The 57,671-nt window shown below is 41.3% G+C and carries 50 protein-coding genes (1 of these 50 cut by a window edge); 23 read left to right on the top strand and 27 right to left on the bottom strand.

Annotated elements, in window-relative coordinates; translation table 11 throughout:
* Positions 1–309 precede the first annotated feature (309 nt).
* From HG263_RS07735 to HG263_RS07720, 4 genes are read left to right on the top strand one after another with little or no spacing between them, the layout of a single operon-like run.
* Positions 310–549, top strand: a complete 240-nt coding sequence (locus HG263_RS07735) for a hypothetical protein (protein ID WP_171625497.1) — start codon at positions 310–312, stop codon at positions 547–549.
* A 53-nt stretch (positions 550–602) separates the two neighbouring features.
* Positions 603–1,814, top strand: a complete 1,212-nt coding sequence (locus tag HG263_RS07730) for an exonuclease SbcCD subunit D C-terminal domain-containing protein (RefSeq protein ID WP_171625496.1) — start codon at positions 603–605, stop codon at positions 1,812–1,814.
* Complete coding sequence (locus HG263_RS07725; RefSeq protein WP_171625495.1) at positions 1,811–5,473, top strand: AAA family ATPase; 3,663 nt, start codon at positions 1,811–1,813, stop codon at positions 5,471–5,473. Before HG263_RS07730 ends, HG263_RS07725 begins: the two co-directional genes overlap by 4 nt.
* Entirely contained in the window at positions 5,473–6,141 is a 669-nt protein-coding gene (locus HG263_RS07720; protein ID WP_171625494.1) for a class I SAM-dependent methyltransferase, read from the top strand. The genes HG263_RS07725 and HG263_RS07720 overlap by 1 nt, the downstream gene beginning before the upstream one ends.
* Here the strand turns inward: HG263_RS07720 and HG263_RS07715 are convergent.
* The 3 genes from HG263_RS07715 to HG263_RS07705 are packed head-to-tail and all read right to left on the bottom strand — an operon-like array spanning position 6,113 to position 7,517.
* A complete protein-coding gene (locus tag HG263_RS07715; RefSeq protein WP_171625493.1) occupies positions 6,113–6,496 on the bottom strand; it encodes a response regulator in 384 nt (127 codons plus the stop codon). The genes HG263_RS07720 and HG263_RS07715 overlap by 29 nt on opposite strands.
* Before the next feature lie 44 nt (positions 6,497–6,540).
* Complete coding sequence (locus HG263_RS07710) at positions 6,541–7,068, bottom strand: DUF6942 family protein (protein WP_171625492.1); 528 nt, start codon at positions 7,066–7,068, stop codon at positions 6,541–6,543.
* Complete coding sequence (locus HG263_RS07705; RefSeq protein WP_171625491.1) at positions 7,065–7,517, bottom strand: YaiI/YqxD family protein; 453 nt, start codon at positions 7,515–7,517, stop codon at positions 7,065–7,067. The genes HG263_RS07710 and HG263_RS07705 overlap by 4 nt, the downstream gene beginning before the upstream one ends.
* A 101-nt stretch (positions 7,518–7,618) precedes the next feature.
* Between HG263_RS07705 and HG263_RS07700 the strand changes: the two genes are divergently transcribed.
* The 4 genes from HG263_RS07700 (at position 7,619) to HG263_RS07685 (ending at position 13,326) form a co-directional block, all read left to right on the top strand.
* Positions 7,619–8,146 carry a lipocalin family protein gene (locus HG263_RS07700; protein ID WP_171625490.1) on the top strand — a complete coding sequence of 176 codons (528 nt, stop codon included), beginning with the start codon at positions 7,619–7,621 and terminating at the stop codon, positions 8,144–8,146.
* Between the two features lie 181 nt (positions 8,147–8,327).
* Positions 8,328–10,214, top strand: a complete 1,887-nt coding sequence (locus HG263_RS07695) for an alkaline phosphatase PhoX (RefSeq protein ID WP_171625489.1) — start codon at positions 8,328–8,330, stop codon at positions 10,212–10,214.
* A 70-nt stretch (positions 10,215–10,284) separates the two neighbouring features.
* Positions 10,285–11,928, top strand: a complete 1,644-nt coding sequence (locus tag HG263_RS07690) for an Aq_1262 family (lipo)protein (protein WP_171625488.1) — start codon at positions 10,285–10,287, stop codon at positions 11,926–11,928.
* A gap of 831 nt (positions 11,929–12,759) precedes the next feature.
* Positions 12,760–13,326: a uracil-DNA glycosylase family protein gene (locus HG263_RS07685; RefSeq protein ID WP_171625487.1), complete on the top strand. Its 567-nt coding sequence runs from the start codon at positions 12,760–12,762 to the stop codon at positions 13,324–13,326.
* 11 nt (positions 13,327–13,337) lie between these two features.
* On the opposite strand, the gene HG263_RS07680 is transcribed toward HG263_RS07685, so the two are convergent.
* The gene (locus HG263_RS07680; RefSeq protein WP_171625486.1) at positions 13,338–13,823 is read right to left on the bottom strand and encodes a GNAT family N-acetyltransferase; all 486 of its coding nucleotides are present in this window, start codon (positions 13,821–13,823) and stop codon (positions 13,338–13,340) included.
* Positions 13,824–13,919: 96 nt separating this feature from the next.
* On the opposite strand from HG263_RS07680, the gene HG263_RS07675 reads away from it, so the two are divergent.
* The 3 genes from HG263_RS07675 (at position 13,920) to HG263_RS07665 (ending at position 15,980) form a co-directional block, all read left to right on the top strand.
* Positions 13,920–14,822 carry a LysR family transcriptional regulator gene (locus HG263_RS07675; protein ID WP_171625485.1) on the top strand — a complete coding sequence of 301 codons (903 nt, stop codon included), beginning with the start codon at positions 13,920–13,922 and terminating at the stop codon, positions 14,820–14,822.
* An 85-nt stretch (positions 14,823–14,907) separates the two neighbouring features.
* On the top strand, positions 14,908–15,420 hold the full coding sequence (locus HG263_RS07670) for a chalcone isomerase family protein (RefSeq protein ID WP_171625484.1): 513 nt from the start codon (positions 14,908–14,910) through the stop codon (positions 15,418–15,420).
* Positions 15,421–15,431: 11 nt separating this feature from the next.
* Positions 15,432–15,980 carry a DUF3833 family protein gene (locus HG263_RS07665; protein WP_171625483.1) on the top strand — a complete coding sequence of 183 codons (549 nt, stop codon included), beginning with the start codon at positions 15,432–15,434 and terminating at the stop codon, positions 15,978–15,980.
* A 228-nt stretch (positions 15,981–16,208) separates the two neighbouring features.
* On the opposite strand, the gene HG263_RS07660 is transcribed toward HG263_RS07665, so the two are convergent.
* The 3 genes from HG263_RS07660 to HG263_RS07650 all read right to left on the bottom strand — a co-directional run bounded on the left by HG263_RS07660 (position 16,209) and on the right by HG263_RS07650 (position 19,752).
* Positions 16,209–16,670 (bottom strand): GNAT family N-acetyltransferase, encoded by a 462-nt coding sequence (locus HG263_RS07660; RefSeq protein ID WP_171625482.1) that lies wholly within the window; start codon positions 16,668–16,670, stop codon positions 16,209–16,211.
* A 204-nt stretch (positions 16,671–16,874) separates the two neighbouring features.
* Entirely contained in the window at positions 16,875–17,060 is a 186-nt protein-coding gene (locus HG263_RS07655) for a hypothetical protein (protein ID WP_171625481.1), read from the bottom strand.
* A 538-nt stretch (positions 17,061–17,598) separates the two neighbouring features.
* Positions 17,599–19,752, bottom strand: a complete 2,154-nt coding sequence (locus HG263_RS07650) for a M3 family metallopeptidase (RefSeq protein WP_171625480.1) — start codon at positions 19,750–19,752, stop codon at positions 17,599–17,601.
* Positions 19,753–20,015: 263 nt separating this feature from the next.
* Between HG263_RS07650 and HG263_RS07645 the strand changes: the two genes are divergently transcribed.
* Entirely contained in the window at positions 20,016–20,588 is a 573-nt protein-coding gene (locus HG263_RS07645) for a DJ-1/PfpI family protein (RefSeq protein ID WP_171625479.1), read from the top strand.
* A 65-nt stretch (positions 20,589–20,653) separates the two neighbouring features.
* On the opposite strand, the gene HG263_RS22680 is transcribed toward HG263_RS07645, so the two are convergent.
* The 4 genes from HG263_RS22680 to HG263_RS07625 form a co-directional block, all read right to left on the bottom strand.
* Positions 20,654–24,100, bottom strand: a complete 3,447-nt coding sequence (locus HG263_RS22680; RefSeq protein ID WP_171625478.1) for an ATP-binding protein — start codon at positions 24,098–24,100, stop codon at positions 20,654–20,656.
* Between the two features lies 1 nt (position 24,101).
* Positions 24,102–24,998 (bottom strand): GGDEF domain-containing response regulator, encoded by an 897-nt coding sequence (locus HG263_RS07635; RefSeq protein WP_171625477.1) that lies wholly within the window; start codon positions 24,996–24,998, stop codon positions 24,102–24,104.
* Between the two features lie 136 nt (positions 24,999–25,134).
* Positions 25,135–26,106, bottom strand: coding sequence for a glutathione S-transferase family protein (locus HG263_RS07630; protein ID WP_171625476.1), 972 nt, complete (start codon positions 26,104–26,106; stop codon positions 25,135–25,137).
* Positions 26,107–26,119: 13 nt separating this feature from the next.
* A complete protein-coding gene (locus tag HG263_RS07625) occupies positions 26,120–26,959 on the bottom strand; it encodes a pirin family protein (RefSeq protein ID WP_171625475.1) in 840 nt (279 codons plus the stop codon).
* A 164-nt stretch (positions 26,960–27,123) separates the two neighbouring features.
* On the opposite strand from HG263_RS07625, the gene HG263_RS07620 reads away from it, so the two are divergent.
* Positions 27,124–28,110: a hypothetical protein gene (locus tag HG263_RS07620; RefSeq protein ID WP_171625474.1), complete on the top strand. Its 987-nt coding sequence runs from the start codon at positions 27,124–27,126 to the stop codon at positions 28,108–28,110.
* Here the strand turns inward: HG263_RS07620 and HG263_RS07615 are convergent.
* The gene (locus HG263_RS07615; protein WP_171625473.1) at positions 28,090–29,025 is read right to left on the bottom strand and encodes a class I SAM-dependent methyltransferase; all 936 of its coding nucleotides are present in this window, start codon (positions 29,023–29,025) and stop codon (positions 28,090–28,092) included. The two genes, HG263_RS07620 and HG263_RS07615, sit on opposite strands and share 21 nt — an antisense overlap.
* A gap of 98 nt (positions 29,026–29,123) precedes the next feature.
* A complete protein-coding gene (locus HG263_RS07610) occupies positions 29,124–30,839 on the bottom strand; it encodes an amidohydrolase (protein WP_171625472.1) in 1,716 nt (571 codons plus the stop codon).
* 71 nt (positions 30,840–30,910) lie between these two features.
* On the opposite strand from HG263_RS07610, the gene HG263_RS07605 reads away from it, so the two are divergent.
* Both HG263_RS07605 and HG263_RS07600 read left to right on the top strand, forming a co-directional pair.
* Positions 30,911–31,588, top strand: coding sequence for a response regulator transcription factor (locus HG263_RS07605; protein WP_171625470.1), 678 nt, complete (start codon positions 30,911–30,913; stop codon positions 31,586–31,588).
* Positions 31,581–32,765, top strand: coding sequence for a histidine kinase (locus HG263_RS07600; RefSeq protein WP_171625468.1), 1,185 nt, complete (start codon positions 31,581–31,583; stop codon positions 32,763–32,765). Before HG263_RS07605 ends, HG263_RS07600 begins: the two co-directional genes overlap by 8 nt.
* 2 nt (positions 32,766–32,767) lie before the next feature.
* Here the strand turns inward: HG263_RS07600 and nhaR are convergent, their stop codons facing one another.
* Complete coding sequence (nhaR, locus tag HG263_RS07595; RefSeq protein WP_171625467.1) at positions 32,768–33,661, bottom strand: transcriptional activator NhaR; 894 nt, start codon at positions 33,659–33,661, stop codon at positions 32,768–32,770.
* Between the two features lie 124 nt (positions 33,662–33,785).
* On the opposite strand from nhaR, the gene HG263_RS07590 reads away from it, so the two are divergent.
* Both HG263_RS07590 and HG263_RS07585 read left to right on the top strand, forming a co-directional pair.
* The gene (locus HG263_RS07590) at positions 33,786–34,088 is read left to right on the top strand and encodes a hypothetical protein (RefSeq protein ID WP_171625466.1); all 303 of its coding nucleotides are present in this window, start codon (positions 33,786–33,788) and stop codon (positions 34,086–34,088) included.
* Between the two features lie 158 nt (positions 34,089–34,246).
* Positions 34,247–34,699: a hypothetical protein gene (locus tag HG263_RS07585; RefSeq protein WP_171625465.1), complete on the top strand. Its 453-nt coding sequence runs from the start codon at positions 34,247–34,249 to the stop codon at positions 34,697–34,699.
* 165 nt (positions 34,700–34,864) lie between these two features.
* Here HG263_RS07585 and HG263_RS07580 read toward each other — a convergent pair whose 3' ends face one another.
* On the bottom strand, positions 34,865–35,758 hold the full coding sequence (locus tag HG263_RS07580) for a response regulator (RefSeq protein WP_171625464.1): 894 nt from the start codon (positions 35,756–35,758) through the stop codon (positions 34,865–34,867).
* A 100-nt stretch (positions 35,759–35,858) separates the two neighbouring features.
* On the opposite strand from HG263_RS07580, the gene HG263_RS07575 reads away from it, so the two are divergent.
* From HG263_RS07575 to arfB, 4 genes are all read left to right on the top strand, one after another.
* Positions 35,859–36,662 carry a coiled-coil domain-containing protein gene (locus tag HG263_RS07575; RefSeq protein ID WP_171625463.1) on the top strand — a complete coding sequence of 268 codons (804 nt, stop codon included), beginning with the start codon at positions 35,859–35,861 and terminating at the stop codon, positions 36,660–36,662.
* A gap of 196 nt (positions 36,663–36,858) precedes the next feature.
* A complete protein-coding gene (locus HG263_RS07570; RefSeq protein ID WP_171625462.1) occupies positions 36,859–38,139 on the top strand; it encodes an efflux RND transporter periplasmic adaptor subunit in 1,281 nt (426 codons plus the stop codon).
* A 13-nt stretch (positions 38,140–38,152) separates the two neighbouring features.
* Positions 38,153–38,848 carry an ABC transporter ATP-binding protein gene (locus HG263_RS07565; protein WP_171625461.1) on the top strand — a complete coding sequence of 232 codons (696 nt, stop codon included), beginning with the start codon at positions 38,153–38,155 and terminating at the stop codon, positions 38,846–38,848.
* A 162-nt stretch (positions 38,849–39,010) separates the two neighbouring features.
* The gene (gene arfB / locus HG263_RS07560) at positions 39,011–39,424 is read left to right on the top strand and encodes an alternative ribosome rescue aminoacyl-tRNA hydrolase ArfB (protein ID WP_171625459.1); all 414 of its coding nucleotides are present in this window, start codon (positions 39,011–39,013) and stop codon (positions 39,422–39,424) included.
* 746 nt (positions 39,425–40,170) lie between these two features.
* Here the strand turns inward: arfB and HG263_RS07555 are convergent.
* Genes HG263_RS07555 through HG263_RS07540 form a run of 4 tightly spaced genes read right to left on the bottom strand, consistent with a single transcriptional unit; the run spans position 40,171 to position 43,393 of the window.
* Entirely contained in the window at positions 40,171–41,406 is a 1,236-nt protein-coding gene (locus tag HG263_RS07555) for an ATP-binding protein (RefSeq protein ID WP_171625458.1), read from the bottom strand.
* A gap of 7 nt (positions 41,407–41,413) precedes the next feature.
* A complete protein-coding gene (locus HG263_RS07550) occupies positions 41,414–42,103 on the bottom strand; it encodes a response regulator (protein WP_171625457.1) in 690 nt (229 codons plus the stop codon).
* Positions 42,103–42,501, bottom strand: coding sequence for a DUF3019 domain-containing protein (locus HG263_RS07545; protein WP_171625456.1), 399 nt, complete (start codon positions 42,499–42,501; stop codon positions 42,103–42,105). The genes HG263_RS07550 and HG263_RS07545 overlap by 1 nt, the downstream gene beginning before the upstream one ends.
* Positions 42,491–43,393, bottom strand: a complete 903-nt coding sequence (locus HG263_RS07540; protein ID WP_171625455.1) for a MipA/OmpV family protein — start codon at positions 43,391–43,393, stop codon at positions 42,491–42,493. Before HG263_RS07540 ends, HG263_RS07545 begins: the two co-directional genes overlap by 11 nt.
* Positions 43,394–43,620: 227 nt before the next feature.
* On the opposite strand from HG263_RS07540, the gene HG263_RS07535 reads away from it, so the two are divergent.
* Complete coding sequence (locus HG263_RS07535; protein ID WP_171625454.1) at positions 43,621–45,621, top strand: beta-propeller domain-containing protein; 2,001 nt, start codon at positions 43,621–43,623, stop codon at positions 45,619–45,621.
* 57 nt (positions 45,622–45,678) lie between these two features.
* Here the strand turns inward: HG263_RS07535 and HG263_RS07530 are convergent, their stop codons facing one another.
* From HG263_RS07530 to HG263_RS07495, 8 genes are all read right to left on the bottom strand, one after another.
* The gene (locus HG263_RS07530) at positions 45,679–47,259 is read right to left on the bottom strand and encodes a hypothetical protein (protein ID WP_171625453.1); all 1,581 of its coding nucleotides are present in this window, start codon (positions 47,257–47,259) and stop codon (positions 45,679–45,681) included.
* A gap of 42 nt (positions 47,260–47,301) precedes the next feature.
* Positions 47,302–48,273, bottom strand: coding sequence for a hypothetical protein (locus HG263_RS07525; RefSeq protein ID WP_171625452.1), 972 nt, complete (start codon positions 48,271–48,273; stop codon positions 47,302–47,304).
* A gap of 410 nt (positions 48,274–48,683) precedes the next feature.
* Positions 48,684–49,505 (bottom strand): transporter substrate-binding domain-containing protein, encoded by an 822-nt coding sequence (locus tag HG263_RS07520; protein WP_171625451.1) that lies wholly within the window; start codon positions 49,503–49,505, stop codon positions 48,684–48,686.
* Between the two features lie 241 nt (positions 49,506–49,746).
* A complete protein-coding gene (locus HG263_RS07515) occupies positions 49,747–50,619 on the bottom strand; it encodes a transporter substrate-binding domain-containing protein (RefSeq protein WP_171625450.1) in 873 nt (290 codons plus the stop codon).
* Between the two features lie 105 nt (positions 50,620–50,724).
* The gene (locus tag HG263_RS07510; protein ID WP_171625449.1) at positions 50,725–52,746 is read right to left on the bottom strand and encodes a S9 family peptidase; all 2,022 of its coding nucleotides are present in this window, start codon (positions 52,744–52,746) and stop codon (positions 50,725–50,727) included.
* Between the two features lie 114 nt (positions 52,747–52,860).
* On the bottom strand, positions 52,861–53,238 hold the full coding sequence (locus HG263_RS07505; RefSeq protein WP_246239900.1) for a GNAT family N-acetyltransferase: 378 nt from the start codon (positions 53,236–53,238) through the stop codon (positions 52,861–52,863).
* A 141-nt stretch (positions 53,239–53,379) separates the two neighbouring features.
* A complete protein-coding gene (locus HG263_RS07500; protein WP_246239899.1) occupies positions 53,380–54,918 on the bottom strand; it encodes an amidase in 1,539 nt (512 codons plus the stop codon).
* Positions 54,919–55,047: 129 nt separating this feature from the next.
* On the bottom strand, positions 55,048–57,225 hold the full coding sequence (locus HG263_RS07495; protein WP_171625448.1) for a malate synthase G: 2,178 nt from the start codon (positions 57,223–57,225) through the stop codon (positions 55,048–55,050).
* A 222-nt stretch (positions 57,226–57,447) separates the two neighbouring features.
* On the opposite strand from HG263_RS07495, the gene HG263_RS07490 reads away from it, so the two are divergent.
* Positions 57,448–57,671 carry the beginning of an isocitrate lyase gene (locus HG263_RS07490; protein WP_171625447.1) on the top strand. It continues 1,381 nt past the right edge of the window, so only the first 224 of its 1,605 coding nucleotides appear in the window; its start codon is at positions 57,448–57,450; the stop codon falls past the right edge of the window.

Below are 57,671 nucleotides of genomic sequence, written 5' to 3'. Positions count from 1 at the left end.
GCGCAATTATCTCGCATCTATTACATTGAAGCACGTTTGCTCTTATAACAATATAAAATAAATTATATGCATAATTACGAATAAACCGCCACAGATGCCAATAATATGGCATGCCAAGTTGTATTTTTTGAAATTATTGTCTCTATTTGGGAAATAAATAAAAAAAACAAATTTTTTTATTGATCTTTACCCAAAATTGTCTTTAAAATCGCGCACTTTTTTATTTCGTGCAAAAATGTCCCAAAAAGTTGGCCTCAGTTTTGCTCGTATAAATAAACCCGTTTAGCAATAAAAAATGTGGTGAGCAGTATGGATTTTTACATCCTAAAAAAACAAGAGAAGCTTGTTGCCATTCCTGCGGATGAGCAAAATTGCAAAGAGTATTTAGACGATGGCTACTTTTACATTGATAAAGTAGCTGCGTGTAACGAAAAGTCGGCTTTGAAAAGGCTACAAGCCAAGCAAGTAAAAGCATTTAAAATGCCAGCTTTATTGTTCTTGCTTGTTTTACCTATAATTCTTTTCGCTTGGATGCAAATAAGCCGTTAACCAAGCACACTGACAATGATATATTAGCGTTTCTATCGTCAAGGAAACGCTGAATGAAAGTATTGCATACCTCTGATTGGCATTTGGGCCAGCAGTTTTATGAACATAGTCGTGCGCAAGAACAGCAAGTATTTTTGGAATGGCTTGCCAACACGCTTAAAACACAAGCAATTGATATACTTGTTGTTGCTGGCGACATTTACCATACTGCAACACCGCCAGCAAATGCTGAACAGCAGTTGTATTCTTTCATCAAGCATGCAAAACAACTTTGCCCCAACTTGCATATAGTGCTGATTGCCGGCAATCATGACTCTGCAAATCGCATAGAAACTGCAAAGCCGCTTTTACAACTCTTTGATACTCACGTGGTTGGCCGCTTTGATAAACATGCGCCAGAAAACGTAGTTAAGTCGATTAAAACCAAAAAAGGTACAGCCCACATAGTAGCTATGCCATTTTTGAGAGCCGCAGATATCACCATAACCTCAGATATCAGTTATCAGCAAGCCGTGTCTGTAGCATATCAACAAGCACTTGAGCACGCTCTACCATTAGCCAAAAATGAGCCCCTTATTTTGCTGGGCCATCTACACGCCAAAGGCGGAGATATCTCTAGTGACTCGGAAAGAAATATTTCGATAGGTGGATTTGAAGCCATTAATGCTAATATTTTCAAGCAACAGGCTGATTATGTTGCGCTAGGGCACCTGCACAAAGCACAAACGGTCGCAAAGAGCGACTACATTCGCTACAGCGGTACTCCCCTACCAATGTCATTTTCAGAAAGAAAATATCAGCATCAGGTGCTAATAGCTGAATTTTCTGGTAAGCAACTTACAAATGTAAAGCCCCTTTACATCCCTAGGTACCAGCAACTTATTTTGCTGCCAGAGCAGGGCGGTGCAGATTTAAATACCCTGTGCGAGCTTATCAATGCGTTAGAATTTGATGCTGATGCACCACCTAGTTATGTTCGCCTGCGTTTAAATAGCAGCGAAACAAGCAGTCAGTTTCGTACCGTCATTGATGAAGCTATGAGTAATAAACCGTTACTTTTTTGTGGTATAGAAAGGGTGCGCTCAGACAAGCAAAATGAAGAGAGTTACTTTGAAGACCTCGGCAAAGTCGAACAGCTCGATCCTATGACGCTGCTTTCGTTAGCGTTCGCTGAACAGTTCAGTGCCAATGATGAGGTCCCCGAACAAGTTAAAGAATGCTTGGCGCAAGTCATTAATTCAATGGATGAAGAGACCCCCTCATGAAATTACTTAGCTTGTCTATCAAGAATCTCGCCTCGTTGACACATGCAGAGGTAGACTTTGAATCTCCTCCGCTTAGCCACAGTGGTCTATTTGCGATAACTGGCGACACAGGTGCAGGAAAAAGCACATTGCTCGATGGTATCTGTTTGGCTTTATATGGCAAAACCGCGCGACTCAAAAATGACTTGAAAAATACAGTGGCATTTAATGGCGATGAAATAAAACTGAATGATCCACGAAATTTACTGCGCCGCGGATGTGCTCAAGGACAAGCTGAAGTTCTATTTATTGGCCAAGACGGTGAGCGCTATATTGCGAGTTGGAAAATAGAGCGTGCTCGGAAAAAAAGTGATGGCAAGTTAAAACGCCCAGAGCATCAACTTATTCGTGTTAGTGATGAGTCTGTCCTTACACAATCTAGCAATGCAACCGTTAACCAAGTTGAGCAATTAATTGGCCTGAGCTTTGAGCAATTCACGCGTGCAGTATTATTGGCACAGCATGAGTTTGCTGCCTTTTTAAAAGCCAGTGCAGACGAGCGGGCACAATTGCTTGAATGCTTAACGGGCACCGATAAATTTAGCCGCCTAGGTCAAGCGATTTTTGAACGCCATAAAGAGAAAAAAAACGAACTCGAACAAGTACAACAAAGCTTAGCTCACTACCACATATTATCGGATGATGAACTTGCCACACTGAACGTGCAGTTAGCTCATCTTGATAGCGAGCTTAAGCAGCAAAAAAACCAATGTGAACAGTACCAACAAGATATTCAGTGGTTGAATACGAGTGAGCAACAGCAACAAAAACGTCAACAGTATCAACAGCAGTTGCTTGAGATAGAAACACAACTAAGCGACCAAGCACTTGCTGTAAAGCAAGCTCAGCTAGCTCAACTAACGCAACAAATTGCAGATAACCGACAACAAGCAGATACGCTAACTGCACAACATAGCCAGCTCAAAGCGCAATATGTAGAGCTGACAAAACAAGATTATGAGCAACAGCTTAGCGATCAGCTAAGCGTTGTCTCATCTGCGCAGCAAACGCAACAACACGCAACTGCGCAACTAAAAGAACAAGAACCAAAAATAAAGCAAATACGCGCCTTAGATAATCAGCGCAGTATTACTCAACAACAAATTTCTGATAACCAGAAACAGCAGCTAAGCACACAGCAAGCCATTGATGAACATCAAGCGGAGCTTAACGCTTTAACGGCCAAACTCAATGACAACAAAACTGCACAACATGAAATTAGGTTGCAGCTAGAGCAGGGCGGCAAGCTCGCTGGCGCACATGAACACTGGTCACACCTGCGTAATATATTCGATAACATCAACGAGTATGCTCAGCGTATTGAACGATACCAACAGCAACGTATTGAACAGCAAGCACAGCATCACGAACTGAGCCACAAGATTGAACCGTTACAAGCGCAGATCCAGCAGCAGAAGCAGTCCTTCGCTGCGCTCGAATCACGCCAGCAAACACTTGAGAAACAACTTGCATCATTGGATTATGAAGCCTTACAAAAACGGCACTATGGGTTAAAATCCGCTGTTAATTTGTCATTAGAAGGGCAAAAGTGTGAACATGAACTACTACAACTTACCGCCAGCATAGACAAAAATCGCCATCAACAGCAAACGCTTAAACTTCAGTTGCAAGATACCGCCAAGCAAGTTGAGTTGCACAAACAGCGTGCCCAGATCACTCAAGAAAACCTAACCCAAGTTCAGCTGCGAGCCAGTGACAGTATCAGTGCATTGCGTACGCAGCTCAAAGAGGGCGAAGAGTGTATGGTATGTGGTTCAACCGAGCACCCATATGGGGTGGAGCATATTGATAGCCACTGGCAAACATTGATAGCTGATTTTTCAGCGCAGCAGCAAAGCGCAATGCAAGCTCAGCAACAATCACAACAACGCTATAATGAGCAAATGGTTGCCCATGAACAGGTCAACGCACAGCTTCAAGTTGCCTTGCAAAGACAAGCCCAGCTAAAAGAGCAGCATGTTCAAATTGACTCACAATTACGAGCATTAGGCTATGATACACCACCAAATGCAGATACTGCACAACAGCAATTAAGCGCGATTGAACAAGATTTGAAGCTCTATAGTGAGCTCAGTAGACAACAACAAACACTTTGGTCGCAAATAAAGTCATCTCAGCAAACGCTGAGTACTTCTGAGCAACAATACGCAGAGGCTCAACAACAGCTGCAGCATTTATCGAGCAATATCGAAGCCAATGAGCATCAACAACGGGATATTCAACAAAGCTTGTTACAACTCAAGCAAAAGGCCCAGCAGCTATATCATGATGAAACATGGTGGTTGAGCTTTGAGCAAAACCCGCAAAGTGCGGTTGATACATTACGCGCAGACATTGAACAATACGATACTTGGCAAAAAACACTCCAGGAGCTTGCGCAAGCACAGCATTTACTACAGTCAACATTTGCCAATAGTGAGCACAATCTAGGTCTGCAAAACAACCTAGTTGCTCAACAACACACTCAGCTTAAACAGTTGCAAAGTAGCTTAGCTGATCTAGACCTTCAACGCAGCGAGCTACTGACACTTGAGGTAGATGTGGATGATTGGTTTGCCTCACTACAACAACAACTAGAAACTGCTAGCCAACAGCTTAATGAAGCCAAACAAAAACTTGCCCAACTTGAGCATGAAAAACACCAGCAAGCGCTAAAGCTGAGTCACTTACAAACGCAATTAAACGACAATGAAGTGCAGCAAAATAGCGTTACAGAGCGCTTTGAGAACTGGCTAGAAGCACAGCAGCAACAGCACCCTGAATTGACAGCTGAACGAGTCAATGAGTTATTATCAGTACCATTCGAGCAGTATGAGCAAGTGCTCAATGAGAACGTGCAGCTGCAACAACACCATGCTCAAGCACAAGCACGGCTCGCTCACCTAATCGACGAGATTGAGCAACATACCGCGTGTGCGCGCACCAGTGCGTCAAAACAAGAAATCATTGCGTTACTCGATAAAACCATTGCAGACATTGAATTGACTCAATCACAATGGCTGGAACTGAGTAGCCAGTTAAAGCAGCACGAGCAAAACGTAGCTGCGCGAACGCAGCAACAAACTGAACTCACACAGTTACAAGCGCAATACGAACACTGGTATTTGCTAGATAAACTACTTGGCGATGCAACAGGTAAAAAGTTACGTAACATTGCCCAAACTCAGACCTTGAGGATCTTGCTGCAATACGCAAATCAGCATTTAAGTAGCCTCTCAAAAAGGTATCGTCTGTGTGTCATTGGTCATTCGCTCAACATTGCCATAATAGATAAAGATATGGCTGATGAGCAGCGCTCAGTGAATACACTCTCCGGTGGTGAATCATTTTTAGTTTCATTGGCACTTGCACTCGGGTTAGCATCACTTTCGGCCAATAAAGTGCAGATCAGCTCGCTATTTATAGACGAAGGATTTGGGACACTTGACCCAGAAACCTTGAGTGTCGCGTTAGATGCACTAGACTCATTGCAAGCACAAGGGCGTAAAGTGGGCGTGATCTCACACGTTAGCGAAATGACCGAACGTGTTGCCACGCAAATACATGTTAAAAAGCAACCCGGTGGTTATTCAAGTATTCAGATAAAAGGACAGGCCTAATGCCAAGTTTTAAAGCGGATGAAGCGAGCAATTACGAACAACGTATTACGCGTCTAGTACCCGGGTACGAGCTATTGCATGATTTAACAGCCGCACAACTCAAAACATTGCTACCTGATGAAGCTAACATCTTGGTAGTAGGCGCGGGCACGGGCAAAGACATTATCGCGCTTGCGCAGCTTAATCCGCACTGGCATTTTATTGCTCAAGATATTTCTGACGATATGCTCGCTATCGCAGATCAAAATTTTACTAACTTAGGCCTCAGTAATCGAGTCACTATCGTGAACGGTCCATTAGCTGAACCTAGCGGCGAACACATTGATGCAGCACTGTGCTTATTAGTGTTACATTTTTTACCCGATAATGGTGATAAACAAGATTTACTCAACACGATCCGCGCACAACTTCCACACCGAGCGCCGTTATTTTTAGCCGATTTAATGGCCCCTGAGACAGAGTTCGAGCGAGAATCTCAGCTACTGGCATGCCGACAGTTAGGATTAACAGAAATAGGGGAGCAACGCATGCGCCACAATTTGCTGCATGAGTTTTATCCTTTAGACCGAATGCGTCTGGCAGAGTTACTTGCACAAACCGGATTTGATACACCACACCACTATTTTAAAGCATTAGGTTTTACTGGGGTTGTTTGTCGCGCCGACTAGACACATATTGAAGCTGCTTTAGTAACGTATTAAGTGTAAAGGGCTTCACTATCATTCCGTCTATTTTGGCGGTAATTAAATTGAGTACAGTTTGCTTATTATCATCACACGTGACCACCACAATAGCCAAGTCAACGAGCTTTAGCTCTTGCCTAATTTTGTCGATAAGTTCCTTACCGCTCATTTTAGGCATATTCAAATCAGTTATGAGTAAATCATAGTGATGGTTTTTTAGAAGCTGAATTGCCTGTCTACCGTCCGTTGCTTCCGTTATATCTTCATACTCTAAACGTCGCAGCATGTTTATCATTACATGGCGCATCAGTGGCATATCATCGACCACGAGTATTTTCATGCTTTTTGAATCCTTAACGGCAATCGGTACGAGTATTATTTAGGCTAGTCCAAGCTATGTAAGATGTCACATAGTTTATTGATTTTTATATTACTTAACTGTCGATAATCCAAAAAGGGGCACACCACTAAATTGTGCGTCGTATCAACTGCAAACTCTTCATCCAGCCATACTAATGAGTTAGTAAAAATTTGATCTCGCAATAGCCTTTTGGCGTATGTTCGCCCTGCGATAACTTGATATCGGTAACGTGAGTTATGCAAATTTGGCGGACTAAACAGCAAGGCTTCTTGGCTATGGCTTTGCAATAAGCACTGCTGACGATAATCTTGCCAACTATTATAGTTGGTAAAATTGTGATCTCTGTGATGTAGTTGAGCCAGTATTTTGGCATAAACATTAAATATTTTCCGCCAACCATTACCTGACGCATTATTTATCATCTCGATTTCGCCAAGTCTAAGCGCTTGAATATACTCTAAGTTTTTGTACTCCTGCATCGGCGGAGCATGTTCAATATAAATAGCTATGAGGCCACTTGCTTGACCAAATCCGTGAGTTAGTATTTTCATGACCTGGCTTTTGTTAGCAAGCGGTCTAGCGCGTTGCCAAAGGCTTGTTTGTCGGCGTTTGATAGCTTTGGTGGCCCACCGCTCATTTCTACACCGCTGCTGCGCATGGTATCCATAAAATCACGCATATTTAAAATCGACTTAATGTTGTGAGTGGTGTATTCCTCGCCTCTTGGATTAATTGCCAAAGCACCTAACTCGATGACTTCTGCAGCTAAAGGAATATCAGCTGTGATCACGACATCGCCTGATTGAACACGCTTTACGATTTCATTATCAGCGATATCAAAGCCTTTGTTCACTTGTAGGAGGCTTACATATTGCGTGGCAGGTACTCGCATTGCATGATTTGCCACTAGCGTTGTCACTGTTTGAGTGCGTTGCGCCGCTCTGAATATAATTTCTTTAATAACCGCAGGGCAAGCATCGGCATCAACCCAAATCTTCATGGTATTTTTCGTCTTTGTATTACTTGGTATAAAGTTGATCTTAACGGTTCTTACGTTCGTAACCTACTATTATTTGGATAAATGTACTTTTAAGCTGAACAATGAAACAATTAATAACCACCTTAGGTCTCGTCACGTTACTTTGTGCTTGCACTGGTTTACCTGAAAACATACAACCTGTTAGCAATTTCAATGCGCAGAAATACCAAGGTACATGGTATGAAATTGCACGCCTTGATCATAGCTTTGAGCAGAATCTAAGTAACGTAACTGCCACTTATACTATTAATAACGATGGCTCGGTCAAAGTCATTAATAGAGGCTACCACACACAAGACAATGAATGGCAGCAAGCGGATGGCATTGCAAAATTTGTTACTCGCGACGATGTTGGGCATTTGAAGGTCTCGTTCTTTGGGCCATTTTATGGGTCTTATGTTGTGTTTGAATTAGATCAAGACAAATATCAATATGCCTATGTCACCAGTTACAACAGAGACTATTTATGGCTGTTAGCTCGGACTCCAAAAGTTAGCCAATCTGTTATTGATGATTTTGTGCAAACGGCACAACAATATGATTTTGCAATAGAGCAACTGATCTACGTTCAACATAATGATATTGAATAAGAACCTCATTTATCTGTGTAAACCCCCTTTACAGTTTAATGACACCCATTCTTAAGACAGCTTGCGAGCAGTCTTATAACTGTATGAAAACTTTAACATTACTGTCAGGCACCTGTAACAGCGACAACCCAAGCTATTGCCTCCTTAACAATAATTAGCAATTGTAAACTGGAGTAACAATATGAAGCGTTTAGCCTTTTCTTTGATCGCAGGTGCCGTCACACTTGCGCTCACAGCATGTAATGGTGATGATGGAGCACAGGGTCAAAAAGGTGCTCAAGGCGAGCAAGGCCCTACGGGTCAAAATGGTGTAGATGGAACAGATGGCGCTAACGGTCAAGATGGTGCTAATGGCCAAGACGGCGCTAACGGTCAAGATGGTAAAGATGGCAAAAACGGTAGCGCAGGCTTAGTGCGTATCGCAACTGTCCCAAATGGCGCTGAAGTTACTGGTCTATATCTGACTGACAAAGGCGACTTGTTTTTCAACGTGCAACACCCAGCAGACAGCAACACAGTTGCTGCAAATGGCAAAACGTTTAACAAAGGTACCGTTGGGGTGTTAACTGGCGTTGATTTTAACAACCTCCCAAACAATATTGTTAGCTCTCCAGTGCCTGCTACGGAACAAGAACAACAAACAGTGATCACTGCTATAGGTCAATATCAAGTACTAGGCCAAACTGGTGACGTATTCTCGGATCTTGGTGCTAAAGGTGTTACTGGTGGGCTAGGGGTACACTACGGCATTAATACTAAGCAAGAAATAATCAAAAACGATAACCCTGACTTTAACGGTTTTATTGCAACGTCTGATAACGAAGGCTACTTATTTACCAACTGGGAATCATATCCAGGCGGTATGAGCCGCTTGAAGATGAGCAAAGATACCAAAGGCACATGGTCGGTAACTGAAGCTATGATGGTTAACTTTGATGGTGTGCAAGGTACAGCCGCTAATTGCTTTGGTTCAGTTTCGCCTTGGGGCACGCCACTGACATCAGAAGAGTGGATTGTAAATTCAAAAGTAGACACAACCACAGATGCAAGCTGGAATGACCCAAGCGACACCAGAACCGATGGGATCGAAGCATTAGTTGCACCTGATTTCCCAAATCCTTATCGCTACGGCTACATTGCCGAAGTACAAAACCCAACCAGCACATCACCTGATGTTGTGAAGCATTTCACAATTGGCCGTTATGAGCATGAAAACTCAGTGGTAATGCCTGACCGTCGCACAGTTTACTCATCACAAGATGACACGGGTGGCGTACTATTCAAATTTGTTGCTGATCAGCCTGAAGATTTGAGCTCTGGTACGCTTTACGGTGCCAAACTTAAGCAAGACGCAGGTTTAAGTGACCCAGCTGTAACCGGTTTTGATATTGAATGGGTGGAGCTAGCAAGCGGTAGTAACGCGAATATCGAAACTTGGGTTGCACAATACGATAACATCACAACCGCCGACTATGTAGAAGGCAAAACCAGCTACATCTCAATGGCAGATGTTCAAGCATGGGCAGATGGCAAAGCAACTTACCCAACTGAGGCAGAAGGCGGAAGCCCAGTAACCGCTGGTAAACCTATGGATGACCGCGTTGCATTTTTGGAGTCTCGCCAAGCTGCTCGTCTAAAAGGCGCAACGGCTGAATGGCGAAAGCTTGAGGGTATCAGTATCAACCATGACCGTGTACTTGAGGCTGTTACAGGTCAAGATTTAATCGCAGGTGAAGTCGTCAATAAAGCTTATATGTACATTGGCATTGCTGACCTTGATAACACCATGATTGATGACCAAGGCGATATTCAGCTTTCAGCCCGTGTTAAAGATTGTGGTGGTGTATATCGTGCTGCTATTGACAACAATTACAACTTAACGCGTATTGAGCCTGTTGTTATGGGCGCAACTTATCGCTCAAGCCTAACGGGCGCTGAGCGCTGTGACGTAAACCAACTTTCTCAGCCTGACAATGTAATCGTTATGCGTGATGGCCGTATCATCATCGGTGAAGACGGTTTCCAAGAAAACAACACGCTATGGCTATACGATCCAAAGTCTAAATAACAATCACACTGTAAAGCGGCACTCGATACGAGCTGCCGTTTTTTTTGCCCAGAATATGGAAGTCATAAAAATGAAATACCCTACTTTTGTCGCCTTATTTGCACTTTGCTTACTTGCTGGATGTGATCAACCATCACAACACCTAGCTACTCAATTAGAAAACCCTGTGGCAGATGCACCGTATCGTACAGGTGAAGAAATTCCGGCCGTAGCCTACTTGCAACATAACGAAACTTACAATGCTGAATCAGTTATTCCGCCGCAATGCTACACCAAAACGGACGGAGTAAATAACCCATGTTATGCCTGCCATCAAACCGACAAAAGTGATGTAAACAAACCGAATCAAATGTTTGATGGCCACCTGCAAGGTAGCTACGATTTTTCGGACCTGGGTACCAAAAATCATTGGAAAAATTTATTTATTGATCGAACAGAGCTGGTCAGAAATATTTCTGATGAGCAAATTTTAGAGTGGATCAATCAGGACAATTACAGCGAGTTTATCGCTAAGCAACAAAATAATGCTGATTGGCAAGGTGAGATCACCCCTATTCAGAACCTAGCCTACCCGAATAAAGCATTTGATGATTTAGGTTTTGCCAAAGATGGCAGCGGCTGGGTCGCATTTAACTACAAACCCTTCCCGAGTACATTTTGGCCAACAAACGGCTCGACAGGGGATGTTATGATACGCTTGCCAGAAGCGTTTAGAACCTCTCAGGGCGTCTACAACCAAGATGTATATATTGCTAACCTAAGTTTGGTTGAAATCGCGCTGAAAGGCTTAGATGGCGTGTCTACCCCTCTTATTGATGAACAACACATTGGCCTAGACCTTAATAACGATGGCCTACTTAGTAAAATTTCTTACTTAAACAAGCAAAATCGCTATTTAGGTGATGCAGATGATACTCTGGCTTATCAGCTTTACCCTGAAGGAACAGAATTTTTGCATACCGTGCGCTACATAGGAGTTGATAAAGAAGGACAAATCTACAACGCACCAAGAATGAAAGAAGTGCGTTATATGAAAAAGCATCGCTTCAAATCAAAAGCTGCCTTAGCTGCATCATACTACCGAGAGGCAAAAGAAAAGTCTTTTGAACAGCTTCCTCAAACTCTGTATATCGGAGATAGCGGCGTAAACAATACCTTTGGCTGGCTCATTAATGGTTATATCGAAAACGAACAAGGTCAATTGAGGCCGCAGCACAAACAAGAGCTGGCATTTTGTAACGGCTGCCATAAAACAGTTGGTTCAACCTACGACCAAACATTTTCATTTGCCCGTAAAGTAACGGGTAAGAAAGGATGGGGTTACATAAACCTAAAATCGATGCAAGACGTACCAAATAAAGGTCAGCAGCAAGGCGAGTTTTTAACTTATATGCAGCGCGTTGGTGGTGGTGATGAGTTCCGTCAAAACCAAGAAATGCTAAAACGTTGGTTTCAAAAAGACGGCCATGTTGATAAACAAAAAGTGGCTCAAGCAAAAAGCTTGTATGAACTGATAACACCTTCAGCAGAGCGAGCATTAGCCCTAAACAAAGCCTACTTAACGATTGTAAAAGAACAAAGCTACATATTTGGTCGAGATGCAACCCTTGTTAAAGCTCAAAATGTTTTACAGCACATTGATGAGTCACAACAACCACTGCAACCTGAACACCGCTACGTGTGGGACATGCAATTGGATTGGTCAAAACCATAACTTGATATAAAGCTGATCTCTTCGTAGATCAGCTTTTTACTAACTTAATGCCTATTCGCGGGGACTTAAAACCTAGGTTAATAAAGATCAGATCTTAACTAACTTTGTTGAAATAGGGCGTGAAATAGTGCGGACAGGCGAAAGCGCATAGTACATGCATCAAGAACTTTGCTCTACAGCTCCACATTCAACTTGAGCTTTCACTACCTTAAATTATACATTTCTATGTTTTTCATAAAGTTAAAATTTAAAAATTTGGTATTAAATATAGCCTCTAACTACAGATCAAACTTTTACTAACTCTATCTATAATAACGGCCCAACCACGCTGCTAGATTCTTCACAAACGCATTAAAGCACTTATGAGATCAGTTTTTTACTAACATGAGTGTTTATTTCCTACGCTATGAAGTGTGTTAAATCTGATTCAGATCATATTTTTACTAACAAGAACTTATTGTTTTATATAAAGATCACATTTTTACCAACTAATGCGAGAAATCAGATCAGATTTTTACTAACCATCGCCTGGTGAGATCAAGTTTATACCAACTTAGTTTGTAATAATGCCAGCCGAGATCACTTTTTTACTAACTAGCGTTGGTAAAATAATGATCTTTATCGCACTTAAGTAAGTCTAAACATACTGATACATCACTCAGTTCCAATAAATTCACTATGTATATGTAGCAAGTGAGTAAAATAGTGATCTATGAACATGTTTTGGTTAGAGCTGGTGAGGCAGTTAGTAATTTTTCGGTTTATGTACCCGCAAGCTAAATTTTAATATAAGATTATGTTAATATTAACTTTTCTTCTTTGGTTCATCACATGCAGCTTCTTAATCAAATCAGGGCATGCACGTTATGTGAGCAATCGCTTCCTCTGGGGCCCAACCCTGTACTGCAAGTAAACAAGCACTCAAAAATACTAATTGCAGGACAAGCCCCCAGCTTAAGTGTCCATAAAACGAACCGCTTATTTAACGATGCCAGTGGTCAACGCTTAAGAGCTTGGCTTAATGTTGATGAAGAACAATTTTACAATGCAAACAACTTTGCAATCATTCCCATGGCCTTTTGTTATCCAGGAAAAGGTAAGTCGGGGGATCTACCACCGCCTGCTACGTGCGCTAAAACATGGCACCATGACTTACTTGGCCAGCTGAATAATATAAAGTTAAAAATTATCATTGGCCAACATGCTCAGCGTTTCCACTTAGAAAAAGACAAGTCATTGACGGAACAAGTTAACAAGTGGAACACGCTACTACCAGCGCAAATCGTGTTGCCACACCCAAGCCCCAGAAATCAAATGTGGGTAAAACGCCATCCATGGTTTGAACGTGACGTGCTCCCAGCTTTAAGAGCACGTGTTAAAGAAGCATTAGAAGAATAGCGGCGGGTTTGCTACTTTCCTTGCTCGGCAAATAAGCGCAGCTCATCACCACTTAAACGGTAAATAATCCATTCGCTTTGTGGTTTAGCACCGATACTGTCGTAAAAATCGATTGCTGGTTTATTCCAGTCAAGTACTACCCATTCAAAACGACCACAGTCCTTTTCGAGGGCTAATTGCGCCAAATACTGCATGATGGCTTTCCCTGCACCATTGCCACGTTTATCTTGCGATACGTACAAGTCTTCGAGGTATAAACCGTGCTTACCAAGCCATGTTGAGTAATTGAAAAAGTAAACTGCAAAACCTATCGCCTCGCCATCTTGCTCACAAATAAGTGCGTGTGCAGTAGGGTGCTCACAAAATAATTTCTTTTCAATTTCTGATACCGTATTAAAAACAGCGTCAGGCTCTTTTTCATAAACGGCGAGACTGTTAATAAACGCCAATATAGTTGCAGCATCGCTTTTTTCTGCAGGACGAATTTGAATACTCATTTGAATCCTTGTTTAACCTTAAAATGCTAGTGTATGCTAAAGTGGCACATGAATTAAGTGCATATATTGCAACCTCAATATGCAAGGAAATCATCATTGTTACCAAATATCGATCTCAATCTACTCAAGCTGTTTGCATCACTCTATCAAACAGCCTCCGTTAGCAAAACGGCTCAGGAGCTAAACCTTAGCCAGTCAGCTTGCAGCCACGCTCTCTCTCGGCTTCGACAGCGTCTTGCTGATGAGTTATTTATTCGTATAGATAACGAAATGGTTCCGACTATGTTTGCTCAACAAATAGCTCAAAGCGTTTTACCCGCTATGCAACAACTCACCGTCGGATTAAAACCTTTCGAACCGTTTAACAGTGATTTACCCACCTGTTTCACTATCGCTACGACAGATTATACGGCTTGGTGTTTAAAGCCGTTGGTGCACAAATTCAATGCCCACTACCCACATATTAGCTTACAACTAGTCTCTTTGGAGCAGCGTATTCCTCAAGAAGCGTTACGGGACGGTAGCCTTGACTTTGCATGTGGCTTTACACATGAGCAAGAGAAAAGTGAAAGCATATTAGAGTATTCATGGTTTGAAGATAGGTATGTCACCGCAGTTTCAAAACACCACCCACTCGCAGAGCAAACATCGCTAAGCCTAAAAGATTTTTTGGCCCATACCCACATTCTCATTGCACCTTGGAACGAAACGAAAGGCATCGTCGATTCCATGCTGGCAAAAATTAAAAAATCCAGGAAAGTGGCTATCGCCTTGCCTCATGTTCTCACTGCACCTTATTATCTACAACACTCTCATCATTTGCTGACGCTACCTGAAACCTATGCCCTCCAAGTTACCAAGCCCCTTGAATTAGTGCTGCTGAAACCACCATTGGACATCCCTAACTACAAGATTAAGTTGTATTTCCATAAAACTAGACAAAATGACCCAAAACTGACGTGGTTTATTGAACAATTCAGTCAGTTTTCAAAACTGTAACGGTCCTTGACAAAAACACCATATCGCAGATCTATAAGCAATCCGCTTGCGTATAACACATAAGTGATGAACTCGTGGAATTGTTATGAAACTCGTTACATTATTATCTTGGCTACTATTGATGAGTGTTCCTGTACAGGCATCTATTGCTCAAAAATTACTACCTACATCCGAGCCTGTTGGTACTTCTCCAATACTGACTTATTTGTTTTGGGATATATATCAAGCGACACTCTTTGCGCCTCAAGGGCAATTTAGCAAAAACAAGCCTTTTATCCTAAAGCTACATTATTTACGTGATCTTAAAGGAAAAGACATTGCACAACGTTCGGTTGAAGAAATGAAAAATCAAGGATTTAGAGACCAGCAAAAGCTAGCTCTATGGCACTCTCAAATGCAGTCAATTTTTCCAGACGTGAGCCATGGTACAGAGTTATATGGCAAACGCACAATCAACGGAACAAGTCGTTTTTATCTAGGTGAAACGTTAATCGGTGAAATAGAAGATCCACAGTTTACTCAGCACTTTTTCGCCATTTGGCTTGATGAAAGAACCTCAGAGCCAAACATGCGAAAAGCCTTGCTTAACTTAGAATAGGGGATATCAACGTGCGAAAAACCATCACTGTAATGATAGCAGCTGGCGTGTTAAGTGGCTGCGGAACAAATATCAACCCACAGAAATACAATGATATTTCTCCTAGTTTTGACCCTTACCATTTCTTTAATGGGTCCGTAAAAGCTTGGGGGATTGTACAAAACCGTTCGGGTGAGCTTGTACAGCGCTTCACGGTCGATATCAAAGGCTCCATTAATAATGATAACACTTTGGTACTCGACGAAACATTTCATTATGAAGTAGGGGAGGGCGTGACACGCAGGGTATGGAACATCTCGGAAAATAATCAAACTGATATGCTGCAAGGTAGCGCCGACGACATACTCGGCATTGCACAAGGTCAACTATATGGTAATGCAATGAGGTGGCAATACAGTATGAATTTGCCTGTAGATGATACAAGCTATGAGGTTGCCTTTGATGACTGGATATGGTCTTTCAACGACAATACCATTGTGAATCGCTCTTACATCAAAAAGTTCGGTATTACGATGGCTGAGGTAACGATATTTATGCAGAAATTACCTAATGTAAATTAGTGCCTAGCTTTTAAAAGCATTTATGGGAGCCGCTTATACCAAGTTACTTTAAGTTTAGATAAGCGTTTTTAAATAGGAAATGCTTGTGAACTAACATAACTTGCAATCCAAAAAGGGAATTTTATTCAACTTCAAGGCGCTCTCACTTTTAATAGCAGACGATTACAAATAAAGGCAACCAGAGAGTGGAAATGAGTAAATCCGCTTAACCGAAGCTGATGTTAATCACTACTCATTTAAAGACAATTCCATAAATACACTCAGTGGGTTGTCTCTATAAAAACCGAAACATTCACGACGTTTAAAACCTAAGTTTTCATATAAATGAATTGCTTCACTTTGTTTGCTACCAGTCTCTAGGCGGATCAAAGGAATTTGCGCCTCTCCAGCATAATGAAGAAGTATCTGCATAATACGTCTTGAAAGGCCTTTTCCACGATAACTTGGGCGTACATATAAACGTTTAATTTCACCATATAAGGATTTATCAAACTGCTTTACAATCGCTCCACACGCCACAATTCCATCTTCATTTTTCAATCCTACAGCATGTACATTTGGCTGACGTAGTTCCTCGAGACTAAGAGATTGGTCGCTCGCAATCGGGTACAAAGTATTCATTAGACGGTCGATTTCAGAAAATACTTCAATAACACTTGGGTCTTCAGGATTTAAATCGACTAATTGCATAAATAATTCTCAGTAGTTTTGCGTATTTTTTACGAAAAACAAACTATACCGAGTTAGGACAAATGAACAAGCTTATTTATCCCAAATTCACAATAATTCGACTCGTTTTAATTAAACAATCTGGTAGATAACAACACAGGCAAGTTATATTAGGTACAATATCAGGGGTTGTTTAGATATTACAATTGCAAGATTAAGGGTACGCTAAGATACGTCCTCACACGGGTTTTGTGTGCATTGTGTTTCTTGTGCAACAGACTGATTAGCGTGATCTGCTTGGCTAGGAAAAGTAAATAGGGTTAATGCTAACAAAAGTAATGTAATTGCAAACGTTATTGGCAGAGTTAATTGCTGCTCAGAATCTACATTATAGGTACGAAATAATGACATGATGCGCTCCTAAAATAAAAAATAAGCTAACAATAAGCACCACATCCTTGAATGAAACTTTAACGCTATTAGCGACTAACTAAACTTTACCTTAATAAAGTATGAGTATTTATAACAAACAGAACAGGAAAACTCAAACAAAGTAACTAGAATAAAAAAGAAAAACCATACAAAAAAACTAAGAAAGCGCAATTATTCTATTTAATTCAATAAAATGCAAACTCATCTGACCAGATTAAAAATAACTCACTTTTTTGCAATACTTCCTCTGAAATAGGCTTAACCATTGCGATTCAAATTGAAAATAGTGAACCATGATAGGAACTCGTAAACCCCCTTTACAAGTTTTTCATTCATATCTTGGTGCTTTATTAGCTTTATATTTTCGCAGCCTCCCCCTTTACATCGTTATGTCTCACTCATCCAAGATGGACGTTCAAGACCAATTCATAAACATCAAAGATAGTAATGTTCTATTCACAGTTCATACAAATTTAAGCAAAAAAAGAGGGCCAACCAAGCCCTCTAATCAGTCTCGTTATTTAGTAACAGGAAACCCTCTGTCGCGCATCAATGCACTTACATCGGCATCCCTTCCTCTAAATAAACGGTAAGCCTGCGCTGGGTCCATAGCATTTCTTACAGAAAATAGATACTTCACCAAACGATCAGACACTTGCTTATCATAAAAACCACCAGGAGCACTTGCAAATGCCTCTGCAGCATCTGAAGTCAATACTTCTGCCCATAAATATCCATAATAGCTTGCTGCATAACCTTCTGACGAGAACACATGACCAAAATGCGTACTGCGGTGACGCATCACAAGTTCTTTTGGCATGCCTAACTTATCTAATTGCTCTTTTTCAAATTTTGCAGGCTCAATAAGTGCAGGGTCAGTACTATGATAAAGCAGATCCATTATTGCAGATGCTAGATACTCTGTAGTCGCAAAACCTTGATTGAATGTTGCTGACTTTTTAATTTTTGCTATCAGCTCCTTTGGCATCGGCGCACCGGTTTCCTGATGCACAAGGAAGTTATTAATAACTTCGTCCGTAGTTAACCAGCGCTCTAAAAGCTGCGACTGAAACTCAGTATAATCACGAACCCCGTTATGAGAGCTAGGGTAAACCACATCAGCAGATAAGAAATGCAATGCATGACCAAATTCGTGGAAATACGTTTCAGCATCCGACCAAGAAATCAGTGTTGGTTTACCTTCAGCACCTTTTACAAAATTAGAGTTGTTTGAACTAAGCACATTTTTTGGTCCGTCAAATGTGGTATAACTTCTATAAGTCGTTGCCCAAGCGCCTGAACGCTTGCCCTTACGAGCAAAAGGATCTAGGTACCACAAACCGATATGTTTACCAGTTGTCTTATCTTTTACTTCCCAAACGCGCACATCGGGATGAAACACAGGAACTTTACCAGCTGGGACTTCAGAAAACTCAAAATTGAACAACCTGCCGGCTACATAGAACATCGCCTCTCTAAGCTTATCTAGCTGTAGATATTGCTTTACCTCGTTAGAGTCCAAGTCATACTTGTCCTTACGCACTTTTTCCGCATAAAAGCGATAATCCCACGGCTCAATTGTAATACCAGCGCCTTCCTTATCTGCAATAGCTTGCATATCAGCAACTTCTTCTTTTACTCGAGCAATTGCAGCTGGCCATACCTTATTCATCAATTCCATCGCATTTTCAGGCGTTTTAGCCATGCGAGATTCTAGTTGCCATTGTGCGTAGTTGTCATAACCGAGTAAATTAACACGCTCATGACGTAAGGTGAGAATATCTTTGATAATCGCGTTGTTATCATACTCATCACCATTACCACCTCTGTTGTAGTAATTTTTCCAAACCTGTTCTCTTAAGGCTCGCTCTGTCGAGTAGGTTAAAAACGGATCCATAGAAGAGCGAGAATTTGTAATTGCATACATGCCCTCTTTGCCACGCTCTTTTGCAGCTGCAGCCGCTGCATCAACAAATGACGAAGGAAGACCAGATAGCTGATCCTTTGATAGATAAACGACATAGTTTTCTTCATCCGCTAACACATTGGCAGAAAACTTAGTGTATAAAGAGGCAAGTTCCTGGTTAATTTGCGCATAACGCTCTTTGGCTTCACCTGTTAACGTAGCACCATTACGGGCGAAGCTATTGTACGTCATCCAAGTAATACGCTGTTCTTCAGGGGTAAGGCTTTTTAGCTCCTCGCTTTCGTAAACTGTCTTGATACGCTCGAATAACTTACCATTCTGGTTGATTTTAGAATAAAAAGAAGACAATTTGGGCGCCATCTCACTACTAATTTCTCGTAGCTCAGGACTCGACTTGTTAGCTCTCCAAATACCATAATATGCATAGATTCGGTCTAGCGTTTGCCCGGCGCTTTCAAGAGCAACAATGGTATTTTTAAATGTTGGGGCTTCAGGGTTATTAGCAATGGCCTCAACCTCAGCAAGTTGTTCGGCCATACCTGCCTCTAAGGCCGGTTTTAAGTCAGCAAGATTCATCTTGTCAAATTGAGGAACGCCTTGATACGGCCCTTTAAACTCTTGTAGCAGCGGATTACTTTGTACAACCTGTGCAGCGACAACTTGTTCTTGGGTCGATGTAGCACTACACCCAGCTAGCGCAAACACAATCGCTGCACTCAAAACCGTTATTGTTGGTTTAATCATAATATACTCTTTGTATTTTTTTATTTTGTTAATTAACCTCATTGGATTGCTCAGTTTATAGGTATTTCCTATTCCAAAACTCTTGTTCAAACCTGAGGTCAATTTGATATTTAAACCACTCCAGTCTAAATGGGGAACAAAAAACTGCAACATTTACGCGGTAAAAATACAATTACTGCGGTGAACGTAAAAATGGGTTATCATTTTTTGAGCTCTATAACTACACTGTTAGCTTGGGTTCTATTGTAATTAGTGGAGACCTTATGGAAGTTGGAATTTTCATCTATGACGGCGTTGAAATCCTCGATTTTTGTGGCCCCTATGAAGTTTTTTCTTCAGCCAACAAACATATCAATGAACACCTCGGCGTCAGTTTAGTCGCACCTACGCAAGCACCGGTAAGAGCGCGAGGAGGTATGAGTGTAAACCCCCATTACAGCATCTATTCAAACCCGCATTTTGATTTGCTGATCGTTGCAGGCGGAAAGCATCAAGGAATAATGAAAAACCCAACTGTTCTCCATTGGCTTGCAGAGACTGCTCAACATACCCGCGCTTGTGCATCTGTGAGTACCGGTGTATTTATGTACGCTGAAGCTGGGCTTATTGATGGAAAGAAGGTCACCACACATCGACAAGAAATAGAAGAATTAAAAACTAAGTATCCTCAACTGAGTGTCATCGAGAATAAGCGCTACATCATGGATCAAAATTTTACTAGCTCGGCCGGTATATCAGCCGGTATTGATATGTGCTTAGCGCTAGTAAGAAAAAGGTTTGGTGATAAAGTCGCTCGGCAAACTGCTCTAGATATGGAGTATACATGGTGTGACTGATCCCCTTATTATCTAATAAAGGCGGGCACAACTTCCAAATACCCGCTAACAGGACCAAATAAGTATTAGCTAGCCGCATTTAAGACCTGAGAATCTATTTCGCTATATACCTGTTGTAATTCAATTTGAATATCCGTGTATATCATCCGATGAGTGTTACTTTGATCTTTATCCTTAGCTGCAATTTCAAGTTTGTTCGTTAAATAGTGCAAGCGCTTGGCGCCAACATCTCCAGCTTGTCCTTTAAGTGCGTGCGCCGCTTGTTTTATTTTTTCATTGTCAACTTGCTCTATCGCATCGGTCATTTCTATAAAACGGGCATTTGCACTTTCTTTAAAAAGCTCACAAATCTTAGTGTATAAACTCTCATCATTCATTAAGCGCGCCAACGCAGCCTCTCGATCTAACGAAGGTATGTTAATATCCATTTCATCGTCTATGAGCTCACTCGCAGGGTCTTTAGCAGCTTGTACCGACTCGCTCTCATCTTTATCCGATTCGGTTACCCTAGCTGCATACTTAATCAAAATACCAAATAGTTTCTGGGCATCAATTGGTTTAGTAACATAATCATTCATGCCTGCAGACTTACAACGCTCTTCAGTTCCATCCATAGCACTGGCAGTCAAAGCGACAATCGGCACCGACCTATATAGTTCCCCTCCTTTTCCAGCTCGTATAGCTTCTGTTGTTGTATAGCCGTCCATAATCGGCATATTGCAATCCATTAAAATAGCCAACACTTCATTTCGTTCTACGGCAAGGTAATTTAATTTTTCCAGTAACTCTTGCCCAGAATGTACTAACAAAGAGTTTATATTCTGCCCGTTTAATACACCTTTAGCCACTTCCAAGTTAATTTGGTTGTCATCGACGACAATAACCGTCTGGCCTTTAAGTGCAGAAAATTTACTAGCAAAATCTTTGCTTTTAATCATGCTACCTTTAAGATCGAAAAGTGCCAAAGTATCAGGTTTGTTGAAAGCAGCAAGCACATCTACATAGGCTACAGGCTTACTTATAGTCGCTAACGCATATTTGGGTGGGGTAGGGTCAGATATGGGGTCAAAAATAAAACATGCTTTTTTGTCCAAGTTTGATGCTGTTGACAAGTTTTGCCCAAGCTCACTGCCAAAGTCAACCAACCAAAAATCAGCATGATTCAAATCGCAAATAAGCGCACCAAATAAACTCAGTACTTTTTTCCAGTACTTTTCTTCTTGCTCTGTTTTTGTAGCCAAGAAGATTTTTTTACCATTTAAAATAGGGCGCAAATAAAGCGGCTTGGCATCACTGCGCTGATATGGAATAGAAAAAACAAATGTGCTGCCTTTACCTTTTGTTGACTTAAAGTCTATTTTTCCACCCATAAGCTCGCACAATTGCTTGCATATCGACAAACCTAAGCCTGTTCCACCATACTCGCTTGATACGTTTTGTGTTTCTTGGCTAAAGGCTTCAAACAATCTATCATAGTTTTCTTTCGCTATACCTGTGCCAGTATCCTTAATTGATACCTCTAACCAAACCTGCTCTTCCTCTTCTGTGGTATTGGCATTGATATAGACTCCACCTTTTACTGTAAACTTAATCGCGTTACTAATTAGGTTATACAGTATTTGCTTTAACCTCCCAGCGTCCCCTGTCAGACTTAAATACCTAACGTCAGTTAAATCAAGAAAGTATTGAAGATGCTTCTGCTGAGCTTTAATTCCAACCGAACTGGCAACATGCTCAATTAATTGAATTGGATTGAAAGGCTGTGAATCAATTTCTAGCTTGCCCGCCTCAATTTTAGATAAATCGAGCACGTCATTGATTAAGCTTAACAAGGTTTTGGCACTGGTCCCCATCATCTCTAGATAATTAGATTGCTGTTGACTTACAATATCTCTTCGGACTAACTCAAGAGTACCTAAAATACCATTCAATGGTGTGCGCATCTCATGGCTAATATTTGAAATAAAAGCACTTTTCACTTCAGAAGATTCTTCTGCGCGGTGTTTAGCCAATGCTAACTCTAAGGTTCTTTGTTCAACTTGCGCTTCTAAAGATTCGTTCATTTTAACAATTTCTGCTTTGGCTTTGTTTTGCTCTGTGGTATCGGTCACAAACAGTGCAAATCCCAGTAACTTTTCTTCAACTGAACGGATGGGTGATGCCGTTAAGTGTAAATCACGCAGCTTTGCATCAAGCTCAACATTAATTTCCAACGGCTCAGGGGGGAGCTTATGAGAGATACTATATAGCGTAGAATGAAAATAATCATTCGGTATATAACGACTTAGCAGCTTGTACGGACCTCTTGAAACGCCTTGTAACTCGGTAAAAAACTGCTCAGCAGCAATATTGTGGCTAGTTATTTCAAGTTCGTTATTAAATCCAATAATGCCATCAGATGCACCGTTAATAATATCTGCCAACTCAGATCTGGCTTCAAGCAACTGCTGGCTATTTCTGTAGTAAGCCCACAGTGCCAATACTCCCAACATAAATAAGATCACGATTACCAAAATTAACGAATATGCGTTCAATCGCTTATCAAATAACGCTTCTTCATACTGTGCATAAGGAATTAAACTAACACCTTCAACCTTGCCCAAATCTGAGTTAGAAGACACAAACAAGTCAGCTTTCATGGCCAGATATTGCATATTCTCTGAACTTGCAACGAGCACACCATCTATTAACCATGGTTTTTGCTTAAAATACGATTGCCATGTCATATCAGCGTTAAGATCTTTACTAAAACGTAAGTTTTCATTGGGGTGATAAATAAAATGACCATCAGGCGTTAAAATATTTGATAAAACGCCCTGTGGCAATGCGCTTTTGAGCTTATCGAGTAATATTTGCGCGTCCAAATTAATCACCAACACTGCAAATAACTCATTGCTTTCATTATATATTGGAGTGGCAACACGCAGAGTTGGCTCTAGGGGGTAAACAATTTCTCCGTGCTCTTTGTTCAAGTCTATTTGTGATGCGTATATGCGCCGCTCTTTAAGTTTTATTGTTTGTGAAAAGTAATCTCGATGTGCCTTGTTTTGTAATTTGGCAGGGGGCTGAATTGATACCAAGCCACCGTAACGGTCTGCTCTGACTAACTCATCGCCCGTTGTACCATCTAGTAGCCGTAGCTGATTGATTTCGGTATAGGTATACATCATAGAGCTAAAAATCATTGATAAGCGTGTTTTCCACTGCTCAGTAGTGGTGTTATCTTTTGGGTCGATACCTTGATTGCGCTGTGCTCTAGAGATCCCCTGAATGGGTGGGGTATCAACTAAAAAGTTGATGTAATTTCTATAGGTTTGCACCTCACTTTTAAACATATCCTTTTGCTGCACTAAGGCATCAGACAATTGTAGAGTAATTTTATTTTGAGTTTGTTTTTGAATATTGGAGTCATATATAACAAACACGATAATCATAGTAAGTGCTAACAGTGCTAAACTCCCACCCAATGAGCCACTCTTAATCACACGAAAAACAGATTGTTTTGTTACCACACTATAGCTCCTTTATGGTGATACAATTACGGCCACTTTGTTTAGATAAGTAGAGTTGCTCATCAGCCGCCTGCAACCATTTTTCATCATCTACATTACTCACCGAATTGCTGTACACGCCACCAATACTGAGTGTGATGTTGCCAAAGGGTGACCCTTCATGACTGATATAGGCTTCTTCTATGCGCTGTTTTAGTTTATTAGTAAGCGTTTCTAGGCCGTACTTATCAACCTGTGGCATAATACATACAAACTCCTCACCACCATATCTAACCACCGCATCTTCACCTCGCAAATGGTTAGTCTCAATAATTTGCGCTACTTGCTTTAAACACTCGTCCCCTGTCAGGTGCCCGTAAAAATCATTATATTTTTTAAACCAATCAATATCTGCCATTAACAGTGAAAATGCAGTACCATTTCGTTTAGCGTAGGACAACCTCTTTACAAGCTCTGAAGTAAGGTAGTGGCGGTTATATACTTGCGTAAGACCATCAACAAATACCATTTTTTTTAACTTTTTATACTGGTATTGCAATTTAACTTGCGCACCCACCCTATGTAACAAAGTTAAGGCGTTAACTGGCTTAATAACAAAATCGCTACCACCTGCTTGCCAACATAGAGTTTGTTCATGGTCTTCTCGGTGAGAAGTAACAAAAATCACCGGGATATCTTTGGTTACATCACGATTTTTAAGCACTTTGCAGGTTTCTAAACCATCCAAGCCAGGCATTTCTACATCCATTAGAATAACGTCTGGCGTCTTTGATTCACAAAATTTAATGCAATCATCACCGCTTACACAACGCTCTACGGTATAGTTTGAGGAAAGGATTTTATGTATCACTAAAAAGTTTATATCATCGTCTTCAACAACCAAGATATTCGCATGCATCGAAACTTTATCCGTAAGTACGTATTACATCTTTTGACTAGATATAACTTTAGTAGAGCGATTCATATTTGCAAAAACCACGAGATACGAGGGCACAGCATTTGGTAACGCTGTGCCTGCCTCTATTAGGATATGATTAACGACGGTTGTGCTTTGACCAGTAGTTTATATCAGGTCCTTTTGGCACCACTTGTGTTGGATTAATCATGGTATGACTGTAGTAATAGTGTCTTTTAATATGCTTAAAGTCGACAGTATCAGCGATGTTGGGCCATTGGTATAAATCTCGTAAGTAATTCGCGATATTGGGGTAGTCTTCAATTTGCTGTCTATTGCACTTAAAGTGCCCAAAATATACCGCATCAAAGCGGATCAAAGTTGTAAACAAGCGCCAATCAGCCTCTGTAGGGCTTTCTCCTACGAGGTAACGTGAGTCAGCTAAAATAGCGTCTATTTTATCCAATGCAGCAAATAATGAATCGAATGCTTGCTCATACGCCTCTTGAGTTGTGGCAAAGCCACAACGATATACACCGTTATTAATGTTTTTGTAAACATAGTCATTAATATCATCAATGGATGATTGCAGCTGCTTTGGGTAGTAATCATCACGATTGCCAGTTATCTCGTCAAAAGCGCTGTTAAACATACGAATAATCTCACTCGACTCATTACTAACGATCCTTTTTTGTTGCTTATCCCAAAGCACAGGTACGGTGACTCGCCCTGAGTAATTACTATCGTTGCGCGTATACAGCTGGTGCATAAACGCATGAGCGTATAATTCATCTCCTGAACTACCGCTGGCGGTGTCGAATGTCCAGCCGTCACTAAGCATATCAGGGCTAACTATCGACACTGATATGTGCTCAGTTAACCCTTTTAGCGCCCTGAAAATTAAAGTGCGGTGCGCCCAAGGGCAAGCAAGCGAAACATACAAGTGGTAACGCCCCGATTGCGCTTTAAAACCAGCTTCGCCAGTTGGGCCTGCCGAGCCATCTTTAGTGACCCAATTTCTTAGCTTTGCCGCCTCTCGCTCAAACTTACCGTCGCTTTTGCTGGTGTCATACCACTTATCCTGCCATATTCCGTCTACAAGCAATCCCATACCATCCTCCTAACTAAACAATGTCGCCAAAGTTACCCAATTGATAATCTCTGAGCGCTTCGCGCAGCTGCTCTTGAGTGTTCATAACAAAAGGACCCATGTGCGCTATTTCTTCGTTGATCGGCTGTCCTGCCAGTACTAACACCCCTAAACCGCTTTCAGCTGCAGCTAATTTGAGCGGTTCGCTAGGCGACACCTCTAGTAAATTACCCGCTGCAAATGCTGAATCCGCGAGTTGACCACTGTGAATATAGACCAACACTTTTCCATGCTTTGAAACATCAAGTACCGCTTTGGCATTTTTAGGTAATATGACGTCCGCAATCGCACCATCACCAGCCAGTCCTTGTATGACACCTTCAATAACTTGAGAGTCCATAGACCAAGCACCAGCTAAGGCACGTAATTCAACTTGCTCAGAGTTAACTAGCATTGGCACGCCAGTATCAATAGAATCTTTGTAACGCGGTGGGCGCATCTTTTCTTTGGCTGGCATGTTCAACCAAATTTGAAAACCGTGCATTCCATTGTCTTCATCAACTAACGGCATTTCGCTGTGTACAACCCCTCGTCCTGTACTCATCCATTGTACATCACCACTGCGAATGGCTTTTTTGTTACCCATTTGGTCTTGGTGCTCAAACCCACCTTTACGAATATAGGTAAAAGTTTCAATACCTCGATGAGGATGAGGCGGAAATCCGCCTATATAGTCGCTTTCGTCATCTGATTTAAGCTCATCGATCATCAAATATGGGTCTAAGCTCTTACCGTCAAACCCGGCGATGCGGTTAATGCGCACACCTGCACCATCTTTGGTCGCATACGCCTTTTGGCTACGAATAACTTTCATTGTTTTGCTCCAAAAACTATCTAATGATTCAACTTTACCAGAACAAAAAAGAACGAAAATTAGTAAATTCAGGGTCAATCATTCTAAAAATCAGAATGCACCTTCAACTTGTTACTAATTTAACCAAAGGCTACAATCCAGAAAAATATAGAAGGGATATCATCATGCTTCGCGCGTTTTTCACTATATTGGCTTTTTGTGCTTTTAGTTCATCAGCATTGACCTGTGATAACACACCAAAAGGTTGGAAAAATCTGAATTTTATAAATAGTCCTGAAGCAAACTTACACAGCTTTTTGACTTATTCAGCGAGAAAGCCCCAGAGCCTTGAAGCCTTTATGTCTGACTCGTCTATCTCCGACAAAGACAAACAAACCCTAAAAAACTCAGTTGTTCAATATCAAACCTTCACTAAACAAAAGCGCTTCCACCCGCTTTTTGATAGGGGGGAGCTTGCACTTCTAACCGAATGGTTTGGCAAAAATGAGCCATTGATAGGTGTAAACGTAAACCCTGTTAGTCAATCTTATTTTGCAACCGTAGGCTTATACAAAGAACACTTTTGGCAAGCACATTGTCAACAAAACAGTATTTGGCAAGCAAACCTTCAAAGCAAGCTCACACAATATGGTGAAGAAATTAATCAAAGGCTTGGTCAACTATTTTTAGGGGAATTGGTAAACGTGCCAAGGCACCGAATTTTTGCACATGCCCGCCCATTTACAAGGCAAGGCGCGTTTACATCAGGGCGTGAATACGTCACGCATATGAATACCTTCCAGCCAAGCTTTCGTGATTGGTATGCACTAGAATTATTGTTTCATGAACTGAGTCACATACCCTTTTCTGAAAACGAGCGTTTAAAAAACGGTATTGAGCAAACTTTTGAAAAGCATGGAATTGCCGAACATGCCGGTATTTGGCACCCTATATTGTTTTACACGGTAGGGGAGGTGACGCGCCAAGCCATCATAGCCGAACACCCTGACTACCTACCTTATGCAAATAAAAAAAGCTTATACAAAGGGCGTTGGGATTATTTTCCTGAGCTTGAACAGCATTGGCTCCCTTATATCAATGGCCAAGTATCGTTCGAACAGGCACTAGATAACTTAGCCAAAGCGGTTAAGCTAAACGCCTCGTTTAAATAACAAACTTTTTAGGCTCGCCTCTGGGTTAATATCTTTAAACTCAGGCGGGTTATCTAAGCGCTCGACAAATATCATCTCGGGCGCTTGCTGCGCCATTTCGTCAATTAAAAACTGAGAATCGACGCTTGGGTCATTTACACACGCGAGTACCTGCGCATGTTCGCTTAATAGTTCAGGTAAGCGACGCAGTATTTTCTTGTAATCTTTAGTTAGGGCAAAGCTGCCTTTTTGAAATGAAGGTGGGTCGATGATCACCAGATCGTATGGCCCAAATTTACGGACCTTACCCCAAGACTTGAATAACTCATGTCCTAAAAATTTAACCCGGCTGAGATCATGCTCATTGGCTCTGTGATTTTCACGTCCTTTGCTCAACGCCGCTTTTGCCATATCAAGATTAACGACTTGCTTGGCACCACCAGCAATTGCAGCAACCGAAAAGCCGCACGTGTAGGCAAATAAGTTCAGTACATTTTTATTTTGTGCATTTGATTTAACCCAGCTGCGGCCAAATCGCATATCCAAAAACAGCCCATTATTTTGCTTATTGCCTAAGTCTAATAAAAAGGTCAGGTCATTTTCTATCACACTCTGCTGTGCTGTATATGTGCCCCACAATACCTGCAACTCGCAATCAGGACGGCTACGATGGTGCAATAACACACTCTTCACGTTATTTTTCCAAAGCGGTATATCTATCCAACTTTTAACCATCTCGCAAAGAGCTGGAATAAACTCAGCTTCAGGCTCTTTGAATAAGGAAATTAGGATCTGCCCACCAAGCCAATCTACCGTAATATGCTCAAGGCCTGTAAAGCATTGGCCTCGGCCGTGGAAAAGTCGTCTCACTTGTGAAGGAAAGCTATCAATTTGACGAAGGTGTTGGTCAAGTAAAGGCAGGGCTGATGGTGTCATAATAAAAAACTAGGAGTAAACAAGCGCGCCATTGTACGCGTATTTTAAATGTGGCACCACATGCAAAGCGGCCGATGATGCCATAAGGGTTTAATGCACTAGTTGGCTTGATAAATGACTTCACCATCAAGCAGTGTCATAACGACCTTTGTCTGCTTTATTTGTTCTGCTTCGAGTTCAAATAGATTGTTATCGAGTACCACTAAATCAGCACGTTTACCCACTTCAATACTCCCCACCAAGTGCTCTTGGCGCATCGCATACGCGCCGTTAATGGTGTATGCCGCTATTGCTTGAGCTAAAGTAATATTTTGTGGTGCGCGCGAAATCGCATGACTGATACCTACAAACGGATTAAAGGTGCTCACGTTCCAATCACTACTCAACGTCAACGTGGCATTGGCATTTTGCAATTCCTTGATAGGCACCAAATCTTGCGAACGCTCTGCACCAATGAGAGGGATATTCTCAGGCCAATGGCTTGGCTGACTAAATTCGCCAGCGACTTGCGCATCAGCAATCACATTCAACTTAGCAAAACGAGGGAAGTCATCAGGGTTCACCACTTCTAAATGGGTAATACGGTGGCGAGCAGTGCCATTTGAGGCATTTTCAACGGCATTCAGTGCCTCGTAAATGCCTCTATCACCAATACCATGAATATTAAAATCAAAGCCTACAGGCTCAAGCGCTTTAATGTATTTTTCTAAACGCGCTTGGGTAAAGTAGTTAAGCCCTTTATTGCCATATAGATTCAACCAATCAACTTCATAAGGATCATGCATTGCCGCCGTGCTGTTCACCAAAATACCATCCATATAAAACTTAACTTGGTCCACTTTTAATAAGCTGTCAGTTGGGCGGCTAAACATCGTTTTTAAGCTGGCTAGCTGTTTTTCGTCACTCATTTGAGGGTATGCCCACAGACCAAGACTAACACGCAACGTTAACTTATCTTCATCAGCCACGCGCTGCCAAGTCTGTAGATGACCACGCTGCCAATAAGTGCGCGCATCACTGATGGAGGTGATACCCACTTTATTTAGCTCGGGCATGGTGTACTCTATTAACCCCCAATAATCTTGCTCAGACGCATCCGAGCGCGAACGCATGGCCAGCTCCATAACTTGATTACCGGCGTTATCGTACAAAATGCCATTTAGATAGCCGTGCTCATCACGCCCAAGTACACCGCCAATAGGGTCAACGCTCTGGTGAGTGATACCCGCAAGCGCTAAAGCCTTGCTATTCACCCACATCGAGTGAGAGGTTTGCTCCATGATGATCACGGGCCGATCAGGGATAGCGTCATCTAAAACAGACAACGGCGAGCTTTGCATCTCTAGCAATGTTGCAATTTCATGACCATAACCAATTAACCAACGACTATCAGAGTGCTGTAAATTGGCTTCATGAAGAATATCCATATACTCTTGCTCGCTGGCAGAGCCTGGTAGGGTAATTTGCGTCACCTCTGAAGCCGACTCCAACGGGTGAATATGCACGTCATGAAAACCGGGCAGCACCATTTTGCCTTTTAAATCTATCACCTGTGTGGTGGTGCCAATATAACTTTTTGCTTTGTCGTCATTGCCAACAAAAACGATTTTATTGCCTTGAATAGCAACCGCTTGTGCCCATAGCTGCTTGCTATCGACCGTGTAAACTCGAGCATTGACAAATACCGTGCTCGCTGATGCTTGGTTAGACATCGTTGGTGAGTTTTGTGATAGTTCAGCATTGTCTGAGCACCCGGATAACGAGCTGCTCAGCGCCAGCAGTGTAGTAGAAAATAACATAATAGAACGACTCATAGTTGACTCCTTTGTATTACCACTACACTATCAAGACAGAGGTAACCGTAAGGTAACAGCATAGGCAACCCATGATTATTTTACTGGTAGAAGATGACACGCTCTTAGCTACCCATAGCATCGACTTTTTAGCCAAAGAAGGCATTGAGGTTGACTACGCCAGCACGGTTAGGCAGGCTAAATCTATCAGTGCGCAACAACAGTATGACGCCATTGTACTAGATATAAATTTACCTGATGGCGATGGCTTAAATCTAGCACAGCAATGGCAACATACTCGCAGCGAGCCTATTTTATTTCTCAGCGCTCGAGCTGCCTTAGATGACAAACTCAAAGCCTTTTCATTCGGCGCATTGGATTACTTAACCAAGCCATTTGCGTTAGAAGAGCTCGCCATAAGAATTAAGCTATTAGCCAATAAAAACACGCTTAAAAGCAACAAACGCTTTGCCTTAGACTCGCTCAATGTTGATTTAAACGCCAAAATCATCACTCGAGCGCAGCGTCTCATAGTGCTCTCGCCCCAACAGTGGCAATTGCTTACGTTGCTCGTTGAGCACTATCCAAACCCAGTAGACAAAGCGACGGTTATAAACACCATTTGGCCCGACCAAGACGTCAATAACAACATGTATAAATCGCTATTAACACGTTTACGCAGCAACTTAAGCCATGAACATGAGACACCTTTATTGCATACCTTAAAAAAGCAAGGGATCGTTCTAAAAATGGAAAAAACAGATGAGTAATACGTCAATTATCCGCTACTTAAGTATCCGCATTATCTTGCTGATGCTATTGCTAATGGCATGCTGGATAACCGTAGCAAAATACGGCTATGAGTTTGCACTTGATGATAGCGCCGAACACTATTTGTATTACGATGCGCAGCTTATCGCACAGCAACAGATTGAATTACCAATAAGCGATGATTTTAAACTGCTCACGCAGCATCAAAGCGACTTACCCTTGCCTATACAACAAGCATGGCGAGCTGGCTTGTTACCAGTGAACCAAGTCAGCTTAGTCAGTGACACCTTTAACGACACTTATGTATTACCTTGGCAACCGGCATCTTCTAATGCGGTGCCGATATTTATCTTGCACTTTTTTGACAAGCAAGACACCTTACCCATTATGCCATGGTTACTGCTATTGCTGGTGGTATTAAGCATCCCTATTCTTTACATTGTTATCCGCAGTGCATTTAAAATACACATGGAAATCAATTTATTAACTAAGTTTGTAAACACTAACAAGCCACCTAATAAACAGAGTAAATTCCAAGAGTTAAGCGCATTTTTTAAAGCGCTCACTATCGCTCGCCAAGCCGAGCATTTCGCCCAACAAAGAGAGCGTTTAGTGTCTACATATTTAAGTCATGAAATACGCACCCCACTAACTCAAATTCAACATGGAACCTCACGCTTACAACAACTTGATGATTTACCCCTTGAAGCGATAGAGGTGCTACAAAGCTTAGCGCTGTCACAGCATCGCCTAACATCAACCTGTAGCGCGGTCCTGGCTCTATGGCAACAAGATAACTTAGCTACCCAACAGCTTGACTTAAGAGGGAGCATTAAAGGTGTGGTGCAAAAATTACAAACGCCAACTCAGCCAATAAAACTCAACCTCTGTGCCTTTGAGGTTATCAAGTCAATACACTCTGAATTGTTTGAGCTACTGCTCACCCAAGCGATAGAAAATGCGCAACAACACGGTGAACCACCATTGACTATCACCCTAAGTGACGATGCATTACAGTTACAAAATCCCATCGGTGATAGTAAACAGTGCTCATCAGGAGTAGGGCTGGGTAGTATACTCATAGAGCAAATATGCCAGCGGCTAAACTGGTATCAAAATGTCACTCTAGAAGGTGGTGAGTACCTACTTACAATTAAATTTAAAGCCGCTATGTAAGATTATGCACTTTGTGCATAACGTACAAACTCTGAATAGATTGAGTCTTTAATCAATCTATCTGGTGTAAACGCATAGTAGTGTTGATATACGTTGTCTATCGGGCCAATAAAGCTGACATCGCGGTTGCGTTCTATCTCGTCTTTAACTGAAAGCGGTGCGGGGAATAGACCAAACCCTTGCTGGCCTAGCGCAACCATTAATGCACTGTCATCAACATGGCCCGCAATACTGATTTCAATTCCTAATTCATCTAACCAATAGTGAATCGCGCTGGTCACAGGACTTGATTTTGCGGGTAAAACAACGGGCACCTCACTGAGTGTTCTAGGATAGTTGGATTGCAATTTATACTGCCAGTCTTTAGCGCCAAAAAAGCCTAGCTGACTTTTGCCTATCTCATGGCAAAATACTTTAAAGGGCAAACTGCTATCAAGCGGTTTATCGGCCAACACTAAATCTAATTTATGGGTTGCCATTTGTGCCAACAACTCTGCTTGCTGACCATCAATGCAATGTAAATTAGCAATACGCTCGTTCTCTATAAGCGGCGCCAACCACTTAGACACGAGCGACTTCGGCAGTGCGTCAGATATACCTACTTTAAGGGTACGCGATAACGCGCTGATATCCCCTTGTGTTGTCTCCAGCCACTCGTTTGCAATGGTAAACATATCATCGGCATATTGCTGTGTGATTTGCCCAAACTCAGTTAAACGTAAACCACGACCCTCACGTAAAAATAGCGATTTACCTAAACGCTGCTCAAGGCTAGTTATTTGCGCGCTGACAGTTTGCGGTGTTAAATGCAGCACTTTACTTGCCGCTGCAATACTGCCATGACGACTAACCTGCCAAAAGTAATACAAGTGGTTATAGTTTATGTTGGTTATCATTCGTTAATACCTACCAATAAGTAAGAAATAATCAGCTTTTTTCTTTTTATATACCTTAGTAGATTTATTGTGTGCCTGCAATTGAGGTGCGACAAATTGATTAAATGACACTATGAGCCAAGCTATGAAACTTAAGTTATCGATAAAAGACAAAACCGTCACAGCTTTGATGAAGGTAAAACTGTCAAAGCTGGTAACCGCCCAACTACACAAATATGCATTAAATATTCGAAGTGTTGAGCTGCATATTGATGACATTGAGTCTCGAGAGCATGGCGTGCTCAAACAATGTCGCATACATTTGCACTTGCCGGGACTGCCCAGCATTAGACTCAAAGCGAAAGGCAATAACATGCTACAGGCGATTAAACGTGCTTTGCACAATAGCCAAACGTTACTGGCGCAAAAGTATGCACTTACTCACTAACACCCCCTTATTTTTGCTATCTGTTTGTAAGTAAACGCTTTAGTCGGCACTCACATTTCCATAGATCCCAAGCACTTGCAGCGGCAGGGATGCCGCTCTATTTCAATAAAATTACTATCAAGCTTTGCTATTGAAAGCCGATAAAGAGTTATTCGAATATGGATATTATCGAGGCTATTGTGAAAACCACGCTGACGCTCCACCAACCTATCGTGCCAGATAAGGCCAAAAGCACGTCCGCCAATAATGAGCCAAAAGATTTCACGGTGCCTACACTGCGTATGCCCCCAGAGGCGATGAAAAAGCTTAACAAGCTTGATAAGGATGAAGAAAAAGAAGATAGCAGGCCCGCACTGCCAGCCCATATTGAAGCCTTGGTTGAGCAGCGCAAAAAAATCAAAGAGCAAATAAAAGAACAAAAAGAGCAACTAGACAAGCTTAAATCTAGAGATGATTTAGACGAAGAAATCAAAACCAATTTACTAAAACAACAAAGTGACTATTTAATGCAACTGCAAATACAGCTTATGGGCATCACCCAATCGTTGCAAGATGCCCTAAAAGAAGCAGGCATTAGTGACTTAGGATTGTTAGCAGATGTACTGGTTTAATGGGCTTTAGGCCTTTTCCTATAGTCTTTTTATGTAAACTATTCTTTTTATTAATAATCAGAGCGGTATAAAAACTATCACCAAGGAAAGCAAAAGTTTTAGCTGCGCTCCTTCATGAACACAGTAGGCTAAACCTTCGTAATTAATCAAAACCTCTGTTTTTAGTTAAAATCCTACCAACAACACCTTACCTAATGCCATGCCTTCACGCTGGCAGCTAAAGTCGATACGGCTGTTCAATGGTGTATCATACAACGACTCTAATTTTTTAAATGGTGTGCCAATAAACTTTACCGCTTTAACGCGTAAGCTCATACGCGTGCGCTTATCTAAAAATGCAAACGCAGTGGCATTTAGCGTTTGCTGGCAAGACTCTAAAATATCGCTGGATAGAATATTCTGATGAATTGCTTGATAAATTTCTTGTGAGTCTATTTGATGATGGCTACTTGCCAATATGCATGTGGCGTAAACATCCAGTAATCCAACCGCACGAATTTTTTGGTTGTTGGGATCTTCGTACATCGCCATCACACAAGGCACTTTAGTTTCGTCAAAATATTGAGGTTTAATCGACTGAATAGCCAAATCTTTATCTACGTGCTTGTGGATTAAACGTTCCAACTGACCAAGCTTAGGTAAAGCCAGTTCTCCGTTTATCTCAACTTCTTCAAGCATCACTTGGCTTTCTTCAGTGCCTTGAACTAAGGGTAAAAGTTGGTCGTGCAACTGCTGATCTGAAAAAGGCTTAGAAAGCACAAATCGCGCACCGGCTCGTAACGCTTCGTCTACCTGTGATTTTTCATCAACGGTAGTGATCATCGCAACTGTCATATTCAGTTGTCGTTTTTTAATCGCCTGCAGCAAGGTTAGTCCAGACATGTCAGGCATGTACCAGTCAGTCAATACGATATCAGGTTGCCAATTACCAATTTCTCTTAAAGCGGCCTTAACACTATTCGCTTTTCTGATGAATAGTTTTCGATAACCAAAGTTCTGTAATGCCCGCCTAACAATTTCTAGCGTCGCTTGGCTATCATCCACAATTAATATTTTCACATTTTACCACTTTATACAAAAACTTGTTTTTTATTATAGGCATATTTTCTATGCATCACTAAACTGAAGGAAAGTATCACCAGAGGTAAGTCATAAATCAATGCAGAGCTTTCAACTATCCGCCGATGTCTATCAATATATTGCCATAAACTTTGGCCTAATTATCCTAGCCGCATGGTTTTATATTCTGCTGTTAATATTGCGAGAATTTCGGCACTTTGCAACCAGTATGATCAAACAGCAACCAAACATACAAAGCGAAGACATATTAAACATCTGCCGAGAGTCAGTTGATAATGCACTTAATTACGTTAATAACAACAGTGAGACAATCACCCAGCTATCCCAAATTCAAAGCACCCTAGAGCAACAACTTGCTGAGATCAGAAATTCGACTAAAGATCATATAACCCCAAAAGAGGAAGCGTCGATTAAAGCGTTAAATCAAAAGCTTATTCAATCTCACACCTTAATTAGAAAGCTAAAAGGTGATCTAGATAAAAGCACAGGGATGCTAAAACAAGCAAAAAAAAAGCTATACAATCAAAATGATGAAATTGAAACATTGCAAAAAGAGCATCAGCAACTGCAAGAGAAATATCAAGCCATTCAGTCTCAAGTATCACCTACAGGTAATATCGAGCAAATGACCATGGATTTTGAACGAGAAAAAGCACAAATGACCGATGCAATTAACAACTATAAATTGAAAATTGCGGAACAAAATCAAGCATTAGAGCAACTTTCATTACAAGCCGATAACACCAATGAAGGTGCTGATCTCAACGAAATAAAATCGGAACTTGAACAAACAAAACAAGCATTAAAACATCTCACAAAAGAGAAAAAATTTATTGAAAGCAGATATTTAGAGATAACAAAGCAAAAAGGAGACGATTCTTAGCTGTGCGGCTTCTGCGATATCAATTTAAAGTAAACACAAAAATAAATACAAAAAATTAACTTTCGTGACATTCTATAAAAAACAATGTATTTTTGTTTAGAACTTTTCAGCCACTTCTTTGGTTGTTTTTGTAACGTAACGTTAAGTTCGAGCCACTCTTATTTTTTGACCGTCAAATGGTAAAAAGGGATTACATATGGCGTATATATCAAATACCAGCGCTCAAGATACACAGATAAAAACCAAGCCTTCCAAGGTGAAAAGTGTTTGGCTAGTCACCTCTATATTACTGTTTCTTATATTTTTATATTTTATTCTCGTACCTGCGCTTGCCAATTGGACTAGCGGTACAAACTCCATATCGTTAGACAAAATTAGAGTCGCACAAGTAGAAAAGGGCTTGTTTATAAGAGACTTTTCACTACAGGGAAAAGTTGTCGCAGCTAAGCGTCCGGTACTTTATAGCCCTGCTCAAGGAACCGTCACCTACCTTGTTGAAGCGGGTGACAGTGTTGAACAAGGCCAATCACTAGCGGTTATTGACAGCCCAGAGCTTAAGAGCCTTTATAATCAAGAAGTTGCAAATTTAACCAAACTCAAAACCCACCTCGAACGTGAAAAGATTCAAGTAAAGAAATCAAACCTTCAGCAAGATAACTTGATAGGTAAGGCTGAAGTTGCACTTAACGCAGCACAGCGAGAGATGTTGCGTTCTGAAAATGCTAAAAAAAATAATGTGATCAGCGATATTGATTATCAAAAAGCCAAAGACGATTTACAAAATGCGAAAAGAGAATATCAGCACGTACTCAAAGAAGTGGCGCTACTTAAAGAAAGTCAAAAATTTGAAATTCAAACTCGAGAGCTAGAGTTACAATCACAACAAGTCAAAGTCACAGAGTTAAAGCGCCAAGTAGATGGATTACAGATCACGTCACCTGTCACCGGACTTGTCGGCAACTTGAACGTGCAGCAAAAAAGCTCGGTGACAAAAAACCAAGCATTGTTGCGAGTGGTTGACTTAACTCAATACGAACTTGAAGTGCAAATACCTGAAAGTTACGCAGATGACTTAGCATTGGGGATGGAAGCTCTGATCACGCTGAATCACACACAGTATGCCGGTGAGCTAGTTGCCATTTCTCCTGAAATATCTCAAGGTTCAGTAAGTGCAAAGATCCGCTTCAAAGATACTTCTTTAACGGGGCTTAGACAAAATCAACGGCTCACAACCCGTATCATACTTGAACAAAAAAATAACATTGCCTATTTACCCAGAGGACAATTTGTTAATTCTTATAATGGCCAATTTGCTTACGTACTCAATGGCGAAGAAGCCATAAAAATCCCTATTGAACTTGGCTCTCGTAGCCTAGCACAAGTAGAGGTTATATCAGGTCTAAGTCAGGGAGATCGCGTTGTGATCTCAGATACAAATATCTTTAAAGATGCGCCGCGTGTGCGCATCTTACAATAGCAAGGATGGCAATATGTTAAAAATGCATAGGCTCGCAAAAGCGTTTTACACTGAAAACATTAAAACTCAGGCTTTGCAACCTTTCGATTTGATTATAGAACAAGGTGAATTTGTAAGTGTTATAGGCCCATCAGGGTCGGGTAAAACAACCTTTCTCAATATCGCAGGATTACTCGAAGAACACAGCGAAGGCCTGTATGAGCTAGACGGTCAAGACGTTTCGAAAATGAAAGACAAGCAAAAATCGGCTTATCGCAATGAAAAGGTTGGCTTTATTTTCCAAAGCTTTAATCTTATCCCTGAGCTGAATTTGTATGACAACATTGATATGCCACTTCGCTATAGAAAGTTTAATCACAGCGAGCGTCATAAACGTATTACACATGCTTTAGAACAAGTCGGTCTTGCTGGGCGAAAAAATCATTACCCTTCACAATTATCTGGCGGGCAACAGCAACGAGTTGCGATTGCGCGTGCAATTGCGGGTTCACCATCGGTTATTCTTGCCGATGAGCCTACAGGTAACCTTGATTCAAAAATGGCTGACGGCATCATGTCGCTGCTTAAAGATATCAACGCACAGGGTACTAGCATTATTATGGTGACTCATGATAATGAACAAGCCGAGCAGGCAAGTAGAATTATACAAATCAAAGATGGCTATCTAAACGAGTGTGAACACACCGCAAAAGCCATTGCCTACGCATAAATACCCTGATTGAACCAAAGTAATGGCAAGTTGCCTTAGCGGAACGCCCAACAACGCTTGCCATTACCCACAACTATCAACAATGACGCTCTTTTGGCGTATTTTTATGATGGTACTTGCTGTGATAGAATTGCCCAATAATCACTTTGTAAAACCGTTACTATGCTACGACTATCAAACAATGTCGAAATTGCTGCTTGGGAAATAGATATCAGTGCTATTAGAGCGCAAGGGGCCGGCGGTCAAAACGTAAACAAAGTATCGAGTGCTATTCACCTAAAATTTGATATTAAAAGCTCTGCATTACCTGAGTTTTATAAACAACGATTGCTCAGCCTCAATGATAGTCGCATTACCAAAGACGGGGTTATCGTGATCAAAGCCCAGTCTCACCGTACGCAAGAAATGAACAAAGAAGAAGCTTTGCAAAGGTTAAAAACACTTATCTTAGAAGCGGTAAAAACACAAAAAGCTCGCCGTGCAACCAAGCCTACTAAAAGCTCACAACGAAAACGAGTCGAGAGCAAAGTTAAACGCGGTCAAACCAAAAATCTCAGAGGCAAAGTTCAGTTTTAAAGTGCTTTAAGGCTATGTAGCTTCTTCACTATGTGTCTGAGTTTGCTTTTTAGCGATAAGTCAACGTCTTGATGAATAACGACGAGCTATGCTTTTTCTTATTTCTACCAATTGTGTACAAAGTTAGCTGAGTGATAACAAGCACTTAATGTTGCTTGTAAACTCACTACAAATTTCACGGTAGACCTGTCATTTTCCTTGTATGGTCAGGCCGCTACTGGCGGCACTATTCACTGAGGTTTAGTGTAAGTTGGAAACATTAGTCGTCATTTTGATATTTTGCCGCATCGCAGCTATTACAAAAAATATCGCAAGTTTAAGTAAAGATAAAGAGCTTTATCACCTGAAAAATTTAAGATTTTTAGAAGAAAACGAAACCTTCAATGTCCTATAATCGCAAAGAAATACGATATCGATTACATTAAAATAGGTAAAAGGCCTTCCTATTTACTAGAAACTCATAAATAGTAATAAATACAACAAGACTCTTGAACACAAGAGCTTAACAAAGCAGGTCAGAGCTCATAAAAAAGCGGAAGGCTTTTGAAGCGATTAAAAAACCTATAACAGCGATGGAGGCATCACTAAGATCCTGACCTACGTCAGGATGATGGCGTGATTTTTTGAATGCTTGGCTATCGAACGCGTTCATTATTTTGTACTTGTTTAAGAATATCAACAGTCATACGTCAGGTTTGAAATATCACAACCCAGCAGCGAGCTGACACAACTAACAATGATTTAGTTTATGCCTGATTTTGTTTAGGTAAGGTGAGCACAAACTGGGCGCCCCCCCATTTTGACGTTTCTATTTCGCACCGCCCACCATGCCACGATATGATTTTATCGACAATTGCTAACCCCAAGCCAAAACCGCCGGAGCTTTTATTGCGGCTTTTTTCTAGCCTAGAAAAAGGCTCAAACACTTTTGTGCGGTCTGTTTCAGCGATCCCTTGACCATCATCAGCAATCACTATCTTTACATGGTTTGGAGTCTTTTGTAGTTGCACATAAACTTTGCTCTGACCATACTTGTCTGCATTACCTAAAAGATTTTGCAACACGCGAGCCATATATTGGCGCTCAGCAGTGAAAAATAATGTCTTGTAGGGGCATACTAACTCGATGTGTTTTGTTGATGTTCTTTTTAGCTTTGCTATTTGCTCATCCAATAACGCCACAATATCAAAAGATTCAAATTTTAAGGTGTTTTGTGCCATCTCTAAACGCGCGTAGCCAAGCATTTCATCAATTAAGAATTCCATTTCTTGCACATCTTGCGACATTTGAGATACCGACTCAGGCGTTTGCGGCTCTAACATCGCCAGAGCAAATTTAAGCCTTGCCAGAGGTGTACGTAACTCATGTGACACTGCATTCACTAAATGTTTTTGGTTGTTCATTAGGTTTGCAACTTTAGTCGCCATAGAATGAAACTGGCTGGTCAATGTTGCGATAGCAGAGAATCGAGATGGCGCAATGGAGATATTTAGTTGTCCTTTAGCGAGTTGTTCGGTGACGTGTTTAAACTGCATTAAATCTCGCCAAAGGGGGCGTAACCAAAACATCAATAGCAATGCCAACAATACAAATGAACTTAACTTAAGTAAGTATTTAGGTATCAATACTTGCTCAACAGGCTTAAATGGGCCCAGTTGCACCACCGTGTCGGTGCCTGTTAATAAAAACGATAACAGCGCATTATTTTTCTCGGTGTAAGTGGTAACAATATCACCTTGCAGAAGCTGTGCTTTTTGCTCCGCTAACCAGGCAACTTCATCCAACGGATAGTGGCGAAGCGATGAGGGGAGTTGTTTACTAACAGAAAGACTTGCTTGTAAGCTTTTGGCAACTTGTGATGCGTGACGTAAGTCATCAGGCTGTTGATAAGCTAACTGTTGCCAAATCAACTCACTGCCTTGATTAATTGCGATAATACTTAAGAACACTACCAAATATAAACTGATCAACAAGCGGATCATCTAATCGCTATCCCCAAGCTGATTTTGAACACAGATAACCTTTGCCCCATACCGTGATAAGTCGCTCAGGCTGATCCAAATTGTCATTTAGCTTCTTGCGTAACCGAGAGATCCTCACATCAACGCTACGATCAAGACCATCATACTCTCGTCCAACCACGTGTTTGTATATATACTCACGGCTTTGCGTTTCACCTGCTCGACTAGCTAACGCCCACAACAAATCAAACTCATAACTGGTTAATTCAACCTCTTGCGCATCGAGTGTTACCTTGCGACTGGCCTTGTTGATACTCAGTTGCCCCAATGTGAGTTGTTCACTAGAGCTAATCACTGAGCTATTGCGCCTGAGTAAAGCATTGAGCCGCGCTAATAAAACATGTGGTTCAACAGGTTTTATCACATAATCATCAGCACCTATTTCGAGCCCCCTTACTTGGTCAAAATCACTATCTTTGGCTGTTAGAAATAAAATAGGTCCCTGATAATCAAGGCGCACTTGTCGGCATACGCTGAACCCATCTCGATTGGGCAACATAATATCCAAAACCACCACGTCGGGTTGCGCTGCTACAATATCTTTGCAGGCTTGTTCGCCATCATGAACTTGAGTCACTTTAAAGCCATGGCTTTGCAAAAACTGTGAGGTCAGGTTGGCTAAACGAATATCATCTTCAACAAGCATCACATGGGCCATTAAAAAATACTCCAATCTGTTTTTAATTTTCGTCGATATTGACGGCTCACCGCCGCATTTACGTTAATGAGTTGCTGGGCAAGCACTACATTTTTACTATCAATTAAACGAAAGTTCATGTTTTTTTGTAAGGAAATATCGAGCTGCTCATTGATTTGCTGCTTTGTTTGCCAACATCGCAATTTAAGCTGCTCTTGATACAAACACGCATCAATCGCAGAGGAACTAAACCAATGCAACTTTATCGTCATTTGGCACAGTTCTCCCATCTGTCTAACAATACAAGTCACCGGTTTGATTTCTAATAGCGTTTGGCCTGAATTCGTCCCTGCAGCCAACGGCTTTGTTAAATTTATAACCAATACCAGCGCAACGACAAAATACGCTTTAAAATTCATATAGCCCCCCAACAAATACACTGCTTGTATTGTGGTGTTTAAGCAATGGGCTATCACTTATACCTGAGCCTAAAAATTTGTGTTTAGCACTCACCTTTAACTGCCATTTTTCACTCAAGCGATAGTTAAATGCCAACGCAACAAAAGGAGAAACAGTACTTTTTCCTTGATAATAAAGCCGCGGATCCTTACTGTCGCTGCTGCGCAGTCCATAGTAGTAATCTACTAGCTGGCGGCTTTGCCAATGAGCACCAAGTTTAAGCTGTAATTTAGCAGGTAATTGTTCTGGTAGAGGGACTTTTTGGCTATAAGACAGTGTGGAGTGCTGACCTTTATATACGCCTTTGAAGTCTTTAAGCCAACTAAATGTAAACTTTGAGCCTTCATTTACATACCAATGCGCTAACACCCCGCCATCAATGGTCCACTTACGCTTGGATATGTCATCTATACTGATTCTGGGGGTGATGGGTGATAAGTCGCCTTCGCTTGATGTACCATCTGGCAAAATACCACTGTCTACTTTGGTTCCACTGGCATCAAAATAGCTTTCTGGCGCAATCAGGTTACGTACATGAAAACGCTCAAAATAGGCTTGCTCTGCATTAGGTTCAATTACAACGCTAATATCAAAATGCTTTGTGTTACTCAGGGTGTAGCCTAACGTGGTGTTGTCCCAAAAGAATCGGTCTCGGTAGTAGCTTATGTAAGGAATGACCACCAGCGGAATATTCTCCCCCCCAAATAACGGGTTAGTCATCACCCCTGCACCAATAGCTACACTAAACTGCCATTGCCCAACTGCTACGCACTCCGTACTTTTAGGCTCACATGACTGAGCATTCGCCTGTAATGTCAGCATAAAACTCACTGCCAATAAAACCTGTTTCAAGCTGGTCTCCTAAAAGTTGCTAGTGTTTGCTGTACAAGTAATCTAATACTCTTATTTCTTTGCGCTCATACAGTACAAAAAATTGTCTACACTAGCTAATTTACCATCGTATTTGCAATTTGCTATCTAGAGTAACACTTAATAACAATTCACCGTTCAAAGGTAACAGTTAATAAGAAGGAATTTTGTACAGTTAAAAAGGTCATTAACTAAAGGAGATAAGTATAATGTTTTACCCACGTCTAATTGCGATTGGTGCCACTGTATTGCTTGGTGCCTGTTCTAGTGATAACGATAGTAGCTCTGATAAAAAAACCGATAGTTTGCCTCAGCTCAACGGCATAAAGGTATCGACTACCCCTTTGACCAAAGCCAGTGCACAACAATTTACCACCCATTTGAAAAATGGCTTGTTCATGCGTCATTATCAATATGATACGCCCGCTCAGCCAACGAATAGCAGTGAGGGCGATTTAGCTACGGTAACGGCAACGTCATCAAGCACTAACGTACAGGAGCAAGGTGTAGATGAAGCCGATAGAATTAAATATGACGGTCAGTATATGTACATCAGCGCCAACAGCGCTCATAGTTTAACCGTAGCTGAACAATATCATCAGTTTGTTCGTATTATGAAGCGTGATGAGTCTGGTAACGTCAATCAGGTAAAAGAAGTCATTAGCTCCACAACTGATTATCAAACTCAGCAACTTTACCTTCACGATAATACTCTTGCTGTGCTTAATCATGACATAGGTTGGTTTAGTATTGAACCACTGATGGCCACCAGCTCTTCAATTGTCGCACCAGCCGCTCAACAATTTGAGCTAAGTTTAATGGATGTAAGTATTCCTGAACAAACTACTGTAAAGGCCCATTACACCATAGAAGGACAGCTTATAGATACAAGGGTCATTGAAGATCAGTTATATATTGTCAGTAACTTTCGCCCCAAATTTGATGGCTTTGTTGGAACAGATAATACCGAACAAAGCAAACTGGCTGATTACAAAGCTATCCAAAACCAGAACATCGATAAGCTACTTCCGACAATAAAAAACAATCTGAGCGACCAGTCAAATCCGCTATTTAACCCAGCAGATTGTTATATCAACGAAGGCGCAACCCAAAATGATGGATACGACGCCATCATGACGTTAACCAAAATTTCCTTAACTGATCCTACTGTGCAAAGTTCTATCTGTGTTAACACTTATATCGATGGTTTATACGCATCCAAGCAGGCTCTATATGCTTACAGTACACATTACCAAGAGGGCACCTCCAATTCAGTTATTCACAAATTTAACCTTGCTGACAATGCGATTAACTATAGCGCTACAGGTGAAGTTACGGGGCACTTCGGTTGGAATAACCCGAATTTACGCTTTAGCGAAAAACAGTCCTATCTAAGAGTGCTCACCAGTGATGGCAATAGCATGGATGGCTTTGACCACAGGTTATTTGTATTAGAGCAGCAAGGAAATAAACTTGCTGTAATAAGCCAGCTTCCCAACGAGTCTCAACCTTCAAAAATAGGCAAGGTAAATACAAAAGACATTGTGGATGAAAATGTTTATGCAGTGCGCTTTGTTGAAGACAGGGCCTATGTCGTGACATTCAAGCAGACAGATCCACTCTATGTCATTGATCTATCGAATATGCAAGCACCTGTTATTGCTGGCGCACTAGAGATACCAGGCTATTCTTCATATTTACACCCAATCAACGATAACTTATTGCTCGGTATAGGCCAGCACGTGAACGACCTTAGCGATGGTGTGCCAGTTATTACCCAAGGTACTCAAGTAAGCTTGTTTGATATCAGTGATATTGGAAATCCACAACAGCTCAACGTGCATAAATTTGACAATGCATACTCCGCCGTAGAGTCAAACTACCACGCATTTAGCATTTTAAAAGTGGCTGACGGGCAGTATCGTTTCACTTTACCAATAGAAACATGGCATAGCAGTAATTCAGACTCTTCATCTGGAACATGGACACGAGAAAATGCGTTGGCTGCATTTGAGTTAAACACTGGCGAAAAGCAAATGAACTATATGGGTAGCAGTGTTATTACCTATCCAGATAGCGATAACGTGCCATACGTTTGGTCTGGTAACGACCGCGCAATCATTCATCAAGATGATTTGTATTATGTTCATGGTAACTACATTTGGCAAAGTAACTGGCTAACTGCTGCCAAAAATACAGGCCCCCACTAAATCAAAATAAGATACCAGCTTTTACGCTGGTATCTTTTCATCTAGACTTAAAACGTATTAACCGGCTTTTTCTTCGAGCAATTCAGCAATCTTTTTACGTACCACAGGGTTTTGCGTTTGGCTTTGTAATTGTTTAAGCCTTGCTTTATTCGCTGCACTAAGCGCTTCTCCAGTTTCGAGCATAGTGCGGGTAAAAGCCGCAACAAACTTAGGCTGCGGCGATGCTAACAGCGCTGACACAACTTGATCTTGATAATCAGTATGCTTACTTAACACTTTAATACTGTTTAACTTAGCTGAATCATCCGCACTACCAAGTAAAGGTGATAATTTGGCAAGTAAACTGGGGTCTTTACTATTTTCAACAGCTAAAACCGTAGTCGACAAATTGAATTGTTCGCTAATATTTTGTTGCAGATAGTTTTTTACATTGACCGCTTGCTCAGGCGTAAAGTAGGCCATAGTCCCCAAACTGAGTAGCGCGGTATTTGCCACTTGGTGCTCTGGTAGCGCAGCAATAGATTGCAATGTTTGCAAAGACAGCGCACTTGATGCGCCAAAACGACCCAAAGCCATCGCCAGTTTGTGTTTGTCCAGATCGGACGTTTGCTCAAACTGAATTAAGTCCACTAATATTGCCTCCGCCTGAGGTGTCTGCAGCTTTTGCAACGAATAGATAATAGCAGAGCTAAAGTGGGGCATTTCATCAAGTAAGGCTTGGATTTCATAGGCACTATAGTGTTCTACCAAATAGTGACCTACCACCTTTGCCTGCGCTACAGACAGAGACTCTTTAAGTTCGAGTAATGCCTCTTTAAACGATGCGTTGTCTGTTATTTCTCGCTGTACTGTTGGTGATTGCGAAACCTTTATATGAGCGTTCGCATCGCTACTTTGGGCACTAAGCACAGTAAACGAATTTGCGACTTTGACCACATTCACACTTTGTTCAACGATGTATTTTTGCTGCTGCTGTTGCCAATGTAGTGTGTTGATATAACTTAGTTTCTCAATGTCCCCGGAGGGTGCCAGTAATAACTGCCAAGCTTGTTGTTCTTTTTCAGGTTTATGATTAGCTGTGTGATATTTAAACTCCACAGTGCTTCTAACAATCCTATTATCTGTTTGTTGATAACGATAGGTCGCTTGGCGCTGCGCTTCGTCTATTACAAGAGGTTGAGTCAAATCATAGCTTAAGAGGTCAAATAGTTGCTTAGTGACCTGAAGTGTGTGCTCCTTGGGTAAACCAAGTAAATCGAGTTGCTCAAAACGGTGCTGCTCGTAATTAACTTTAAACGGCAAATCACTCACCAACGACACCGGCTGACTATCCTGCGTATAACTAATATTACTCAATTGGCCAAGTCGTGCGTTACTCGCCGCTTGCGTTTGTAGCTGCATATGCCAACTAAGTTGCGAGTGAGATAACACCACTTGCTTGTCAGAGCGAATAGATGAATCTATTTGTACAATGTAAGTAGATTGACTTTCTTTGTCTTGCGTTTCAAACAATGAAGTTTCAGCATTTCTGAGCGCTTGGTTCGTTGCATTGCTAGGGGAAGGGAGGTTCGCAAGATAGCCAATACCCGATAAAATGGCAACCGTCAGTAAAATAACAGAATACACTCTAATTTTCATAACATACTCCATATATGGCGGCACTAAGCCGCCATATAAAAATTAAAGTTGTTCCCAGCGTGGACTTGCGTACTCGTAGAACGTTCTTTCTCGCTCATAAAGCGGTTTCCACTTCATAATATCTACGTTAAATACCAATAAACCCCATAGCTTTTTACAATAGCCTTGAATTTTACCGTCTCCACCAGAGAGCTTGCCCGATACTTTAAGCTCTAAAAAACCCTCTTCACGAACTTGTTCATCAACAACCACGCGGCGAATACCCGCTTCTACGTAACCCTTACCTTTTACTTTAAGTAAGCTAAGTTTGCCTTTCACGCCTGCTTCCGCAATGCCATGACCAAATGATCCGTATGCAGAGCTTGATACCACACCGCCCACATACGGCTCCACTGACGCGTAGATGTAATCCGGACGCCTAACACCACCGACTTCAAATGGTGCTTCATTGCCATGTCCCCCAATAACACCACCCACAGTAAAGTCTGCACCAGCTTCAACTCCCGCACCAAATTTAACGCCTAACTTCAGCAAACCTAAGGGGTCTAAAGGCAGCTCAAGTTTTGGCTTAATTGGTTCGGGGATCAAATCAAAGTAATATTCAACAGGGTAAGACACAGAAGCATCAAGCAAGTCATCACAATTAGGCTTAAACGCAGCGACAGAGTCTTCTCCCACTTTTAAGTTGAAGCTCATTCCTTGTGTACAGTCTAATTCTGATGGGTTAAAAGAAAATTCAACAAACCCAATGGCCATTTTAAAGTTTCGATCATGCAATTTCAGCCAGTTTCCAGCTTGGTAGAAGCCACTGGTAGCGCCATTTGCAACGCTGTCGACATACATCCAACCCTGTTGATCACGGTACTGATGAGTTCGCCCTACAGCATTGTTCTTCGTAACAACACGCGCAGATTGCTCTACATAACCTGGGTCTTTGTACAAAGAAGCGTGTGCAGGGGCAATAGCCAACGCTCCTAATAGTGCACTGAAGCACATAGAAGTAATAGTTTTCATTATTTTTCCTGTAATAAATTCTTAAAGTATATGGGTCAGCTGCGCAGCCGAGCGCTAATATATACGCAATCATTTACAGAAAAGTTACAAATACACCTAATAAGGGTCCAAGCTGTAAATTACAGACTTTATGATGAGCTTTAGAGTATACTGTCAAAACCGAGTGAAAATCATTAAAACCACTTTCAAAACAAAAACATGACTATTAACAATCTATATAAAAAGAGAGGTTGCTGGCACCACAGTGACTAGCTGTGCAACTTGGCAAGCCAAAGACAAGACTCTTTTACGCAGTAATAACGGGCTATGACCAGTGAATGCAACACACTGAGTAGGTACAATAACTTTATTGGGCAAAGTCGCTATCCACATTATAAATTAACTTAGAATGTGTGCCTACAGTGACAAGTTCACCAGTACTTAACGATTGCAGGGGGCGTGACCCCAAATGATTTGAGTAAGTCGTCAAGATACACTTTTGTTTTTAGCTGTGCCGTTTCGGGTAACCAACGCAGGTGAGCGTGATAAAAGTCTGCCATCTGGTAAACTTGTTTAACTGCTTTATCAAACTCTTTTAAAAACGCTCGACTTTGCGGATTATCATTACACATCCAATGACCAATAATGTATTTTGGCGCACCGGCAATATCATACGCACGCAGCTCAGCTGACTCTTTTTGTAAATGCCTGAATATTGCCGCCGGAAACCCCAGATAGAAATCAGCTCGGTGACGCCGGAACATTTGAAAATTCATATCATAATGGTTAGTACCATCACGCAACACTTTGTTACTGTCAGGGATGTTTCTAATTTGCGTATCTAGATAGTCCCCATAAGACATAGACGGTGCTAAAACTATCATCGTACTTTTATATTTATAAAACACATCCGCTAAAGCGCTAATTTCTCCAGCTTCATTAAGTAATTCAGCACTCAGAGGGGGTGATTGAATATGCTGATACAATCGATGACTTAAATATATATTTATAGGTAAGCTAAACAAGTAATTTTCAAGCCTTTTCGGCGTTTTGATCCTGTTCTGAACGCACACGGCATCCTCTTTTTCATGCATAGCCCTGAGTGCTCGTTTATAACTAGCAGGGACCAAAGTAACCTTTTGTTTATCCAAAAAGCTCATCACCAATAAATTGGTGTTATTGCCAATATTTGAAGGAGGAACTTCTTTTCTTAATACGCGCAAATCATTTTCATCATCCACATATAAAAACATGGCATGTGTTAGATGTGAATGAAGGCAAAACAGCAGAATAAAGATGCGGATCAGCATAATTAAGTACAGCACACTTTCTAATCAACAGTTATTAGCATAGGCTACCGACAATACAAAGCGCCAGTTAGTTGTCGTTTATATTATTGCTATTTTTAAATTAAAAAGACCCACCTGTACGAGAAAACAGAACATGCTTTGCTAATCATTTGATAAATTATGATCGGGTTGTCCTCGATTTGGTTTATTCATTGTTTGATTTAAGCAAGCGTATTAACTCATCTAAATAAGCTCTTGTTAGCTTTTGTGAGGATTCTGGCAACCATCTTAAATGTGCATCATAAAATGCTTGTTTGGCATAAAGCTGAGTCATTAGCGAATTAAACAAAGCTAAGAACTCTCTGCTTTGTTGATTGTTATTACACATCCAATAACCAATGATGTAACGTGGTGCATCGGCCACACTATAACCTCGATAATCAGCTTGCTCTTGTTGTAAGTGTCGATAAATTTCAGCAGGGTAACCGAGTAAAAAGTCCGCTCGTTTTGATTTGAATAGGTTGTACATATCGTCATATGGATTACTGCCAACTCTGTATACCTTATTTTCACGTTTTACCTGTTCAAACTGCTTATCAAAAAATGGTCCATAAGACATGGTAGGCGTAAAAACAATGAGCGCTTGTGTATAAACTTTAAACAGAGCTGGTAAAGATTTAACTTCACCATTGTCGGTGAGTACAGAGTCTGAAAGTGGTGGTTCAGATAAATGCTGATACAGTCGGCGGCTTAAATAAATACTAACAGGTAAGCTGAATAGAAACTCTTGCAAACGTTCTTTGGTTTTTACTTTATTTGCGGCACAAACGGCATGTTCGCTTGTACGCATCGCTTTTATGGCACGAGGATAACTGGCTGGTACAAAGGTTATTTTTCCTTGAGGTAATGCATTGAGAATGAGGGTATTGGTGCTATTGGCAATATTGGTAGTCGGATTTAGACCTTGGTAAATAATAAAGTCTTTTTCATCGTCAACATAGAGTTGAACAGCAACAGCCCAAAAGCCACTAAAAAAGCAAGGTAAGAAAACAGCACTTTTAATCAAACGAACGTACAAACCAACCACCTAAAAAGCACAACTGGTTTATTAAGAATAGAACAATAATCAAACAAAATGCCAGCAGTAAGCTGGCATTTATGACGCTAAATATAATTCCAAAAGTTACTTATTACTGTGCTTATCAAACCACCATTGAATATATGCTACTTTATTCATCAAGTTAGATGGTCTAGCGGTAATTCCATGCGATGCATCAGGGATCCTAACCATTGCCGTTTCTACACCTTGAAGTTTTAGCGCCTGATAGAATTGCTCAGTTTCTGAAATTGGTGTGCGATAATCAGCATCCCCCGTTAGCAACATAGTAGGTGTTTTAACGTTGCCCACATAACTTATCGGTGAACGCTTCATATAATGCTCTGTATATTCCCAAGGCTTGCCAGGGAACCAATAATCGGCGAAGAACGGATAAAAATCAGCCGTTAACACAAAACTAAACCAATTAATTACCGGTTTTGCAACAACAGCAGCGGCAAATCTATCTGTATGCCCAACAATCCATGCCGTAAGCACACCACCACCCGATCCGCCCGTGACGAATAAACGCGACTCATCAATAAAGCCTTTTTTAATAACAGCATCAACTCCTGTCATTAAATCATCAAAGTCATTGCTTGGGTAATTGTGATGAATAGTTTGCGCAAATGCTTTTCCGTAAGAGTCACTACCTCGTGGGTTCATATACAATACCACGTTGCCTTTTGCGGCAAACAATTGTGCCTCTGCACTAAAGTGAGGCCCATAATTCGCCACAGGGCCACCATGGATCTCTAATACAAGTGGGTACTTCTTAGATTTATCAAAGTTTGGTGGATAGACAATCCAACCTTGAACTTCTAATTGGTCATGCTTAGATTTCACCCAGATCTCTTCAACATTACCTAAAGTTTTACTCGCCAAAGCATCTTCGTTTAGCTGTGTTAAACGCTCAGTTTTACCACGTTGCACCAAACCAACATCAGCAGGTCTTTGAGTATCTGCCATAGTAAATGCAACATCGCCCTTAACACTGACATCAAAATCCCCCCCAGAGTATGGGCGACCAAATGACACGCTCCCTACTTGATCGGTAATGACCTTTGCTTTTCCATTAAGTGGTTGGTGGGCAACAACTGTCTTTCCTTGAGTGTCATAGCTGTAGTATAAGCCACGGCTTTTACTATCCCATTGAATACTTTCGACGCTCCGATCTAGCTCTTCTGTTAAAACGCGACTGTCGCCATTTTCCAGATCAATCACGTAAATATTGGCATTTTCATAGTTAGTACGCTTATCGTCATAGCCAATATATGCTAAAAAACGTCCATTTGGTGACACACTCGGCGCGCTATCCGGTCCAACTCTATTCGTTACCGCTTTGATCTCCAAAGATGTCATATCAAGCGCATAAACTTCTGAATTGGTGATTTTTAGTTCATGCTCTGCGTGACGGTTTGCAGAGAAGTATAATGTGTTGCCATCACTGCTAAAGCTAACAGAACCGCCATGATTGTAGTGCCCAGAAGTTAACTGTTGCGCATTACCACCATTGGCATCAATTTTAAAAATATGGGTAAAGCCAGGTTTGCTATATCCCGCTCCATCCGCTCGATAAAATACGTCATCAATGAAGAATGGGGGCTTCGCCCATGTTGCTCCTTTGGGTTTACCTTTTAAGCTAACAGGCGTTTTAGCTGTCTCAGGCACAAATTGACTAAATACAATCTGTTTTCCATCGGGAGTCCAGTTCAAAGCGCGAGGTGACTGAGTCAAATTACTTATTTTTGCTACCGCTCCAGATGCTAACCACTTAACATAGATTTGACTGCTACCATCACGAGTCGAGATAAATGCCAATCGATCACCTTGTGGCGACAATACTGGCGCATAATCATTATGAACACCGCTTGTAACAGGTAATAATTGTTTGCTTTTTACATTGACTGACCAGATATTGCTGACTTTTTTATCCGTTTTAATGTCCATGCGGTTACGCACAAAATAAACCAGATCAGCATCATGGCTAAATTCAATTTGATTGGCGTACTCAAGATTAAAGACATCTTCCAATTCAAGGGGCTTTGCATTAACAAAAGCACCGCTCACGAGTAAACAGGCTGCTAATGCAACTAAACTTTGTTTCATCTAGACTCCATTTCATTTTGCGAATTAAGCTTAAATAGAATCTTACAAACAAAGCAGGGTCAATTATTTGCGATCAAAGCAAGTTTTTGATCGTTTATCCATTGCCCAGCAATTTTAAAGTTGTCTTTTAACGTGCCTTCGTGAGTAAAACCAAGAGGTTTCAGCAATGTAAATGCCCTCACAGACAGTGGCAACGACTTTATGAAAGCAACATTCTTTTACGATAAAATCGATCACCGCTTGCGTGGTGGCCTTTGCATATCCCTTACCTTGATATTCAGGTAACAGCATAAAGCCGACTTCAGCCTGCTGGTAGGGGTGCCACTGAGAATAAAAGCCGTGTAACTCCACTTCATTTCCAATGTGCTTATCGACAACAACCAAAGTTAGCCAACATGGCGACTCCTTTTGCCAAGCATCAGTGTCTTCATACCTTTGCATGAATTTTTCACGAATCACAGGCTCATCCATTGCATCACTAACCCAGCGCATTACGCGCTCATCTCGGTGCAGCTATAAAAATAATGGCCAATCTTGCAAAGTGGTTTTTCTCAGTAATGGCTGCGAAGTTTCTATCACTTTTATTCTGTAATTTATAATTTCTAGTGATTGTAAAGGGGGTTAACACTTTGTTTATTCATCAATACTGAAAATAAGCTGTGGAGACTTTCTTACCCTAGTCGCTTGTTCAAATGCATATCCAATTTCTATCAGTTTAGCTTCTTGATGTGCGCCACTGAAAAACGAAATACCTAATGGCAACTCTCGATAAAAAGACATCGGAACGGTGATACTAGGGTAACCCGCTATAGCAGCAGGACTGGAACTAGCACCAGTAAACTGGTCACCATTAAGTGTATCAATTACCCAAGCAGGGCCATTGGTTGGTGCAACTATTGCATCCAGTTTATGCTCAGCCAATAAAGCATCAATCCCCTTTAATCTGGCCTTTTCAGCAACTAACTTTTTAGCTGCAATATATGATTCACTTTGTAAGCTACCTTTTTGTTCGGCCATTTCGAGTAGCCCTTGATTAAAGTAACTGTTTGGCAGTGCCTTATTAAATTTAATCAGCTCAGCTAGTGATTTCACCTTAACTTGCTTGGGCGTATTCGCTAAGTATTGATTAATATCGTGCTTAAAGTCATACAGCAAAATATCAAACTCAGCTTGTGAAAGAGCTTCTTGGTCGTTCAATACGAGGTTATCTACCAACATAGCGCCTTCATTACTAAGTACCTCTAGTGCTTTTGCAAATGCTTGACTTGCAATGGGGTTAAACTCACTGATATTGCGTACTACACCAATACGTTTGTTATTTAACCCTTTCTTATTTAAGAATTTTTGATAGCGATTTGGCTCTGAGCCCGTTAACACTTCAAGCAACACAGCGGCATCTTGTACGCTACGAGTCATCGGCCCTGGTGCATCCTGAGAATGAGATAAAGGCACAACGCCGTTTACAGATACAAGTCCCACAGTTGGCTTTAAGCCAACCAATGCATTATGTGCAGCTGGACATGTGATCGAACCATCTGTTTCAGTGCCAATTGCTGCAACCGCTAGGTTTGCGGCAACAGCGACAGCTGAACCTGAACTTGAGCCGCAAGGGGTGCGATTGAGCACATAGGGGTTCTTGGTTTGTCCACCCACATCACTCCAACCGCTTGAACTTTGTGTTGACTTAAAGTTGGCCCATTCACTAAGATTTGCCTTTCCTAAAATAATGGCTCCAGCCTGTTTGAGCCTTTCTACGAGCAGAGCATCCTTCTGAGCATAGTTATTTGCAAGCGCTATAGCCCCTGCAGTAGTAGGCATATTGTCAGCACTTTCAATGTTATCTTTTAAAACAATAGGCATACCGTATAGTAAATTATGCGCGTCATTAGCCCCACGTAATGCATCTCTTTGCTTTGCTATATCTAATGCCTGTTCATTTAAACTGATAATGGCATTGAGTGTAGGGCCACGATCATCGAGCTCGACTATCCGTGAAAGGTAAAACTGTGTAATTTGCTGATAACTTATCTTTTTTTCTTCAACAAGCTGTTGTAGTTGCGCAAAACCAAGTTCTTCTAAATTGATAACACCTGAATTAGCCTGAATAGGCGCATTGAACAACATACTCACAGTGAGTAACGAGAGCGATACCAAACGTTTTTTAAAAAGCATATGAACTGTTCCGTAAACTTAATGTTAGCTTTTCATAGTTGGATAATATGGAACATTATGCAAGCATTTTTGCCCCTAAAATTAAAACAGCCAGACAAGTGTCTGGCTGTATAAAAGGCGCTCTATCTGTTAATTCGCTTGCGCTTTATATTTCAATCGATAAGCATGCAATAAAGGCTCTGTGTAACCATTTGGCTGCTTTGCCCCTTCAAACACCAATGCTTGTGCAGCCTGAAAAGCAAGGTTCTCTGAAAGTGTATGGGTATCACAAACCATAGGTTTATAGTGAATATCGTGTTGGTTTTGACTATCAACTATCTGCGCCATACGTACAAAGGTATCGCGTACTTGTTGCTCAGTGCAAATGCCATGCATCAACCAATTGGCAATGTGTTGGCTAGAAATACGCAGCGTAGCTCTATCTTCCATTAAACCCACATGATTTATATCGGGTACTTTCGAGCACCCAACACCTTGGTCAATCCAACGGACCACGTATCCTAAGATCCCTTGAATATTATTTTCAAGCTCTACTTGAATATCCTCTTTACTAAGCTTGGAATCTAACAAAAGTGGTGGTGTTAGTAAGTCATCTAAAGCTGCTTTTTGTCGCGACATTAACTGCCGCTGCTTGGCAAACACATCTACATGATGATAGTGCATAGCATGTAACGTTGCGGCAGTAGGAGAGGGCACCCAAGCGGTATTTGCACCCGACTCTGGGTGAGATTGCTTTTGTTCCATCATTAAAGCCATCTTGTCAGGCATAGGCCACATACCTTTACCAATTTGCGCTTTGCCACTAAACCCGCACTCAAGGCCAATGTCAACGTTACGGTTTTCGTACGCGGTGATCCAAGGTTGGGATTTGATCTGCGCTTTTGGCAGCACAGGGCCTGCATGCATAGAGGTGTGGATCTCATCGCCCGTTCTATCTAAAAAGCCAGTATTGATAAACACAACTCGTGATTTTGCTTGGGCAATACAAGCTTTTAGATTAACGGATGTGCGACGCTCCTCATCCATAATCCCCAGTTTTATGGTATTGGCAGGCAGGTTTAGCAATGCTTCAACTTCGCAAAATAGCTGCTCAGTAAACGCTACTTCCTCAGGGCCATGCATTTTAGGCTTAACAATGTTAATACTTTGCACGCTAGAATTATGTACCGTGCTATTGCCTTTAAGATCATGTAAGGCACACAGAGATGTGATCACCGCATCCATGATCCCTTCAAATACTTGCTCACCATGTTTATCCAATATGGCAGGATTTTGCATTAAATGGCCTACATTACGTACAAACATCATACTGCGACCTTTAAGCATTATGCGCTGGGCATCTTTGCTTGTGTAGATACGATCAGCATTGAGCTTTCGAGTGATCATCTCACCTTGTTTATCAAAAGCTTCGCTTAACGTACCTTGCATCAATCCTAACCAGTTCTGATATACCAACACTTTGTCTTGAGCATCAACGGCAGCGACTGAATCTTCACAGTCCATTATGGTTGTTAATGCAGACTCCAACACCACGTCTTTCACGCCCGCTTTATCAGCTTGACCGATAACATGGTGAGGATCGATTAGGATCTCAATGTGCAAATCATTGTGTTTGAGCAAAATAGCACTGGGATTTTGTGCTTGACCTTGATAACCAACGAATTGTGATTCATCAGCTAGCGTTACTTGTGTGGTGTCATTAAGGGTTACTAATAATTGACTATCAACAATAGAGTAATTGGTGCTTTCGATATGTGAGCCATTACTCAGCGGCAGTACCTTGTCTAAGAATTGCCTAACATAAGCCATAACCTTAAAGCCACGTACCGGATTATAACTTGCTGTTTTCTCAGCACCCTCGTCTTCACTCAGTACATCTGTACCATACAAGGCATCATACAACGATCCCCAGCGTGCATTAGCTGCATTAAGGGCAAATCTAGCATTACTGACGGGAACTACCAACTGTGGCGCAGCCGTTAGGGCAATTTCAGGTTCAACTAACTCGGTATCAATACAAACGTCTTGCGGCTCTGGGTGCAAGTAGCCTATATCTTCCAGAAATGTCCGATACTGCTCTTTGTTCCAGAAGGTGTGTTTTTGGTGATAGGCATCGATCTGCTGTTGCAGTAATTCTCTTTTAGATAGCAGCGCTTTATTAAGCGGCGAAAGGGTATCGATAATACATGCAAAACCTTGCCAAAATGCGTCTGCTCCAATTCCAGTATTGGGTAAAGCCTGTTGATTTATAAAGTCATATAGGCGCTTATCTATAGTTAATCCGGCCTCTTGTACACTAATTTGCATAACAATTGTCCTAAGTCGAGTTTTTGAACGAGTTAAATAACCTTATCGTATTTACCGGTAAAACAAACCCTTTTACCCATTCACCCAAAATATACTCATAATAATAACTATAAATTTAAAAAATCTAAGTTTCGAGCCTAGTGTGTAATTAAGCGCCGACAAGCATGAGTGCGCAACTCTCACAACTAAAAATATAGCTAACCCGTTCGAAGGATTTTAATTATGACTCGTTATCAATCACAGCTCGATAAATTCTCTACACTATGCCAAGCAAACGGCAAAACTTGGCAATCTATCAATCCTGAATTTGCTAACCGTATGAATCTACAAAACCGTTTTAAAACTGGATTAGATATCGCTAAATACACCGCCAAAGTTATGCGAGAAGATATGGCAGCCTATGACCAAGATAGCAGCCAATATACGCAATCTCTTGGCTGCTGGCA

This window comes from Pseudoalteromonas caenipelagi (genome assembly GCF_013140855.1).
Classification (GTDB): Bacteria; Pseudomonadota; Gammaproteobacteria; order Enterobacterales; family Alteromonadaceae; genus Pseudoalteromonas; species Pseudoalteromonas caenipelagi.
The sequence above is the reverse complement of the archived record's forward strand: the minus strand, read 5'-3'. Positions and strand labels throughout refer to the sequence as shown.

Bases quoted from the DNA above. Each gene is read 5' to 3' on its own strand.
- HG263_RS07690 (WP_171625488.1), top strand. From the start codon at position 10,285: ATGAAATACCCTACTTTTGTCGCCTTATTTGCACTTTGCTTACTTGCT.
- HG263_RS07585 (WP_171625465.1), top strand. From the start codon at position 34,247: ATGGATATTATCGAGGCTATTGTGAAAACCACGCTGACGCTCCACCAA.
- HG263_RS07590 (WP_171625466.1), top strand. From the start codon at position 33,786: ATGAAACTTAAGTTATCGATAAAAGACAAAACCGTCACAGCTTTGATG.
- HG263_RS07730 (WP_171625496.1), top strand. From the start codon at position 603: ATGAAAGTATTGCATACCTCTGATTGGCATTTGGGCCAGCAGTTTTAT.
- HG263_RS07720 (WP_171625494.1), top strand. From the start codon at position 5,473: ATGCCAAGTTTTAAAGCGGATGAAGCGAGCAATTACGAACAACGTATT.
- HG263_RS07495 (WP_171625448.1), bottom strand. From the start codon at position 57,225: ATGCAAATTAGTGTACAAGAGGCCGGATTAACTATAGATAAGCGCCTA.
- HG263_RS07650 (WP_171625480.1), bottom strand. From the start codon at position 19,752: ATGATTAAACCAACAATAACGGTTTTGAGTGCAGCGATTGTGTTTGCG.
- HG263_RS07680 (WP_171625486.1), bottom strand. From the start codon at position 13,823: ATGAGTATTCAAATTCGTCCTGCAGAAAAAAGCGATGCTGCAACTATA.
- HG263_RS07545 (WP_171625456.1), bottom strand. From the start codon at position 42,501: ATGAATTTTAAAGCGTATTTTGTCGTTGCGCTGGTATTGGTTATAAAT.
- HG263_RS07525 (WP_171625452.1), bottom strand. From the start codon at position 48,273: ATGAAAACTATTACTTCTATGTGCTTCAGTGCACTATTAGGAGCGTTG.
- HG263_RS07605 (WP_171625470.1), top strand. From the start codon at position 30,911: ATGATTATTTTACTGGTAGAAGATGACACGCTCTTAGCTACCCATAGC.
- HG263_RS07610 (WP_171625472.1), bottom strand. From the start codon at position 30,839: ATGAGTCGTTCTATTATGTTATTTTCTACTACACTGCTGGCGCTGAGC.
- HG263_RS07715 (WP_171625493.1), bottom strand. From the start codon at position 6,496: ATGAAAATACTCGTGGTCGATGATATGCCACTGATGCGCCATGTAATG.
- HG263_RS07575 (WP_171625463.1), top strand. From the start codon at position 35,859: ATGCAGAGCTTTCAACTATCCGCCGATGTCTATCAATATATTGCCATA.
- nhaR (WP_171625467.1), bottom strand. From the start codon at position 33,661: ATGATAACCAACATAAACTATAACCACTTGTATTACTTTTGGCAGGTT.
- HG263_RS07700 (WP_171625490.1), top strand. From the start codon at position 7,619: ATGAAACAATTAATAACCACCTTAGGTCTCGTCACGTTACTTTGTGCT.
- HG263_RS07520 (WP_171625451.1), bottom strand. From the start codon at position 49,505: ATGTTTTTATATGTGGATGATGAAAATGATTTGCGCGTATTAAGAAAA.
- HG263_RS07505 (WP_246239900.1), bottom strand. From the start codon at position 53,238: ATGCGCTGGGTTAGTGATGCAATGGATGAGCCTGTGATTCGTGAAAAA.
- HG263_RS07655 (WP_171625481.1), bottom strand. From the start codon at position 17,060: ATGTCATTATTTCGTACCTATAATGTAGATTCTGAGCAGCAATTAACT.
- HG263_RS07500 (WP_246239899.1), bottom strand. From the start codon at position 54,918: ATGCTTTTTAAAAAACGTTTGGTATCGCTCTCGTTACTCACTGTGAGT.
- HG263_RS07685 (WP_171625487.1), top strand. From the start codon at position 12,760: ATGCAGCTTCTTAATCAAATCAGGGCATGCACGTTATGTGAGCAATCG.
- HG263_RS07570 (WP_171625462.1), top strand. From the start codon at position 36,859: ATGGCGTATATATCAAATACCAGCGCTCAAGATACACAGATAAAAACC.
- arfB (WP_171625459.1), top strand. From the start codon at position 39,011: ATGCTACGACTATCAAACAATGTCGAAATTGCTGCTTGGGAAATAGAT.
- HG263_RS07530 (WP_171625453.1), bottom strand. From the start codon at position 47,259: ATGAAAATTAGAGTGTATTCTGTTATTTTACTGACGGTTGCCATTTTA.
- HG263_RS07725 (WP_171625495.1), top strand. From the start codon at position 1,811: ATGAAATTACTTAGCTTGTCTATCAAGAATCTCGCCTCGTTGACACAT.
- HG263_RS07635 (WP_171625477.1), bottom strand. From the start codon at position 24,998: ATGCATGCGAATATCTTGGTTGTTGAAGACGATGATATAAACTTTTTA.
- HG263_RS07705 (WP_171625491.1), bottom strand. From the start codon at position 7,517: ATGAAGATTTGGGTTGATGCCGATGCTTGCCCTGCGGTTATTAAAGAA.
- HG263_RS07630 (WP_171625476.1), bottom strand. From the start codon at position 26,106: ATGGGATTGCTTGTAGACGGAATATGGCAGGATAAGTGGTATGACACC.
- HG263_RS07615 (WP_171625473.1), bottom strand. From the start codon at position 29,025: ATGACACCATCAGCCCTGCCTTTACTTGACCAACACCTTCGTCAAATT.
- HG263_RS07620 (WP_171625474.1), top strand. From the start codon at position 27,124: ATGCTTCGCGCGTTTTTCACTATATTGGCTTTTTGTGCTTTTAGTTCA.
- HG263_RS07535 (WP_171625454.1), top strand. From the start codon at position 43,621: ATGTTTTACCCACGTCTAATTGCGATTGGTGCCACTGTATTGCTTGGT.
- HG263_RS07660 (WP_171625482.1), bottom strand. From the start codon at position 16,670: ATGCAATTAGTCGATTTAAATCCTGAAGACCCAAGTGTTATTGAAGTA.
- HG263_RS07600 (WP_171625468.1), top strand. From the start codon at position 31,581: ATGAGTAATACGTCAATTATCCGCTACTTAAGTATCCGCATTATCTTG.
- HG263_RS07625 (WP_171625475.1), bottom strand. From the start codon at position 26,959: ATGAAAGTTATTCGTAGCCAAAAGGCGTATGCGACCAAAGATGGTGCA.
- HG263_RS07645 (WP_171625479.1), top strand. From the start codon at position 20,016: ATGGAAGTTGGAATTTTCATCTATGACGGCGTTGAAATCCTCGATTTT.
- HG263_RS07565 (WP_171625461.1), top strand. From the start codon at position 38,153: ATGTTAAAAATGCATAGGCTCGCAAAAGCGTTTTACACTGAAAACATT.
- HG263_RS07550 (WP_171625457.1), bottom strand. From the start codon at position 42,103: ATGGCCCATGTGATGCTTGTTGAAGATGATATTCGTTTAGCCAACCTG.
- HG263_RS07735 (WP_171625497.1), top strand. From the start codon at position 310: ATGGATTTTTACATCCTAAAAAAACAAGAGAAGCTTGTTGCCATTCCT.
- HG263_RS07670 (WP_171625484.1), top strand. From the start codon at position 14,908: ATGAAACTCGTTACATTATTATCTTGGCTACTATTGATGAGTGTTCCT.
- HG263_RS07510 (WP_171625449.1), bottom strand. From the start codon at position 52,746: ATGAAACAAAGTTTAGTTGCATTAGCAGCCTGTTTACTCGTGAGCGGT.
- HG263_RS07710 (WP_171625492.1), bottom strand. From the start codon at position 7,068: ATGAAAATACTAACTCACGGATTTGGTCAAGCAAGTGGCCTCATAGCT.
- HG263_RS07695 (WP_171625489.1), top strand. From the start codon at position 8,328: ATGAAGCGTTTAGCCTTTTCTTTGATCGCAGGTGCCGTCACACTTGCG.
- HG263_RS07555 (WP_171625458.1), bottom strand. From the start codon at position 41,406: ATGATCCGCTTGTTGATCAGTTTATATTTGGTAGTGTTCTTAAGTATT.